The sequence below is a fragment of the Burkholderia glumae LMG 2196 = ATCC 33617 genome (genome assembly GCF_000960995.1).
GTDB lineage: Bacteria > Pseudomonadota > Gammaproteobacteria > Burkholderiales > Burkholderiaceae > Burkholderia > Burkholderia glumae.
Genome location: NZ_CP009434.1, coordinates 803,105 through 859,239 on the forward strand (window position 1 = coordinate 803,105; position 56,135 = coordinate 859,239).

Annotated in this window: 50 protein-coding genes and 1 pseudogene (1 of these 51 cut by a window edge); 22 read left to right on the forward strand and 29 right to left on the reverse strand. The window is 71.0% G+C overall.

The features are described from left to right. The first annotated feature begins 431 nt into the window (after positions 1–431). A complete protein-coding gene (locus KS03_RS04710) occupies positions 432–1,220 on the forward strand; it encodes an anion permease (RefSeq protein ID WP_015877933.1) in 789 nt (262 codons plus the stop codon). A 30-nt stretch (positions 1,221–1,250) separates the two neighbouring features. Then, positions 1,251–2,306: an Ldh family oxidoreductase gene (locus KS03_RS04715; RefSeq protein WP_015877932.1), complete on the forward strand. Its 1,056-nt coding sequence runs from the start codon at positions 1,251–1,253 to the stop codon at positions 2,304–2,306. A gap of 48 nt (positions 2,307–2,354) precedes the next feature. Here the strand turns inward: KS03_RS04715 and KS03_RS04720 are convergent, their stop codons facing one another. The 9 genes from KS03_RS04720 to KS03_RS04760 form a co-directional block, all read right to left on the reverse strand. Then, positions 2,355–3,503, reverse strand: a complete 1,149-nt coding sequence (locus KS03_RS04720) for a DUF1501 domain-containing protein (RefSeq protein ID WP_015877931.1) — start codon at positions 3,501–3,503, stop codon at positions 2,355–2,357. Between the two features lie 4 nt (positions 3,504–3,507). After that, positions 3,508–4,962: a DUF1800 domain-containing protein gene (locus KS03_RS04725; RefSeq protein WP_015877930.1), complete on the reverse strand. Its 1,455-nt coding sequence runs from the start codon at positions 4,960–4,962 to the stop codon at positions 3,508–3,510. Positions 4,963–5,134: 172 nt separating this feature from the next. Further along, positions 5,135–5,464, reverse strand: coding sequence for an H-NS histone family protein (locus KS03_RS04730; protein WP_015877929.1), 330 nt, complete (start codon positions 5,462–5,464; stop codon positions 5,135–5,137). Positions 5,465–5,697: 233 nt separating this feature from the next. Further along, entirely contained in the window at positions 5,698–7,902 is a 2,205-nt protein-coding gene (locus KS03_RS04735) for a glycoside hydrolase family 3 C-terminal domain-containing protein (protein WP_015877928.1), read from the reverse strand. Positions 7,903–8,162: 260 nt separating this feature from the next. Continuing rightward, positions 8,163–8,546, reverse strand: a complete 384-nt coding sequence (locus KS03_RS04740) for a cupin domain-containing protein (RefSeq protein WP_015877927.1) — start codon at positions 8,544–8,546, stop codon at positions 8,163–8,165. Between the two features lie 181 nt (positions 8,547–8,727). Beyond that, the gene (locus tag KS03_RS04745; protein ID WP_015877926.1) at positions 8,728–9,228 is read right to left on the reverse strand and encodes a periplasmic heavy metal sensor; all 501 of its coding nucleotides are present in this window, start codon (positions 9,226–9,228) and stop codon (positions 8,728–8,730) included. After that, on the reverse strand, positions 9,225–9,644 hold the full coding sequence (locus KS03_RS04750) for a hypothetical protein (RefSeq protein ID WP_015877925.1): 420 nt from the start codon (positions 9,642–9,644) through the stop codon (positions 9,225–9,227). Before KS03_RS04750 ends, KS03_RS04745 begins: the two co-directional genes overlap by 4 nt. After that, positions 9,644–10,387, reverse strand: coding sequence for an RNA polymerase sigma factor (locus tag KS03_RS04755; protein WP_080763682.1), 744 nt, complete (start codon positions 10,385–10,387; stop codon positions 9,644–9,646). Before KS03_RS04755 ends, KS03_RS04750 begins: the two co-directional genes overlap by 1 nt. 331 nt (positions 10,388–10,718) lie before the next feature. After that, positions 10,719–11,003, reverse strand: a complete 285-nt coding sequence (locus KS03_RS04760; RefSeq protein ID WP_015877922.1) for a YXWGXW repeat-containing protein — start codon at positions 11,001–11,003, stop codon at positions 10,719–10,721. Between the two features lie 298 nt (positions 11,004–11,301). Between KS03_RS04760 and KS03_RS04765 the strand changes: the two genes are divergently transcribed. From KS03_RS04765 to KS03_RS04775, 3 genes are all read left to right on the forward strand, one after another. Next, complete coding sequence (locus KS03_RS04765; RefSeq protein ID WP_035984792.1) at positions 11,302–12,432, forward strand: hypothetical protein; 1,131 nt, start codon at positions 11,302–11,304, stop codon at positions 12,430–12,432. A 521-nt stretch (positions 12,433–12,953) separates the two neighbouring features. Beyond that, a complete protein-coding gene (locus KS03_RS04770; RefSeq protein ID WP_015877920.1) occupies positions 12,954–13,412 on the forward strand; it encodes a GNAT family N-acetyltransferase in 459 nt (152 codons plus the stop codon). Continuing rightward, on the forward strand, positions 13,409–14,062 hold the full coding sequence (locus tag KS03_RS04775) for an FMN-dependent NADH-azoreductase (RefSeq protein WP_015877919.1): 654 nt from the start codon (positions 13,409–13,411) through the stop codon (positions 14,060–14,062). The genes KS03_RS04770 and KS03_RS04775 overlap by 4 nt, the downstream gene beginning before the upstream one ends. Before the next feature lie 145 nt (positions 14,063–14,207). Here KS03_RS04775 and pdxR read toward each other — a convergent pair whose 3' ends face one another. After that, a complete protein-coding gene (gene pdxR / locus KS03_RS04780; RefSeq protein WP_015877918.1) occupies positions 14,208–15,686 on the reverse strand; it encodes a MocR-like pyridoxine biosynthesis transcription factor PdxR in 1,479 nt (492 codons plus the stop codon). Between the two features lie 396 nt (positions 15,687–16,082). After that, complete coding sequence (locus KS03_RS04785; RefSeq protein WP_017425133.1) at positions 16,083–16,316, reverse strand: hypothetical protein; 234 nt, start codon at positions 16,314–16,316, stop codon at positions 16,083–16,085. Between the two features lie 405 nt (positions 16,317–16,721). Here KS03_RS04785 and KS03_RS31000 point away from each other — a divergent pair, with 405 nt between their 5' ends. Continuing rightward, positions 16,722–16,994 carry a hypothetical protein gene (locus tag KS03_RS31000; protein WP_124837246.1) on the forward strand — a complete coding sequence of 91 codons (273 nt, stop codon included), beginning with the start codon at positions 16,722–16,724 and terminating at the stop codon, positions 16,992–16,994. Between the two features lie 533 nt (positions 16,995–17,527). Here KS03_RS31000 and KS03_RS04790 read toward each other — a convergent pair. The 3 genes from KS03_RS04790 to KS03_RS04800 form a co-directional block, all read right to left on the reverse strand. Continuing rightward, positions 17,528–18,667, reverse strand: a complete 1,140-nt coding sequence (locus KS03_RS04790; RefSeq protein WP_015877917.1) for an energy transducer TonB — start codon at positions 18,665–18,667, stop codon at positions 17,528–17,530. Positions 18,668–18,726: 59 nt separating this feature from the next. Next, positions 18,727–19,785 carry a lysozyme inhibitor LprI family protein gene (locus KS03_RS04795; protein WP_015877916.1) on the reverse strand — a complete coding sequence of 353 codons (1,059 nt, stop codon included), beginning with the start codon at positions 19,783–19,785 and terminating at the stop codon, positions 18,727–18,729. A gap of 505 nt (positions 19,786–20,290) precedes the next feature. Then, complete coding sequence (locus KS03_RS04800; protein ID WP_015877915.1) at positions 20,291–21,307, reverse strand: LysR family transcriptional regulator; 1,017 nt, start codon at positions 21,305–21,307, stop codon at positions 20,291–20,293. 130 nt (positions 21,308–21,437) lie between these two features. Here KS03_RS04800 and KS03_RS04805 point away from each other — a divergent pair, with 130 nt between their 5' ends. Both KS03_RS04805 and KS03_RS04810 read left to right on the forward strand, forming a co-directional pair. Beyond that, the gene (locus KS03_RS04805; RefSeq protein WP_015877914.1) at positions 21,438–22,736 is read left to right on the forward strand and encodes an MFS transporter; all 1,299 of its coding nucleotides are present in this window, start codon (positions 21,438–21,440) and stop codon (positions 22,734–22,736) included. Between the two features lie 10 nt (positions 22,737–22,746). Then, positions 22,747–23,640 carry an amidohydrolase family protein gene (locus KS03_RS04810; RefSeq protein WP_015877913.1) on the forward strand — a complete coding sequence of 298 codons (894 nt, stop codon included), beginning with the start codon at positions 22,747–22,749 and terminating at the stop codon, positions 23,638–23,640. A gap of 104 nt (positions 23,641–23,744) precedes the next feature. On the opposite strand, the gene KS03_RS04815 is transcribed toward KS03_RS04810, so the two are convergent. Beyond that, on the reverse strand, positions 23,745–24,206 hold the full coding sequence (locus KS03_RS04815; RefSeq protein WP_015877912.1) for a carboxymuconolactone decarboxylase family protein: 462 nt from the start codon (positions 24,204–24,206) through the stop codon (positions 23,745–23,747). Continuing rightward, entirely contained in the window at positions 24,203–24,646 is a 444-nt protein-coding gene (locus KS03_RS04820; RefSeq protein ID WP_015877911.1) for a cupin domain-containing protein, read from the reverse strand. Before KS03_RS04820 ends, KS03_RS04815 begins: the two co-directional genes overlap by 4 nt. A 95-nt stretch (positions 24,647–24,741) precedes the next feature. Between KS03_RS04820 and KS03_RS04825 the strand changes: the two genes are divergently transcribed. Continuing rightward, a complete protein-coding gene (locus KS03_RS04825; RefSeq protein WP_015877910.1) occupies positions 24,742–26,160 on the forward strand; it encodes an aminotransferase-like domain-containing protein in 1,419 nt (472 codons plus the stop codon). A gap of 143 nt (positions 26,161–26,303) precedes the next feature. On the opposite strand, the gene KS03_RS32230 is transcribed toward KS03_RS04825, so the two are convergent. Beyond that, a complete protein-coding gene (locus KS03_RS32230; RefSeq protein WP_017433777.1) occupies positions 26,304–26,450 on the reverse strand; it encodes a hypothetical protein in 147 nt (48 codons plus the stop codon). Between the two features lie 690 nt (positions 26,451–27,140). On the opposite strand from KS03_RS32230, the gene KS03_RS04830 reads away from it, so the two are divergent. Further along, positions 27,141–28,415, forward strand: a complete 1,275-nt coding sequence (locus tag KS03_RS04830; protein WP_015877909.1) for an MFS transporter — start codon at positions 27,141–27,143, stop codon at positions 28,413–28,415. A 120-nt stretch (positions 28,416–28,535) separates the two neighbouring features. Here the strand turns inward: KS03_RS04830 and KS03_RS04835 are convergent, their stop codons facing one another. Next, positions 28,536–29,258, reverse strand: a complete 723-nt coding sequence (locus KS03_RS04835) for a YceH family protein (protein ID WP_015877908.1) — start codon at positions 29,256–29,258, stop codon at positions 28,536–28,538. A gap of 165 nt (positions 29,259–29,423) precedes the next feature. Further along, on the reverse strand, positions 29,424–30,332 hold the full coding sequence (locus KS03_RS04840) for a LysR family transcriptional regulator (protein ID WP_015877907.1): 909 nt from the start codon (positions 30,330–30,332) through the stop codon (positions 29,424–29,426). A gap of 145 nt (positions 30,333–30,477) precedes the next feature. Here KS03_RS04840 and KS03_RS04845 point away from each other — a divergent pair, with 145 nt between their 5' ends. The 4 genes from KS03_RS04845 to KS03_RS04860 are packed head-to-tail and all read left to right on the forward strand — an operon-like array spanning position 30,478 to position 35,526. Beyond that, positions 30,478–31,350, forward strand: a complete 873-nt coding sequence (locus KS03_RS04845) for an NAD(P)-dependent oxidoreductase (protein WP_015877906.1) — start codon at positions 30,478–30,480, stop codon at positions 31,348–31,350. A 46-nt stretch (positions 31,351–31,396) separates the two neighbouring features. Continuing rightward, a complete protein-coding gene (locus KS03_RS04850) occupies positions 31,397–32,908 on the forward strand; it encodes an aldehyde dehydrogenase family protein (protein WP_015877905.1) in 1,512 nt (503 codons plus the stop codon). A 47-nt stretch (positions 32,909–32,955) separates the two neighbouring features. Further along, positions 32,956–34,293, forward strand: coding sequence for a DUF3100 domain-containing protein (locus KS03_RS04855; RefSeq protein WP_015877904.1), 1,338 nt, complete (start codon positions 32,956–32,958; stop codon positions 34,291–34,293). Between the two features lie 33 nt (positions 34,294–34,326). Further along, positions 34,327–35,526 carry a M20 aminoacylase family protein gene (locus KS03_RS04860; protein ID WP_015877903.1) on the forward strand — a complete coding sequence of 400 codons (1,200 nt, stop codon included), beginning with the start codon at positions 34,327–34,329 and terminating at the stop codon, positions 35,524–35,526. 41 nt (positions 35,527–35,567) lie between these two features. Here the strand turns inward: KS03_RS04860 and KS03_RS04865 are convergent, their stop codons facing one another. Beyond that, positions 35,568–37,721 (reverse strand): glycoside hydrolase family 28 protein, encoded by a 2,154-nt coding sequence (locus KS03_RS04865; RefSeq protein ID WP_015877902.1) that lies wholly within the window; start codon positions 37,719–37,721, stop codon positions 35,568–35,570. A gap of 991 nt (positions 37,722–38,712) precedes the next feature. Between KS03_RS04865 and KS03_RS04870 the strand changes: the two genes are divergently transcribed. Further along, a complete protein-coding gene (locus KS03_RS04870; protein WP_017423920.1) occupies positions 38,713–38,952 on the forward strand; it encodes a hypothetical protein in 240 nt (79 codons plus the stop codon). An 84-nt stretch (positions 38,953–39,036) separates the two neighbouring features. After that, complete coding sequence (locus KS03_RS04875) at positions 39,037–40,755, forward strand: pectate lyase (RefSeq protein WP_015877901.1); 1,719 nt, start codon at positions 39,037–39,039, stop codon at positions 40,753–40,755. A 74-nt stretch (positions 40,756–40,829) separates the two neighbouring features. On the opposite strand, the pseudogene KS03_RS33315 reads toward KS03_RS04875, so the two are convergent. The 4 genes and pseudogenes from KS03_RS33315 to KS03_RS04895 form a co-directional block, all read right to left on the reverse strand. Then, a pseudogene (locus KS03_RS33315) lies at positions 40,830–40,997 on the reverse strand (class I SAM-dependent methyltransferase); the annotation flags it as partial. A 252-nt stretch (positions 40,998–41,249) separates the two neighbouring features. Next, the gene (locus tag KS03_RS04885) at positions 41,250–41,873 is read right to left on the reverse strand and encodes a lipocalin family protein (RefSeq protein WP_045678790.1); all 624 of its coding nucleotides are present in this window, start codon (positions 41,871–41,873) and stop codon (positions 41,250–41,252) included. Positions 41,874–41,915: 42 nt separating this feature from the next. Continuing rightward, entirely contained in the window at positions 41,916–43,010 is a 1,095-nt protein-coding gene (locus KS03_RS04890; RefSeq protein ID WP_015877898.1) for an SAM-dependent methyltransferase, read from the reverse strand. Next, positions 43,007–43,822, reverse strand: coding sequence for a DUF1295 domain-containing protein (locus tag KS03_RS04895; RefSeq protein WP_015877897.1), 816 nt, complete (start codon positions 43,820–43,822; stop codon positions 43,007–43,009). The genes KS03_RS04890 and KS03_RS04895 overlap by 4 nt, the downstream gene beginning before the upstream one ends. 58 nt (positions 43,823–43,880) lie before the next feature. Between KS03_RS04895 and KS03_RS31980 the strand changes: the two genes are divergently transcribed. Both KS03_RS31980 and KS03_RS04900 read left to right on the forward strand, forming a co-directional pair. Beyond that, positions 43,881–44,045 (forward strand): hypothetical protein, encoded by a 165-nt coding sequence (locus KS03_RS31980; protein ID WP_153478248.1) that lies wholly within the window; start codon positions 43,881–43,883, stop codon positions 44,043–44,045. Between the two features lie 141 nt (positions 44,046–44,186). Next, complete coding sequence (locus tag KS03_RS04900; RefSeq protein ID WP_234038090.1) at positions 44,187–45,281, forward strand: hypothetical protein; 1,095 nt, start codon at positions 44,187–44,189, stop codon at positions 45,279–45,281. A 95-nt stretch (positions 45,282–45,376) separates the two neighbouring features. Here KS03_RS04900 and KS03_RS04905 read toward each other — a convergent pair whose 3' ends face one another. Continuing rightward, positions 45,377–46,132 carry an anti-sigma factor gene (locus tag KS03_RS04905; RefSeq protein WP_015877896.1) on the reverse strand — a complete coding sequence of 252 codons (756 nt, stop codon included), beginning with the start codon at positions 46,130–46,132 and terminating at the stop codon, positions 45,377–45,379. After that, a complete protein-coding gene (locus KS03_RS04910) occupies positions 46,129–46,737 on the reverse strand; it encodes a sigma-70 family RNA polymerase sigma factor (protein WP_015877895.1) in 609 nt (202 codons plus the stop codon). The genes KS03_RS04905 and KS03_RS04910 overlap by 4 nt, the downstream gene beginning before the upstream one ends. A gap of 830 nt (positions 46,738–47,567) precedes the next feature. Here KS03_RS04910 and KS03_RS04915 point away from each other — a divergent pair. Then, positions 47,568–48,374, forward strand: a complete 807-nt coding sequence (locus tag KS03_RS04915) for a sulfite exporter TauE/SafE family protein (protein ID WP_015877893.1) — start codon at positions 47,568–47,570, stop codon at positions 48,372–48,374. A gap of 208 nt (positions 48,375–48,582) precedes the next feature. On the opposite strand, the gene KS03_RS04920 is transcribed toward KS03_RS04915, so the two are convergent. Next, on the reverse strand, positions 48,583–49,083 hold the full coding sequence (locus KS03_RS04920) for an MEKHLA domain-containing protein (protein ID WP_015877892.1): 501 nt from the start codon (positions 49,081–49,083) through the stop codon (positions 48,583–48,585). 81 nt (positions 49,084–49,164) lie between these two features. Between KS03_RS04920 and KS03_RS04925 the strand changes: the two genes are divergently transcribed. Both KS03_RS04925 and KS03_RS04930 read left to right on the forward strand, forming a co-directional pair. Further along, positions 49,165–49,725 (forward strand): hypothetical protein, encoded by a 561-nt coding sequence (locus KS03_RS04925; protein WP_127913890.1) that lies wholly within the window; start codon positions 49,165–49,167, stop codon positions 49,723–49,725. A gap of 1,282 nt (positions 49,726–51,007) precedes the next feature. Then, the gene (locus KS03_RS04930) at positions 51,008–52,120 is read left to right on the forward strand and encodes a DUF2817 domain-containing protein (RefSeq protein WP_017432911.1); all 1,113 of its coding nucleotides are present in this window, start codon (positions 51,008–51,010) and stop codon (positions 52,118–52,120) included. Between the two features lie 57 nt (positions 52,121–52,177). On the opposite strand, the gene gcvA is transcribed toward KS03_RS04930, so the two are convergent. Both gcvA and KS03_RS04940 read right to left on the reverse strand, forming a co-directional pair. After that, entirely contained in the window at positions 52,178–53,125 is a 948-nt protein-coding gene (gene gcvA, locus KS03_RS04935) for a transcriptional regulator GcvA (RefSeq protein WP_015877890.1), read from the reverse strand. 656 nt (positions 53,126–53,781) lie between these two features. Then, the gene (locus KS03_RS04940; protein WP_015877889.1) at positions 53,782–54,894 is read right to left on the reverse strand and encodes an NADH:flavin oxidoreductase/NADH oxidase; all 1,113 of its coding nucleotides are present in this window, start codon (positions 54,892–54,894) and stop codon (positions 53,782–53,784) included. Between the two features lie 533 nt (positions 54,895–55,427). Between KS03_RS04940 and KS03_RS04945 the strand changes: the two genes are divergently transcribed. Beyond that, positions 55,428–56,135 carry the start of a 3-keto-5-aminohexanoate cleavage protein gene (locus KS03_RS04945; protein ID WP_232252135.1) on the forward strand. The gene runs 969 nt beyond the window's last position, so 708 of the gene's 1,677 nt are visible here — the first part of the coding sequence; the start codon lies at positions 55,428–55,430; its stop codon lies beyond the right edge, outside the window.

Consider the following 56,135-nt stretch of genomic DNA (forward strand, 5'->3'; position numbering starts at 1 on the left):
CACGGCGCCGGCGACGCGTCGTCCGGCAGGTGCTCGCGGCGCCTCGCGGCACGCCGCGGGCACGTTTCCCACGCATGGCCGGGAACGGTCCGCCGCCGGAAAAGACGCGGCTCGACCGCGCGAGTCTTGCGCCAGATCCCCATGCGCACCGGACTGAAAAGATAAGATTTCGCCGATATGTCGACGGTTCGCGGCCGCCCTTCGCGCGATGCCCCTTCGTCTTGCCGAGAAGGCCCGGCCCCGGCCCCGGACCTGGGTCCGACTCACCGCCGGGCCGCGGGCGCGCATCGCGATCGCGCCGGCCCGCCACGGCAGCGCGGTGCCTGCCGCCCGCCTCATGTCATTGCCCGTTCCCATCGCCCCAGCGAGCGCAATCCGGCTGGGATTGTCCTGGTGGACAGCGGCACGCCGTCCAAACAGGAGCCCTAACGATGAGCAGGCCGGAACATGGCACGGCACCACCCGTTACCCCGAAGTCGTTTCCGCTCGGCCTCGCGGCCGGCGTGGCAGTCCTGATCGCCGTGCTGCTGCTGCCCGCGCCCGCCGGCCTGCCCCCGGCCGGGCAGCGGATGCTGGCGATCCTCGGGTTCGCGGTCGTGGTGTGGCTCACCGAGGCCGTCTCCTACGAGGCCGGCGCGATCCTCGTCGCGTCGCTGATGGCGTTTCTCGTGGGCACCGCGCCCACCGTGCGGGACCCGGGCGTGGCCTACGGCACCTCGCGCGCCATCGGCATGGCGCTGGCCGGCTTCTCGAATCCGGCGCTCGCGCCGTGCATCGCGGCGGCCATCACGCTGGCCGGGCTCGACCGCCGCATCGCGCTCGTCATGCTCGCGCGGATCGGCACCGGCACGCGGCGCGTGAGGATCGGCGCGATCGCCGTGACGATCCTGCTCTGGCCGGCGGCGCCGAGCGCCCCCGCGCGCGGCGCCCGCGTGGTGCCGATCATGATGGGCGTGGACAAGCGCTCGAACGTGGTGGCCCGCGTCATGATCGTCGTGGTGCAGGCCACCCGCATCTGGAACATCGGCATTCAAACCGCGGCCGCGCAGCACCTGCTGATGGCCGGCGTCACGCAGAAGACGCTCGGCGCGCACGTGAGCTGGGCCTCGCGGTTCGCGGCCAGGCAGTTCGCGAAGCTCGGGACCGCGGTCAGCGTGACCGGCTCGGCGCGGCTGCCGGTGTTCGGCGCCGCCTATTGGCGCCGGCTCGGCTGGCTGTAAGGCATGCAACCGGAAAAGGAGGTTCACGACATGCAGATATCCCTCGACGATGCGATTGCATTCGGCAAGCAGGTGCTGGGCGCGCTGAAGGTGCCCGACGACATCGCCGACGACGTCGCCCGCCATCTGGTCGAAGCGGACCGCGTCGGCTACACCAGCCACGGCGTGTCGATCCTGCCGACCTACTGCCAGGTGCTCGCGGACGGCCTGATCGACCCGGCCGGCCGCCCGAGCGTGCTGGCCGATCACGGCAGCCTGCTGATGTTCGAGGGCAACCGCGGGCTCGGCCAGCACGTCGGCAAGGTGGTGGTGGAGCGGGCGATGACGCGCGCGCTCGACCGCGGCGTCTGCATCCTGACCCTGCGCAACAGCCACCACCTGGGCCGGATGGGCCAGTACGGCGAGATGTGCGCGCACGCCGGCCTGGTGTTCATGGCGTTCGCCAACGTCACCAACCTCGCGCCGATGGTGGCGCCGGTCGGCGGCGCCGAGCCGCGCCTGACCTCCAACCCGCTGTGCTTCGCCGGGCCGCTGCCGAACGACCGGCCGCCGCTGGTGGTGGACATGGCCACCAGCGCGATCGCCGTGAACAAGGCGCGCGTGCTGGCGGCCAACGGCATGAAGGCGCCGCCGGGCTCGCTGATCGACAGCCGGGGCTGTCCGACCGACGACCCGAACGTGCTGCAGGCCGATCCGCCCGGCTCGCTGCTGCCGTTCGGTGCCCATAAGGGCTATGCGCTCGGCGTGGTGGCCGAACTGCTGGCGGGCGTGCTGTCGGGCGGCGGCACGATCCAGCCCGGCAACCCTCGGCAGGGCGCCGTGACCAACAACATGTTTGCGATCGTGCTGAACCCGCAGATGGATTGCTCGTCCCCCTGGCGCTCGCACGAGGTGGAGGCGTTCATCGAATACCTGCTGTCCTGCCCGCGGCAGCCCGGCGCCGACCCCGTGCAGTACCCGGGCGAGTACGAGGCGCGCAACCGCCAGAAGTACCACGATCACATCGAGCTGAGCACGCCGATCTGGGCGTCGCTGACGCGGATGGCCGACGAACTCGGCGTGGTGCCGCCGGCCGCACGGGCCTAGCCTCGTCGGTCTCGTCGGTCTCGTCTGTCGGGGCGGGGCGGAGGGCGTTCAGGCCCGCACGAGGCCGCTGGTCGCGTGCCGCGCGCCGGCCTGCCCGAACAGCGTCGCGGCCGTGCGCTGCGGCTCGAGCCGCAGCGTTTCGGCCGCCGCGCCCGCGATCAGCGCATCGAGCGAGGCGGTCGGCTTGAGGTCGCGCCCTTCGTAGAGGTCGGCGCCGCGCAGGCCCGGCCAGTCGGCGATCACGCGCCCGCCCGCCACCGCGCCGCCGAGCAGCATCGCCACCGACGCCTGGCCGTGATCGGTGCCCCCCGTGCCGTTCGCCGCGGCGGTGCGCCCGAACTCGGTGGCCACCAGCACGGTGGTGTCGCGCCAGACCGGGCCGAGCCCGTCGCGCAACGCCGCGAGCATCGCGTCGAGCCCCTTCAGGACGTTCGCGAGGCGCGGGTTCTGCGCGCTGTGCGTGTCCCAGCCGCCGGTCTCGATCATCGCGATGCGCGGGCCGTCGTCGCGTGCCAGGAAGCCCGCGGCCAGCTTGCCGACGCCGGCCGGGTCCTGGCGCGCGTGCGCATCGCCGGCCAGCCCGCGCGCGACCATCGCCGAGGCCCACAGCGGCCCGAGCTGGGCGTCGCGCTCGTAGAGCGCGGCGACGCGCGCGAGCAGGTCGTCGGGGGCCTCGGGCAGCCCCGACGGCGCGTACGAGGTGACGCGCGCGTCGCCGCGCAGCGCAGCGGGCACCGTGGGCGCGAGTGCGATGGCGTTCTCGCGCGTGGCCGGCAGCATCGCCGCGAGCCGGTTCAGCCAGCCGTCCTTCAGCTGGTACGGCGCGCGGCCGCCCGTCTCGAGCACGTTCTGGCCGTCGAAATGCGAGCGGTCGCGATACGGCGACGCGATCGCGTGGACGAACAGCGCCTGGCCGCCGGCGTACATCGCGGCCGTCTGCGCGAGCGAGGGATGCAGCGCGAACGTGCCGTCGAGCCGCGTGGCCTGCGCGGCGTCGATCGCGAGGTCGCCGCGCAGGCTCGCGTAGGCGGGCTCGGCATACGGCACGACGATGTTCAGGCCGTCGGCGGCGCCGCGCTGGATCACGAACACGAAGCGGCGTTCGCTCGCGACATTGGCGAACACCAGGCGCGGCGCGACGAGCAGGGCGCCGGCCGCGGCGGCGGTGCCGAGGAATCGGCGGCGGGTGGGCTGCATGGCGTTATCTCCGTTGGAAGTCGGGCGAGACGAGCAGCAGCGCGAGCGCGGTGGTGGCGCTTTCGGCATGCGACACGGCGGTGGCGGTCGGCTCGCTCAGCGTGCCGGCGAACAGCGCGCGGCCGAGCAGGCGCGGATCGGTGCGCCCGCCGCTGCGCGCGGCGAGCCGCTGGGCAATCTCGACGCGGCGCACCAGCGCATCGGGCGCGGCCCAGCTGGCGGCCACGTCGTCGTAGCCGGCGGGCGAGCCGGGGCGCCAGACCGGCTGGCCGAGCTGGCTCAGCAGCGGCGCGGCGCGCAGCCCGCCGAGCGTGGTCCAGCCGAGCCCGCGCAGCGCCGACACGGCCCAGTCCCAGGGCGTCTTGAACTTGATCGCGGACGGCGCCCATGCCTCGGGCGAGGCCACCAGCGCGCGATAAACGGTGGGCAGGTCGCCGCCGCTCTGGTCGAAGGCGCGCGCCAGGCGCTCGGTCAGCGCGGCGGGGGGATCGTCGGCGACGAAATGGCGGCCGAGCTGGAACGCGAGGTGGCGCCCGGTGGCGGGCGCGCGCGCCAGATCGCGCAGGATCGCCAGCGCCTGTGCTTCGTTTTCCTGATCATAGCGGCGGCCCAGCACGGTGCGCGCGCCGGGCTCGTGCTGCGCGGCGCGGAACACGAACGCGCCGGGCGGCGCGTTGCCGGGCTGCGGGCCGCGCGTGCCCGCCACGCTCCAGCCGGTGAGCGCGCGCGCGAACTCGGTGACGTCGGCCTGGGTGTAGCCGCTGCGCGCGCCGAGCGTGTGCAGCTCCATGATCTCGCGCGCGAGATTTTCGTTGAGGCCGCGCCGGTGGGCCGGGTCGCGGGCGTCGGCGCGCAGCGCGGCACGGCTGTCGGGGCCGACCGAGCGGGTCTGGTCGAGGAACAACTGCATCGCCGGATGGCGCTCGACGGCCACCAGCAGGTCCTCGAAGCGGCCCAGCACGTGCGGACGGATCGCCTCCATCTCGAACGCGCCGGCCAGCCCGGCGACCTGCCCCTTGTCGATCGAGACCGCGAAATGGTTGGCCCAGAAATGCACCAGCCGCTCGACGAATGGCGCGGGCGTGACGAGCGCGCTCGCAACGCGTGCATCCACCGCGTCGCGGTAGACCTCCATGCTTTCGCGGCGGATCGTCTGGTTCACGGCTTGACGGAGCGCCGCTGCCGAGGCCGTGGGCGAGCCCGCGGAGGCCGCCGGGAGCGCCGCCGCCGGCGGGCTCGAGGCGCCGGCGCGCAGCTGGCTGCGTTGGTCGCCGAAATGCGTGGCGAGCGCGACCGCGCCGGGCGTGTCGGCCCAGGCGGCGGGGCGCGGCTCGTAGCGGGAGAACTGGTCGATCAGCCAGCCGGCCGGATCGGTCGGGACCGGCTCGTCGGCGCGGGCGCCGAGGCCGAAGCGGTTCAGGGCGATCGCCGCGGCGTGCGGGTCGGGCGGAGCGTTCATACGGAGTCCTGCCGGCGTGGAAGTTCTCCGTTAAACGGAGCACGCCGCGAAATCCGTCGCGTCGGGCGAAAAAAGAATCAGGCGCGGGCCGGGTGGGCCGCCGCACGGCCGGACCGCGCCACGGGCGGCCGGGGTATCGCGAAACACGGGCGCCGCGCGCGGCGGCGCCGGATCAGTCCTCGCCGGGCCACCACGGCTTCGGTGCGCGGTCGATCAGGTAGTCGTCCAGTTCCTTGCCCTGCAGCCACTTCGGGCGCGGGCCGCGCCCGGACCACGAATTCCCCGACGACGGATCGTAATATTTCGCCGGTGCTGCCTTGCGCACCTTGGGTGCCTGACGGAACCCGGCGGCACGCAGCAGTTCGTCCTCCGTGATGCCGTACTGCTGCACCTGCTCCTGCAGGTTCGCGAGCAGCGCCTGCTTGCCAGCGGACTTGGCTTGCGCGATTTGCTGGTCGAGTTCGCGCAACTGCTCTTCGAGAACGTTGAGTTGATGGCTCATTGTGGGTCGGCAAGTGTCGATAGGGCGCCATCTTACTAGGCTCCGTACACAATTTCACGAATACCGGCCATGATTTGCGAGATTTAGACACGCCGGCCGGCCGGCGGGCGTGTCGTGGCGCCTCGCCACCGGACCGATCCTGCACGCGGGCGCGGCACCGCGCCCCGAGCCGCGCCGGCCGTCCTGCCGGCCTCGCAGCGCCCCGCCGGCGCGGGGTTCCGGCGAGGCCGCGCTCAGTGCTGCTGCAGCCGAATATCGCGCGACGAGGCGCCCACGTAGACGCTGCTGCCCGGCACGTAGCGCCATTTGCCCTGGGTGTCGTCCCACACGCTCTGCTCGCGCGGCGAGACCAGCACGTGCACGCGGCGCGACTGGCCCGGGGCCAGGCCGACCTTGTCCCAGCCCACCAGCCGGCGCGGCGGCTCGTCCTTGTAGGGCACGCCGAGGTAGACCTGCGGGACTTCGGCGCCCGCCACGCGGCCGTCGTTGCGCACCGTGAAGCTCACGTCGAGCAGCTTGCCCGGCAGGCGCAGCACGGTCAGCCCCGAGTAGGCGAAGTGCGTGTACGACAGCCCGTAGCCGAACTCGAACATCGGCTTGATGTTCTTCGCGTCGTACCAGCGATAGCCCATGTCGAGCTTCTCCGCGTAGACGGGATCGTTCGCGAACGTGCCGTCGGCGCCCCAGGTCGGCGTGTCCTGGTCGCGTGCCGGGAACGTGACGGGCAGCTTGCCGGACGGGTTGACCTTGCCGAACAGCAGGTTCGCGATCGCCTTGCCGCCGCCTTCGCCCGGATACCATGCCTCGATGATCGCCGCGACGCTGTCCTTCCACGGCATCAGCACCGGGTTGCCGCTCTCCACCACCACCACCGTGCGCGGGTTCGCCTGCGCCACCGCGGCGACGAGCGCGTCCTGGTTGCCGGGGTTCGCGAGCGAGAGGCTCTGCAGGTCGCCGAAATCCTCGCCGGCCGGTTGCGCGACCACCACGATCGCCACGTCCGACTGCTTCGCGAGCGCCACGGCCTGGCCGATCTCCTGCTGGGTGTAGGCGCGGAACGGCTGCTGCTGGTCGCTGTTGCCGGCGAAGGCCACCTGCGCGTTCGGCGCGAGCTGCTGAATCGCGGCGACGATCGGCGTATCCAGCTTGAGCCACGGGTTGTGCCACCAGCCGCAGCCGCTGGTGGTGCCGAACTGCAGCCCGCCGCAGCCGGCGAACGAGCCGGTCACCGGATCGCGCGTGTTGCCCGAGCCGCCGCCCGAGAGCACCGCGGCGTCGGCGTGGCCGCCGATCACCGCGATGCGCCGCAGCGCGGCGGCCGCGAGCGGCAGCTGGTTGCCGTCGTTCTTGAGCAAGACCATCGACTGCTCGGCCACCGCCTGCGCGAACGCGTTGCCGGCCGCGAAGTCGATCGTGCCGCCGCCCCTGGCCGGATGATCGAGCACGCCGAGCCGGATCATCGTGTAGAGCTTGCGGCGCACCATGTCGTCGAGCCGCGCCGTGGATACCGAGCCGTTCGCGATCGCCTGGCGCACCAGCTCCGGCGTCAGGTAGACGGTGGCGCCCACGTCCTCCTCCTCGTCGAGCCCGGCGTTGATTGACGGCGCCGTGCTGTGCGCCGCGCCCCAGTCCGACTGCACCTGGCCTTCGAAGCCCCAGTCGTTCTTGAGCACGGTGGAGAGCAGGAACGCGTTCTCGCAGGCGTAGTCGCCGTTCAGGCGGTTGTAGGAGCACATCACGCTGCCGGGCCGCGCGCGCTTGGCGGCGATCTCGAACGGCAGCAGATAGAGTTCGCGCAGCGTGCGCTCGTCGATCTGCGTGTTGCCGCCCTGCCGGCCGTGCTCCTGCTCGTTGCCGGCATAGTGCTTGATGGTGGCGATCACGTGCTCGCGCTGGGTGCCGTCGGTGCGCTCGGCGAGCAATTCGCCCGCGAGCTGCGGGTCTTCGCCGAGGTATTCGAACAGGCGCCCGCCGCGCGGCTCGCGCGCGAGATTGGTGCCGCCGCCGAGGCCCATGCCGAACCCTTGCGCGCGCAACTGGATCGCCACCTCGCGGCCGTAGTCGTGCGACAGCTTGCGGTCCCAGCTCGCGGCCAGCGCGAGGGTGGCCGGGAACGTGGTGCTCGGCTGCGAGGTGCTGCCCGAGCCGGTGGACGAATCGACCATGTTCAGGTCGGGAATGCCGAGCCGCGGCACGCCCTGGATGTAGCCGGCACCGCCGCCCGGCACCGCGCTCATTTCATACTGCGAATGAATCATCTGCAGCTTTTCGTCGAGCGTCATCTTGCGCACCAGCGCATCGGCCCGCAGCCGCGCGGCCGCCGAGGCCACGGCATCGAAGCTCGTCGGCGGGAAGTTGATGAAGTCGGGAGTGCCAGCCTGCGCGCTGGCGAACGTGAACGCCGTCAAGGCGGCGGCCGACCAAAGTCTGACCTGCATGTCTCTCTCCAGTGATCCGATTCGGGTTGTCGACGGTGAGGCAGGAAGCGACAGCGGTGAAGCGCGAAACGCGGGTGCCGCGCGGTGCGCACCGGGCGGCGGGATGGAGAATCGACGGGGCCAGCGCGATGTAGGTAGCCTCCACCGTGTTAGATAGTAGGAATGTAGTTCGACTACAGCATCGGTGTTTTCCCGTAATGGTCTTATGTTTATGCAGCAAAGCGGCCCTGGCCGGGCGCTGAGCCGGCCCGATCACCGGCTCAGCGCAGCTGTTGCTCGATCGTCTTCGTCAGCGGCGACACCACGTCCCCCGTGTGCTTCGTCGCCACCGGCTCGATCAGCACGATCCAGCATTCCTGCTCGGCGACGGGATTGTGGCGCGTGCCGCGCGGCACCACATGCATCGAGCCGGCCGGCAGCTCGACCACGCGCGAGCCTTCGTACTCGATCTTCAGATGGCCGCGCACCACGAAGAACAGCTCGTCCTCGTGCGCGTGGTCGTGCCATGCCAGTTGGCCGAGTACCTTGGCCACCTTCACGTACTGGTCGTTGACGCGTGCGACCACCTTCGGCGACCAGTGCTCGGTGACGTCGGCGAACGCCGCCTCGAGATCGAACGACTCGGCAAACGGACGGGAAACCATGTTTATCTCCAGGTTGGAACGATGGATGCGGCGAGCAGCAGGCTCGTCGCGAGGTGGAGGAGGCGCCGCCGGCGCCGGCTTGTCGCGCCGCATCGCAGGGCGACGCCGCGCGGCGCGCCGGGCGGCCCCGCCGCGGGCGGCTCGTGAGCCGGGCCTGATTCGGGCGCGAACCGAGTGCGGCTCAGTTGCCGCCGTGCGCGTCCCGCTCGTGCCCGCCCTGCGTGGCGGGCAGGCGCCACTGGCCGCTGTGCCTGAGCCCTTGGACGAAGCGCTGACGCTCCTCGGGCGTCAGGCTCGCCGCGAAATCGGCCACGTTGCTCTCGACCTGCGCGCGCAGGCGCGTGTCGGCCTCGCGCGTGCGCGACAGCGCCTCGTCGAGCGCGGGGCGATCGAGTTGCGGCATGGCGAGCAGGTCGAGCACGTCGCGGCGGCCCTCGCGGGCCTCGCGCGCATAGACGCGCGCCTCGCGGCGCGCCGCTTTCAGCGCCTCCATGAACTCGCGCTGCCGCTCGGCGGGCAGCCCGTCGGCCGCGAAGCGCAGTGCCTGCTTCGGCGCATGGGTGCCGCCAGCGCCGTGCTGGCGCGCGTACCACTGATAGGCGCCGCCCGCGATCGCGCCGAGCAGGAACACGTTCAGCACGACCGAGGCGGCGAGCAGCAGGGTGGGGGTCCGGCCGTTCATTCACCGCTCCAGTCGTCGGTCGAGCCACCGAAGCTGGTGGTCAGGTAGGTGCTCTCGTGCAGCGCCGCGGGCGCGCTCGGGAGCACGGCCGAGGACATCGCGAGCGCGCCGGCCAGCACGCCGAGCGCGCCCACGCCGGCCACCGCGGCGCCGGACCACCAGAGCCGGCCGCGCGTCCAGGGGCGCCGCGCGGCCGGCGCCGTCGCCACGATGCGCGCGACGAGCGCGTGGCCGGCCGGCGCGACGTGGTGGGCGCCGAGCCAGCCGTCGAGGTCGGCGGCCTCGGCAAGCAGCGGCCCGGCCGTCTCGGGATGCGTGCCGGCCCAGGCGCGCGCGGCGTCGCGTTCGGCGTCGGGCCAGCGGCGCGAGTCGGCGCCGTAGGCCTCGACGATGCTGCGGAATCGTTCGGGTGTCATCAGATTTCCTCGCTGCGGCCGCTGGCGGCCAGTTGCGCGCGCAGATTGCGCCGGGCGCGCGAGAGCAGGCTCTCCAGCGCGTCCACCGTGATGCCCATCAGGCCGGCCGCCTCGATGTTCGACAACTCCTGATAGTAATGGAGCACGAGCGCCTCGCGCTGCCGGGGCGGCAGCGCCGCCAGCGCGTCGCGCACGCGCGCGTCGCGCTCCCGCGTCTCCAGTCGCGCGTCGGCGCGCGGCTGCGGATCCGGCTCGTCGGGCAGCGCGTCGGCCGGTTCCTCGCGCCGGCCGCGCAGCCGGTCGTAGCAGAGGTTCAGCGCGACGCGATGCAGCCAGGTGTCGAAGCGCGCCTCGCCCGTCTTCCAGCGCGGTGCCTGTTTCCAGATCCGGATGAACGCCTCCTGCGCGACGTCCTCGGCTTCCATGCGGTCGCCGAGCAGCCGCGTGGCGAGCGCGAGCAGCCGCGGCAGCTTGCGCGCGACCAGCGCACGCACGGCGCCGGGATCGCGTGCGCCCACGCGCGCGAGCAGTTCCGCGTCGGGGTCGCGTTCGCTCACGTGGCGGACTTCCGGCTCGGCGGCCGCTCGCGCGGCCACGGGGGCGTTGGGGCGCGCCGTTGCGCGCGCCGGACTGGCTTCACGGGTCAGGACTCCCTGCGGGACGGCGTGGGCGCCCGGCCCGGCCGCGCCGTCACGCGCCTGCCGGGCGGTGGACGAGCGGGGCCGGGCCGGGGGCGCGGGCATGGCGGCGGTGGTTCCGTTCATCACGAACGGGCGGCGGGCAGGCATCGGCGAGGCCTGGGCGCCCGTCGCCCCCGATCAATATACGACGACCGCGGCCGGTCGCACATAAACCGGCCGGGCGGGGACGACCACGCAACCGGCGAGCGTCGTCGCGACGAGCACGAGGATCATGGACATTTTCATGAAAGGCATTCCCAGGCAAGACGATGGCATGAGCCGGCGCGCCGCTGCTGTTCGGTGACGGCGCGCCGGACGGCGCGGGATGGCACGACGCACGAGGCGGGCACGAGGCGGAGGTGGGATGCGGCGGGCGTGCCCGCCGACCTGGCGCTTAGGCCCAGTGCCCCGGCACCCAGTGCCAGTTCGGGCCGTGGGCGACCCAGTGGCCCGGCACCCAGTGGTACCCGACGCGCACCGGCTGCCAGACGTAGGCGCCATGCTCCCAGCGCCAGCGGCCGTGATCCCAGACGTAGCCGGCGCGCGCGGGCGGCACGACTTCGTCGCGCGGGGCGGGCGGCGCGATCGGCGCGACGACGACGGCCTGCGCGAAGGCGCTGGTGGCGAGCGTCAGGCTCAGTGCGGCGGCGAGCCGGGCAGGATGGAACGGTCGTTTCATTGGCGCAACTCCCTGAATGTGAACCGGCGCGATCGCGCCATATCCGCTTGAACGCAGGCAGGGGGAGAAATCCGTCGCTCGGGCGCGAAATTCCATGTGACGGGCCGCGGCGGGGCGGCCTGCCGCCGGACCGCAAACCTTATTGTCAGGTTTGCCCGGTCGCCCTACTATTCATGGCCCACCAAGACCGGGACTTTCGTCGTGCGCAGGCAAGCCCCGCTGCCGGCTTCGCGATCGAGAGCCTTGCCGTGGCGCCACCGATGGCCTTCGCCTCGCCCTTTCCTGATTCGTACCGCCGATGAATGCCGCCTGCCCGCCCTGTCCGCCCAGCCCGCTCGGGCCCGCCTTCGCGCCGGGAGCCGCGTCGCCGCCCGCCTGCCCGCAGCCGGTGAGGCGGCTCGCGTCGCTCGCGCTGCTCGGCGCGATGTCGGTGCTGCTGAGCGCCTGCGAACGGCAGGGCGCGCACGATGCCGGCACCCCCGCCGCGTCCGGCGCCGCGGGCATGAGTGCGCCGGCCTTGGCCGCCGCCCGGGTCGCAACGGCCGATCCTGGCGCGGCTGCCGCTTCGTCGTCGGCGGCTGCCGCCGGGCTCGGACGCGCCGACCTGATGCGCGCGGTGTTCCCGCGCTGGCACGAAGGCAACGATCCCGGCGCGCGCGACGTCGAGGTCGAGTTGCCCGAGCGCGACGATGCGGGACGAATTCGCCGCGCGGACGGCGCCGCGAAGACGATCGCGGCCCGCGTCGAGATCGCGCCGCGCGAAGTGATCCGCCTCGACGACACGCATGCGGTGATGCTGACCGAGGGCGTCAGCGTCGACGACGGCGGGGTGCGCGACGACAGCTACGCATCGGGCGCCTGGCTCGGCGCCTACTTCTTCCGTCGCGACGCGGCGGGCTGGGTGCTCGAACGGCGCGTGGACGGCGTGGACTACCTCGGCGTGGCCGGCACGCTGGGCGAAACCAGCGTCGCGCGCATCGGGGCCGGCGAGTTCGGCCTGGTCGTGACGGGGGGCGGATGCTGGCAGGGCTTCTGCGGCACCTGGGCCTCGGTCTACGGGATCAGGCCGGGACGCATCGCGACCTACGCGAGCACGATCCCGACCGACGGCAACAACCTCGGCGCGAGCGGCGATTGCGACGCGGCGCTGAAGGCGGCCGAGGCGGCGCACGGCGCGGCGAGCGAAACCGACCTGATCGCGACGGCCGACGCGGGCAGCCCGCCGTCGTGCTTCGACATCAACGGCAAGCTCTCGCTTGCCGCGGCCGCCGACGGCACGAGCGAGATGCGCATCCACTTCGACGGCGCGCAGACCTCGGGCCCCGGCGACGAGCCCGCCGTGCGCCTGATCCATCAGACGGCGGTGTACCGGCTGCGCGACGGCAAATACATGCTGGCGAGTGGGCGCAACCCGGTGCCGGCGTTCTAGCCGGCCCGGCGCGGCCAGCCGGCCGGGCCCCCCGGGGCTGGCGGATCGCGTTCTCGCGCCGTGGCGCGCGCCGCTGCCCCGGCACCGAACCGGTTCGGCCGTGCGTCGCGCCGCTCGTCGCCATCGTCCCGTCGGACTGTCGGTGCCGAAGCCCTCTGCGCCCGTATCGCCGGCGGCCGCCGCGAATCAACCGGCGCGACGCGGTGGGCCGGCGCATGCCACGCCATGCGGCGCTTTCGATGCGCCGCGAAACCGCCGCTCGCGAGCGTGCCGTCACACGCTGCCCATGCCCATCAACGCATCGCGGCGAGCGCAGTGCCGGCGTCGATTGGTCGGTAATCCGAAAGGAAGCGGCGAGGCCCTCGATAACCACGCCGGGCGGCCGCGAGCCGATTGCATGGCGCGCTGTTTCACTATCTGCGCCTGACGCGATGTCCTAGCTGTTTTCATTGTTTCTGGCTCTGTTGGCCGTGACGTGGCGAGGCTATCTTGACGCCGATAGAATCATCGATGGAGCGAGAATGGAACCCGTAATCGACTTCCGGCATCTCGAGACGCCGGCCGACCTGACGGCCGCCTACGACGTGATGCGCGCGCTGCGCCCGCACCTGGCCGGCGTGGATGCGTTCGTCGCGCAGCTCGACCGGCAGCGCGCCGAGGGCTACCGGCTGCTGGCCGCCGTGCAAGGCCCGCGCGTGCTGGGCCTGTCCGGCTACCGGCACCAGACGAACCTGCTGTACGGCCGTTTCGTCTATGTCGACGATCTCGTCGTCGATCCGGCCTTGCAGCGCCATCAGATCGGCGCGCGCCTGCTCGACGCGACGCGGACCATCGCACGCGAGAGCGGCTGTGCGCATTTCGTGCTCGACACCGGCCTGCACATGCCGCTCGCGCAACGTTTCTATTTTCGCAACGGCATGCTCGCGAAAGGCATGCATTTCGTCGAGCCGCTGAGCGCCCTGGAGACGACTGCACGATGAAGCTGCTGCTGCTCAATGCGAGCCCGTTCGGCGAGGCGAGCCACGCCTACGGGCTCGCGCGCGAGACGGTGGACGCGCTGCGCCGCCAGGAGGCCGCCGATGGCCGCGAATTCACGCTGATCGAGCGCGACCTGGCGGCCACGCCGCTGCCGCCCATCACGCCCGCCTACGCGAGCGCGATCACCTCGCGCACGCCCGATGCCGCGCAGTTCGCGCTGTCGGAGGAACTGGTGCTCGAGATCGAGGCAACCGACTGCCTCGTGATCGCCACACCGATGCACAACTTCACCGTGCCGGCCGCGCTCAAGCTCTGGATCGACTACGTGCTGCGAATCAACCGCACGTTCGCGGGTACGCCGGAAGGCAAGGTGGGGCTGATGCAGGACCGGCCGACCTTCGTGATCGTGGGCTCGGGCGGCATACACAGCGGCCCGAACGCGCGCCAGACCGATTTCCTCACGCCCTACCTCGGCTACGCGCTCGGCACGATCGGGATCCGCAACGTGCGTTTCTTCCTGCTGCAAGGGCTGGTGATGGGCGAGGCGGCGGTGCAGGCCGAACTCGCGCGCGAACGCGCCGCGCTGCGCCGCTGCGTGCCGTTCTCGGCGCTGCCCGCGAGCGACTCCGGGCAGCCGGCCGCGGCCAGCTGAGGCCGCGGGCGCCGGGCGATGGCGCACTCGCGCGGTCCGTGCGGGGCCGCCGCTGCGCAGCGCGGGGCGTCGGCTTCGAGCCGCGCCCGGCCCGGTTTCGCCGGCGGTCCGCCCGCCCGCGCATGCGCAACCGTGTCGGCCCCGGCTAGGCGTCGTAGACCTGCCGCAGCGCCCGCGCGTAGCGCTGCGCGGCCTCGCGGTCGATCACGTTGGCGAAGCCGAGCACGGCACCGCGCCGCGTCTGCTTCGCGCGGCTGTTCGCATACCACTCCGACAGCGCGCTGACGCCGAGCCCCGCCGCGCGCGCGCGCGCGGCGAAGTCGAGATCGTCGATCGCCGCAGCGCCTTCGAAGCCGATCGCGAGATGCATGCCGCCCGGCGGCACGTCGATGCGCAGCCGCGCGCCGAACGCGTCGCGCAGCGCCTCCACCATCAGCCCGCGGCGCTCCGCATACAGCGCGCGCATCCGTTTCAGGTGCCGCGCGAAATGGCCCTGCGCGATGAAGTCGGCCACGCCGGCCTGCAGCAGGTACGGCGAGGCGGCGTTCATGGTCTGGCAGATCCGCAGGAGGCGCGCGGTGGCGCGCTCGGGCACCACCACGTAGGCGAGCCGCAGGCCCGGCACCATTACCTTGCTGAAGGTGCCGCAATAGATCACGCGGTCGTGCCGGTCCAGGCTCTTCAGCGCGGGCAGCGGCCGGCCCGCGTAGCGGAACTCGCTATCGTAGTCGTCCTCGATCACCCAGCTGCCGGCGCGCGAGGCCCAGTCCAGCAGCGCCATGCGGCGTGACAGCGAGAGCGTGACGCCGAGCGGGCTCTGGTGCGAGGGCGTCACCACCGCGAAGCGCGCCTCGGGGGCGAGTGCCGCGCCGCGTTCCACCATCAGCCCCTCGGCATCCACCGGCACCGGCACCAGTTCCATGCCCGCATCGACCAGAAAGCGCCGCGCGAGCAGATAGCCGGGATCCTCGAACCACATGCGCTCGCCCGGCGCGGCGAGCGCACGCAGCACCAGTTCGAGCGTGGCGCGATAGCCGCCCGTCACGAATACCTGGTCCGGCGTGCATGCCACGCCGCGCGACAGTCCGAGGTAGGTGGCGATCTTCTCGCGCAGCAGCAGATAGCCGCGCGGATCGGGATAGGCGAGCGAGGCCGTTTCGGCGCGCCGCAGGCGGTAGGCGACCAGCCGGCTCCAGACCTTGCGCGGGAACGCGTCGAGTGCGGGCAGCCCCGGCTGCAGCGGCAGCGGTTCGCTGCCGCGCTCGCCGGGCGGGCGGCCGGGATCGGCTGCGGCCGGCTTGTCCTTCGGCGCGGCGGCGCTGGCGCGCGAAGCTCGCGCCGCGCCGCGCAGCGCCGCCTGCGGCAGCGACGGCGAGACATAGGTGCCGGCCGCGCCGCGCACCTGCAGATAGCCTTCGTCGATGAGAATCCGGTAGGCCGTTTCGATCGTGCCGCGCGCCGTGTTCAACTCGGTGGCGAGGCCGCGCACGGCGGGCACGCGATCGCCGGGGCGCAGGTGCCCGGCGCGGATCGCGAGCTTGAAGCGCTCGCAGATCTGCAGGTAGATGGGCAACTGCAGGCGCCGGTCGATGTCGAGCTTCAGGTCGCGGTCGCGGTGGGTCATCGGGGGACTGTTGGACTGCTCGGGTGTGGTGAAGCGTGTGAAATCAGTGAGCCGTCATTGTCGCATGAGGAACGTGGCGCCGGCGCCGGGCCGGACGTTCGAGCAAATCATGCGCGGCAAAACTGCGATGAAATTTCCAACCCGGATAAGGTTTATCGCAATGAAACGTGCGCGGCGCCGCAGGAAAAGGACCAGGAAAACAGCAATGCGCGGCAGCAAAGGCGGCTTGCAATCCTAAAGAACGACTAACTAATCCGAACCAGGTGAGGTGGCGGCGCGCGGGGAGCGGGGGATTCGGCTGCGGGGCGCGAGGTCAAGGCGTTCTAATATCGGATCCGCTCGGCGGGGATCCATCCGCCGCGCGCCGCGCGCGCGGGCACGGCGGGCGGCAGGCGCTCATTGCTGCGCGAGCCATTCGTCGATCGAATCCCGGGCGCGCTGCTCGACCATGCTGATCGCCATCAGTACGTCGATCTTGGTGCGCGGGATCGTCAGCTCGACGGGCGGCAGCGTCGTGTCGCGATACGCGTCGTCGACGCCGTGGATCTTCGCGCTGCAATACCACTGCGTGCCGGTATCGTCCGGCAAGACGTCCGTGGACACGCGAAACCCACGATGCTCGAAAGACATATCTCCTCCTGGTGTACTGCGGTGTGCAAGCCGATCGAAAGCCCGCGGCGAGCCGCCGCGGGTGGCGTCATGCTAGCACCTTCGCCACGCGTATGCCGCGTGTGCCGTGCCCGCTCGGGCGGCTGCCCGCAGGCCGCCGGGCGGCGGGTTCACGGTCGCCGCCGGCCCGCCACCTCACCCTGCGATCCGCGGCATGGAAGCGGCGCCTCCTCCAGCGCGGCGTGGTGCTCGACGGCCGCGCGTTCGGCAGCGGCTGCGGCCAAGCCGACATCGGCGCCGCGCCGCGTTGCCGGCAACCCGCCCGGATGCTTATCAGTATCGCGAATAAATTGCGATTGCCTCCTGGCGGGAATTAAATCGAGTGCAGCCCGTTCCGCGGATTTTGGGGGATTTCGATTTAATCCGATGCTGAAGATTATGATTTGGAATTGTCGACGCGCGCTGCGAACCGCGATTTGTGCATTTCATGGAGCGGGCTGTCGCTGGCGGGTGGCGCCCGCGCATGACAGCGAGACGAAAATGCGGCGGCGAGGCCAAGGTGAAATTCATTTAATCGCTGGCCGGCGCCGCGTTCAGGGATTTTCGCGTGAAAAAAATTTGAAAATCGATTTCGGCCGGCGCCGTCCGAGCGAGCGAATGGCCGGCATTTTCGACGGCGATGGCGGCAGCCCGGCATGACCAGCGGACGCGCCGCGCATGACGAGGGGCAGACCGCTTGCGGCCACGCTAAGCTGCCCGCATCGACGGCGGCAGCAGGGTGGCGGAGTAGGCGCGGCATTGCGGGCAGGCGCGGCGCGGCTACCGGATCGGCGTCAAAAGTGTGAGGAATTCGGGAGGCAGGCGTACTGCCCGGAACGCATCGCGAACGTCATTGACGAGAAAAAGATCCGCGCCGCTCACGGCGCGGACCGTCAAGGCACCGGATAATGCCACCGGAATACGGGCCGGTGGCATTTCCGTGCAACGTATCTACTACGTCGCCGGCGAATAATCGCACGAATGTAATAAAAAAACTATGCCTGATTGTAAAATCCGCTGCCGGACTGCTAAAAATAACCACACCCTGCTGTAAATCGCAGTTGACAGCAGGCCATTAGTCTCGGCAATCGATTGCGCAAACGCTTGCGCTCGCGCGATTGGAAAGGACCCTCTGGAAGATATTCATCGGCACATTCCGATGACGGCGCCGGCCGGTTCCGCGCGGCCCCCCCTTACTGTTCGGCGGGAACCGTCAGCCGAAACGCGGCCGGCGTGGTGCCGCCCACATCGGGCGGCAGCGGCGAGGCCGCCCGCACGGCGCGCAGCACGGCGTCGTCCCAATCGGCGTCGCCGCTCGGCTGCACGATCACGGCCGACAGCAGCGTGCCGTCGGGCGCGCTGCGGATCTCCAGCGTCACGCGCCGGTCCGCCGTGCCGCGCCGCGTGACGAGCGGCGCAATGCGCTGCCGCACGCGCTCGGCATAGGCGGGCGAGGCCAGCGGCCCGGGCGCGGGAGGCGGCGGGGCCGCCGAGGCCGCCGCGTCGCGCGCATGCAACTGCGCGATCGCGTCGGTCTGGATCGAAATGAGCAGCCAGTCGCGCTGGGGCTGCGGCATCGCCATCACGGCGTGCTGCAGGGTGCGCAGGTTGCGGCACCAGGCATCGGCGGGTGCGCGGTCCGGATCGGCGGCGGTCGCGAGCGCGCGCCTCGCGGCCGGGTCGCGCTGCAACTGCAGGTCGATCGCGGCCGACAGCGCCTGCCTGCCCTGGCTGCGCTGCTCGGCGTTGATGGTGGCCAGCGGCGTGTTCAGCGCGGTGCGCTTCAGCGATTCATAGGTGATGCGGAAGTAGTCGTCGACCTCGCGCTCGGTGAGCTTCGCGAGCGACAGATAGCGCAGCATCACGTCGCTCATGCTCTTCAGGCCGCCGCAGTCGGCGGGCGCGGCGTCGAGCACGCGCGTGCCGAGCGCGATGAAGGCGGAGCGGTCGGCACGCGAGACGCGCAGCGAGCCCTCGCTGAACAGCTCGGCGCGCCGCGTCGCGATCGAGCGGCCGAGCGCGTCCGGCCCGGGCTTGCCGAGCAGGCGGCGGATGTCGGGATCGTCGCGCATCTTCTCGCGCCAGTGCGCGAGGATCGCGGCCTTCGGCGAATCGGGAGCGATGCCGTATTGCGCGACGAACGCATCGGTGGCGGCGTGTTCGAGCGTGAGCGGCGCCGCGCCGGACAGCGGCGTGGCCGGAGCCTCGGGCTCGCGCGCGGCCGAAGGCGGTGCGGCGGTGCCGCCGGCCGCGCAGGCGGCCAGCACGGCGAGCGCGGCGGCGCCGGCGCTACGGCGGGCGGCGCGCGCGGCAAAACCGGAAAGAGCCGGCATGGCGGCCTCCGTGAGTGCGATGCAGGCAATCTAGCATGCCGCCGCGGCGGCACGCAGGGCTACGGCATCATCGTCACGCGGACCGTTTCGCCGGGACACGTCTGCGCGTTGGCCGCGGCGATGGTCTTCGGCAGCCGCTGCTTGTCGGCCGCGACATTGGTGTAGTAGCGCATCGCGGCCGGCCCGGGCGGCGCGCCCGCTTCCCAGACGGCGGCCCACAAGCGGCCGTGGCCGTCGCTCATCAGCACCGACTTGGTATCGCAGGCGATGCCCTGCACGAACATCGAGGTGACGCGCGCGCCATTGCCGTCGAGGTTGTCGGCCTGCGTATCGACGGCGCCGGCGCTGGCCACCATCGTCGCGTAGTCCTTGCCGAGCAGCCGGTGCAGCGCCTCGTCCTCGGCGGCGGTGCGCGCCACGCCGAGCGAGAGCAGCGTCGGCGTGGCGTTCGGGTCCTTCGCGGCAGCCACGTAATCGCCGCTGTAGTAGACGCCCACGCCGGCGCCGCAGGTGAACGCGTCGCCCTGCTGATCCACGCGCAGGCGGTTGAGCACGCGGCGGAAGGTCAGCGTGCAGCCCTGCGTGCTCATCTTCGCGTTGCCGACATAGCGCGCCAGGTCCGGCGACGCGAAGGTGGCCGTCTCGGACAGCGCGCCTGAATTCGCGCCCGCGACGGCGTCGAAGCTGAACAGGAAGCGCTGCGCGTTCGCCTGCGTGATGTCGAGCTGCGCGCCGGCATGGCCGCTCGCGTCCACGCGCTGCCAGCGCGTGTCCCAGCGAAACGGCGTGCCTGCGTGGCGCAGCACGACGAGGCGGTCGGCATAGAGGTTTCGCAGGCAGACCAGGTCGCCGCAGGCGTCGCGCGTGGCCCGCCAGGCGCGCTGGTCGTCGCGCCAGGCGGGCGAGCCGCTCACGCGCGCGTAGAGCTGGTGCAGCGTGTCGTCCTGCTTCGAGAGCCGCGGATCGGCGCAGATGCGTTTTTCGGTCGGCGTGGCCGCCTTCGTGCAGTCGAAGCTCGCGGCCCGGGCGGCGGCGGGCAGCGCGCCGAGGGGCAGGGCGCTGAGGGCGGCGAGCAGCAGCGCGCGGAGCGTCGCGGCCCGGTCGGTCGAGGATTTCATACGTCTCCGTGGGGTTGGCGGCGCGGGCAGGTGCCGCGGGTCCGCAGCCGGACCGCCGGATATCCTACGCGAAACCGGCTGCCGCGGAACACGGTAGACAGCGCCGGCGCGCCGTTCGTTCAGAACGAGGCGCCGATCTGAAGCTGGCGTATCCGCTACCGATCGCCGGTGCGCTTGACGACCGGAAAGCCGAGCTGGACCTCGAGCGGGCCGGCCGGCGGATGCAGGCCGATTCGCAGACCGATTCGCAGGCCGGGGCGTCGGCTGACGGGCAGGCGGGCACCGCGCCCGGCTCGATCCGAGGCAGGCCGTCGGTTCCGATATCGATGACCGTGAACGGATCGAGCGCGCACTCGCCGTCGACGGCCCGCCGGCCGGCATCGGCCCGACCCCGCCGCATCGCGCGGCGGCCGCGTCGCGATGCGGCCGAGGGCCCGGGCGGAGCGATCGCGCGGCGTGGACGCAGTCGGGCCGAGGCACGACGGCGAGCGCCGGCCCGCCGCGCTCACCGCTGCCGGTGCGTGCCGCGGCCCGGGCGCCGGGCCGCGGGCTTCGCCGAGCCGCCGCCCGGCGCGGCGGGCTGGTCGTCCCGCCGCCCGCCCGTGTTCGCTCCCGCCCGCCCGTCCGCTGGGGCGTCGTCCTGCTCGAGCAGGGCCGCGAAGCGGTCCGCCAGGGTCGGCCGCGACCGCTTGGGCCATACCGCGCTGAGTTCGAAGAACGGCAGCGCGGCGCCGTCGCGCAGCTCGCAGACGCGCACCCCCGAAAAGCGCAGCGCCTGCACCGAACGCGGCAGCAGCGAGGCGCCGCAGCCTGCCGCGACGCAGGCCAGCACCGTCAGCGAGCGGTTCGCGTCCTGCACCACGCTGGTCTCGCAGCCGGCCTTGCGGAACGCGCTCAGGATGCCGGCGCGGATCGCCGGCAACTGCTCCTGCGGGAACCAGACGAGGCCGAGGCGGGCGAGATCGGCCAGCGCGAGCCGGCCGTCCGCGCCGAGCGGATGCGATTCGTGTACCACCGCCTGCAGCCGCTCGCGTGCGATCAGCTTCTCGTGCATGCGCCCGCGGACCGCCACCGGCGTATGCAGCAGGCCGATGTCGATCTCGCCCGATTCGAGCGCGCCGGCCTGCTCGGCATTGCTCATCTCGCGCAGCGTCAGCTCGACGTTCGGCACCTCGTCACGCAGCGCGGCAATCGCCCTCGGCATGAGCTCGAACAGCGCGGCCGAGGCGAAGCCGATCGTGAGCCGCCCGCCGCGCTGCGCGCCGATATCGCGCGCGCGCCGCTCGGCTGCCTCGATGCGCGCCATGCTCAGGCGCAGGTCGTCGACGATCGCCTCGCCGGCGGCCGTCAGGGCCGCGCCGCGGCGCGTGCGCGAGAACAGGCGCACGCCGAGCTCGCGCTCGAAGCGCGTGATGGCCTGGCTCAGCGCCGGCTGCGCGAGCCCGAGCCGCTCGGCCGCGCCGGTCACGCTGCCGGCGTCGGCCACGGCCAGGAAGTACTTGAGGATGCGGGCGGATTCCATAAGGCCATGCAATGAAAGATCAACGTTTCCATAGTATGCACGGCACTGCGTCCCGCACCAGAATGCGTACCATCATTCAATCGCGGTCGGGCGCCGGCGTGCCGCCACGATACGCACAAGGAGACGAGTCATGCGCTGGTACCGGGACATCCCACCCGCCGAGAAACGCACGCTCCGGGCCTGCTTCGCGGGCTGGGCGGTGGACGCGGCCGATACGCAGATCTTTTCGCTGGTGATCCCGACGCTGCTGACGGTATGGGGCATCAGCAAGGGGCAGGCCGGCCTGATCGGCGGCGCCACGCTGGTGGCCGGCGCGCTGGGCGGGCTGCTGGCCGGCATGCTGTCGGATCGGGTGGGCCGCGTGCGCGCGCTGCAGGTCACCGTGCTCTGGTTTTCGCTGTTCACCTTCCTGAGCGCGTTCGCGCAGAACTTCGAGCAGTTGCTCGCGCTGAAGGCGCTGCAGGGCATCGGCTTCGGCGGCGAATGGACGGCCGGTGCGGTGCTGCTCAGCGAAACCATCGACGCGCGGCATCGCGGCAAGGCGATGGGCATCGTGCAGAGCGCCTGGGGCTTCGGCTGGGGCGCCGCGGTGCTGCTCTATACGGCGATGTTCTCGTTCGTCTCGCAGGAGTGGGCGTGGCGGCTGCTGTTCGCGGTGGGCGTGGCGCCCGCGCTGCTGGTGCTGTATCTGCGCCGCAAGGTGGCCGAGCCGCCGCGCGAGCGGGCCGCCGCGCGCGAGGCCGGGCGGCCCGGCGTGCTGGCGACGGCGGCCGGCATCTTCGCGCCGGCGGTGCTGCGCACGACGGTGGTGGGCGGGCTGATCGGGCTGGGCGCGCATGGCGGCTATTACGCGGTCACCACCTGGCTGCCGACCTACCTGAAGACCGAGCGCCATCTGTCGGTGCTCGGCACGGGCGGCTACCTGGCGGTGGTGATCGTCGCGTTCATCGCCGGCTGCTTCGCGAGCGCCTGGCTGCAGGACCGCATCGGCCGCCGCCGGACCGTGATCGTGTTCGCGATCGGCTGCACGGTGATGGTCAATCTCTACACGCGCCTGCCGATCGGTGACACCGCCATGCTGATCCTGAGCTTCCCGCTTGGGCTGCTTTCGGCCGGCATCCCGGCCGCGCTCGGCGCGCTGTTCAACGAACTCTATCCGCAGGGCGTGCGCGGCACCGGCGTGGGTTTTTGCTACAACTTCGGGCGCATCGTCTCGGCCGGCTTTCCGGTCCTGATCGGCCACATGAGCAGCACGATGTCGCTCGGCACCGCGCTTGGCATCGATGCCGGCCTGGCCTATGGGCTGGTCGTGGTCGCCGCGCTGCTGCTGCCCGAGACGCGCGGGCGCCGCATCGCCGCGCCGCTGCCCGGCGGCTCGCGCGCCGGCCCGCAAGGCGCGAGCCCCGCCACGCCGGTCGAACCCACCTGATCGCGAATACATGAAGACGACGCATCCGGCTTTGCCGCCGCTTGCCGAGGCCGGCCTGTCGGCCGCGGGCGCGGCCTGGCTCGCCGCCGGCGCGCCGGCCGTGACCGGCATCGACAGCCACGCCCACCTGTTCCTGAGCACGCTGCCGCTCGCCGCGCAGCGCCGCCATGCGCCCGACTACGACGCCACGCTCGACGCCTATGTCGCGCATCTGTCGGCGCATGGGCTTTCGCATGGCGTGCTGGTGCAGCCGAGCTTCCTCGGCACCGACAACAGCTGGCTCGCGGCCGTGGCAGGTCGGTATCCGCGGCGCTTTCGCGGCGTGGCCGTGGTCGATCCGTGCCTGGACGAGGCGGCGCTCGGCGCGCTGGCCGCGAGCGGCATCGTCGGCGCGCGGCTCAACCTGATCGGCCTGCCGCTGCCGGACCTGCGCGCCGGCCCGTGGCCTGCCTTCCTCGCGCGCATCAACGCGCTGGGCTGGCATCTCGAACTGCATCGCGGCGCGGCCGACCTGCCGGTGCTGCTCGACGCGCTGCTCGCGCAGCGCTGCACCGTGGTGGTCGATCATTTCGGGCGGCCGGACCCCGCGGCCGGCGCGCGCGATGCGGGCTTTCGCCATCTGCTCGCGCAGGCCGACGGCGGGCGCGTGTGGGTCAAGCTCTCGGCCGCCTATCGCAGCGCGGGCGCCGATGACGGCGAGGCGTTGGCGCGCGTGCTCGCGTCGCAACTGCTGGCGGCGTTCGGCACCGAACGGCTGGTATGGGGCAGTGATTGGCCGCATACGCAGCATCGGCATCTGGTCGACTACGCGGCGGCCGCGCGCGCGTTGCGGCGCTGGGTGCCGGACGACGCGCAACGGCAGGCGATCCTGACCACCTCCGCGCGCGAGCTGTTCCGCTTCTGAGCCGCCGCGGGCGCCGTTTCCTGCCGTTTCCTGCCGTTTCCTGCCGTTTCCGGCCGTTTCCTGCCGGTTGCGCGCCGCAGCAGCCGCAGCGGCAGCCGTTGCGTTCAGCCCTGCGCCGCCAGTGCCGCCGCCGGCACGTTGCGAAAGCTGATCGCCAGCCGGTTGAAGCTGTTCATGAGGCCGATGGCGATCGTCAGGTCGGCCAGCTCCTTCTCGCCGAACACGCTGGCGGCCGCCTGATAATCGCTGTCCGGCACCCCGGTCTGCGCCACGCGCGTGACCGATTCGGCCCAGGCCAGCGCGGCCTGCTCGCGCGCGCTGAAGAGGCTTTTCGCCTCGTGCCAGACGGGCACCAGCACGATCTTCTCGACCGCCACGCCGTGCTTGCGCAGGTCGCGCGTGTGCAGGTCGATGCAATAGGCGCAGCCGTTGATCAGGCTCACGCGCAGGTAGACGAGATCGACGAGCGTGGCGTCGAGCCCGCACTGCGAGACATAGGCGTGTACGCCGACGAGCGCCTTGTAGCCGGCCGGCGCCGCCTGTTGATAGTGGATGCGTTCGCTCATTTCGATGCCTCCGGTGAATCGTTGACGGTCAGGGCGCGATGATCGCTGTCGACGACGAACACCGCGAGCAGCTTCGCGGGCTCGGTGGCGCTCGCGTTGCGGCTCGTCACGTGGTGCGCGCCCGGCATTTCGTAGAACGATTCGCCCGCGTGGTAGACGCGCTCGGGCTGCCCCTCCACCTGGCTCGCCACGCTGCCGGACACCACATAGGCGTAGATGAACGCCGAGTGATCGTGGCGATGCGGCGGCGAGGCGCCGTTCGGCGGATACGACACCTCCACCGCCACCAGCGACTTGCCCGGCACGGACGGGATCGCATGCGAGAAATTGGGCTTGACGCTGGCGCCGGCGGCGCCGGCTTCGCTGTCGGCCATGGCGGGGCGGCTCAGCACCGCCGCGGCGGCCAGCAGCAGCGGCAGGTAGCGATGCGCGGGTTTCATGGGAGGCTCCTCGATGGGATCAGGCGGTCATTCTGCGCCGTTCGCAGTTCATGAAAAAGCACTGAAAAGCTGTTTTTTCCATGTACCATGGCGGCATGTCGAAGCCCCTGGACCTCGCGCTGGACCGTTCGGCCGCGCTGCCGCTTGCCGAGCAGATCCGGCTCGGCATCGCCGCCGCGATCGATCGCGGCGTGCTCGCGCCCGGCGCGCGCCTGCCGTCGTGGCTCGATCTCGCCGCACAGCTCGGCGTGGCGCGCGGCACCGTCAAGGCCGCCTACGAGCGGCTGGTGGATGCGCAGCTGGTGGTGGCGTCGCGCCCCGGCGGCACGCGCGTGGCCGAGCGGCCGCCGCGGCTCGCGGGGCCGGACGCCGTGCCGGGCGCGGCGCCACTGCCGGGGCCGTTCTGGGATTTCTTCCCGCGCGCGCCGACCGTGTTCCAGAACGGCGTGCCGGCTTCCGACTGCTTCCCCGCGGCGCTGTTCGCGCGGCTGCGTTCGCGCGCCGCGCGCGCGGAGGCGACGGCGCCCGCGGTCTATCCCGATCCGCGCGGCGAGCCGGCCCTGCGGCGCGCGATCGCCGCGCATCTGGCGATCGCGCGCGGCATCGAGTGCCGGCCGTCGCAGGTGTTCGTGACGGCCGGCTTCTCGGGCGCGCGCCAGTTCGCGTTGAGCGTGCTGCGCGCCGAGGGCCGGCGCGCCTGGCTCGAGGAGCCGGGCTTCGTGCCGAGCCGCCGCGCGCTGTCGCTGGCGCGCATCGAGCCGGTACCGGTGCCGGTCGACGAGGACGGCATCGACGTCGACTACGGCCTGCGGCACGCGCCCGATGCGGCGTTCGCGCTGCTCACGCCGGGCCAGCAGGCGCCGCTCGGCCCGACGCTGTCGCTGGCGCGGCGCCGCCGGCTGCTCGAATGGGCCGGCGACACGGGCGCCTCGATCATCGAGGACGACTATCTCGGCGAACTGCAACTGCGGCGCCGCGCGGCTCCGGCGCTGGCCTCGCTCGACACGGCGGGGCGCGTGATCCACATCGGCTCGTTCAGCAAGACCATCAGCCCGGCGCTGCGGCTCGGCTTCCTGGTGGCGCCGGCGCCGCTCGCGGCGCGCTTCGGCGAGGCCGCCGCGTGCTTCGCGCCGGCGCCCGACGTGGCCGTGCAGCTGGCCGCGGAGGCCTTCATGCGCGAGGGCCATTACATGCGCCATCTGCGCCGCATGAAGCGCGTGTATGCCGCGCGCGGCCATGCGCTGCAAACGCGCCTCGAAGCGCTCGGCTATCAGGTGCATCCGGCCGGGCTCGCGATGCTGCTGCGCCTGCCCGACGGCACGCGCGCCAGCGACGTCGAGATCGCGCTCGCGGCCGGCCGCGAGGGGCTCGCGCCCGGGCCGTTGTCGCCCTGGTTCGCCGCGGCGGGCGGCGGCGCGAGCGCGGGGCTGCTGCTCGGCGTGGCCACCGCCGGCGAAGCGCGGCTGGCCGACGCCTGCGCGCGGCTGGACCGGGTGATCCGCGCCCATGCCTGAGGCGGCCGGCCCGGCGCCGAATGGCATGGGCGGATACGCAACGCACCGGGCAGAGACGGCGGACCAGGACGCGGGCGCAGTTGCCGCCTGCCGGTGCTCGACAGGCGGCGTTGGCGCATCGATAACGAAGCGCCGGGGGGGCCTCAGCGGCCTCGGCGCACGCCGATCTTCAGCCAGCGCAGCCAGTGCGTCAGCATCGGCCGGCGAGGCTCGAGCGAGAGCATCGTGTCGTAGTGGGCGCGCGATTCCGCGACGTGCGGGAGTGTCGAAAGCAGAAGGCCGAAGTTCATGGGATGGCTCCGTGCGGCGGCGCGCGAGGCGCTCGCCGCGTAAGCGGGCGCGGAGCCGTTCCGGCGAGGCGAGCGGCTTGCCTCAGGGGGCCGGAGCGTCAGCGCTGCCCGGATGAATGGGGATCAGGCGGCATACGTCGGATAAAGGACAACTGTCACAGTCGTTCATGCTGGCTCCTGTCTCGGGCATCCCGAGCGTGAGTGGCCGCACGGCCGGATGCGCCGCGCGCGGCGGCCCGCAAACGCGGGCGCGCGCGCACGCGGCGGGACGCCGGATGGCGGCGGACCCGGAGCGCGGATGCGTGACGGCATCGCGCGTTCCGGCGCGAAAGCGGTGCGTAAGGAGCAGGACTGCGGAAAGGTTGCTGCGCGCACCGTCTGCCTGAGCGGCTGACGGTGGCCGGGGAGACGGCGGGCGTCGGTCGTTCAGGCGGGAAAGCTGATCGAAGATCGACTACTGCAAGTGTCCAAGACAATTGCCCCGTTGATGAAGATGACGGATTCTAGGGAGCGCGCGCATGCGGCGTCAACCCCGCTTGCCAAGCTTTCCTGATTATTTTTCAGAATTTTTCGTTGCGGCGCCGCGCCCCGTGCTTGCTTCGTCGACGGGCGGCCGCGATCGCGCGGCGCGAACGCGGTATCCTTCCGGCGCCGCCCGTTTCCGGCGGTGCCTCGACCCGCCGACCCGACATGCCGCCCACGCTTCCGCCCGCCGCCGACCTCGCCGCCCGCTCCTCCCCCGACCACGTCACGCGCTACGCATGGAAGGCGCTCGCCGGCTCGGCAATCGGCTATGCGATGGACGGCTTCGACCTGCTGATCCTCGGCTTCATGCTGCCGGCGATCTCGGCCTCGCTGCGGCTCGACGCGCAGCAGGCGGGCGCGCTCGTCACCTGGACGCTGGTGGGCGCGGTGGCGGGCGGGCTGATCTTCGGCGCGCTCAGCGACCGCTACGGCCGCGTGCGCGTGCTGAGCTGGACGATCCTGCTGTTCGCGGTGTTTACCGGGCTCTGCGCGCTGGCGCGTGGCTTCGCCGACCTGCTGGTGTACCGCACCGTGGCCGGCATCGGCCTGGGCGGCGAGTTCGGCATCGGCATGGCGCTGGCCGCCGAGGCCTGGCCCGCCAGCAAACGCGCGCGCGTGTCGTCCTACGTGGCGCTCGGCTGGCAGGCGGGCGTGCTGCTCGCCGCGCTGCTCACGCCGGCGCTGCTGCAGGCGCTCGGCTGGCGTGGCATGTTCGCGGTGGGCGTGCTGCCGGCGCTGGCGGCCTGGGCGATGCGCCATCGGCTGCACGAGCCCGAACTGTTCTTGCGGGCGCGCCGGCCGCATCCGGACGGCGCGGCGGCAGGGCCGGCCGGGTTCGGCCGGCGCTTGCTTCTGCTGTTCGCCGACGCGCGCACGGCACGCACCAGCCTCGGCATCGTGATCCTCTGCGCGGTGCAGAACTTCGGCTACTACGGGATCATGATCTGGATGCCGACCTTCCTCTCGAAGCAGCTCGGCTTCTCGTTGACGAAGTCGGGCATCTGGACCGCCGTGACGGTGCTCGGGATGATGGCGGGCGTCTGGAGCTTCGGCCAGCTCGCCGACCGCATCGGCCGCAAGCCGACCTTCCTGATCTACCAGGCGGGCGCGGTGGTGATGGTGTTCGTCTACGCGCGGCTCGCGGACCCGGCCGCAATGCTGTGGGCCGGCGCGCTGATGGGAATGTTCGTAAACGGGATGGTGGGCGGCTACGGCACGCTGATGTCGGAAGCCTATCCGACCGCCGCGCGCGCCACCGCGCAGAACCTGCTGTGGAACGTGGGGCGCGCGCTCGGCGGGCTCGGGCCGCTGGCGGTGGGCGCGCTGGCCGCGCGCTACTCGTTCCCGGTGGCGATCGCGGCGCTGGCGGCGCTGTACCTGATCGACATGATCGCCACGCTGGTGCTGATCCCCGAGCTGAAGGGCCGCGCGCTCGATTGAGACGGGGCGGCGCCCCCGGCTTGCGCAACGAGGGCGCCGCTCGCGGTGCAGGCCGCGCGCCGTGAGGCCGCTCGTGCGCCGGCCGGGGCGGTGCCTCCTTGGGGGCCGCGCGCGGCGGGCTCAGTCCGCCGCGCCGGCGTCGATCCCCAGTTCGTCCGCCATCCGCTCGACCAGCCGGCGCAGCCGCGCGACCTCACCGGCGAGCCGGTCGTGATCGTCGCGCAGCGCCTCGAAATCGGCCGCGCAGACACCCGCGGACGGTTCGCCGCCGGCCTCGCCGGCAGCGCGCGCGGCGGCCGGCGCATGCGCGGCCGCGCTGAGCTCGCCGCACAACAGGTGCATCCAGCGGCTCTCGCGTTCGCCCGGCGCGCGCGGCAGCTTCACGACCAGCGGCGGGCTGCGCTCGGCCAGCTCGTCGAGGAAGCTCTCCACCGACGAGACGTCGGCGAAGCCGTGCAGCCGTGCCGAATTGAGCCGCAGCTCGGCGGCCGTCTGCGCGCCGCGCAGCAGCAGCACGGTCAACAGCGCCACGGCCTGGCTCGGGATGCCGAGCACGCGGTTCAGGTTGTGCTCGAAGCGCGGCACGCGGCTGCTGCTGCCCTCGAACACGAGGCTGACCTGCTTCAGGTCCTCGATCGCGCGCAGCACCTCGGCCTCGCTCACGCTCATCACGGGCGAGCGCGCGGTCTTCTGGCTGCAGCCGGCCGCGAGCGCGTTCAGCGAGAGCGGATAGGTGTCCGGCACGGTGTGCTGCTTCTCGACCAGCACGCCGACGATGCGTGCCTCGAGCGGGGTGAGCGCGCGCAGCGGGCGCGGGGTGGGGGCTTCGGTGGAAGTGGTCATCGGGCTGCGTCAGTCGAAAGTGGCGGAAAGCAGGCAATCTGCTGCTGCGATGATATACGCTTGCGCGCTCGGCCAGCCAGGCGCGGCCCGGCCCGCGGAAACGGCGCGAGCTGCGCGCGCCACGCCGGGCGGGCCGCGCGCCGCGCCCGAAGCCCGCCCGGCACCTCAGCGAAACGCCCGCATCTGCCCCGTCATCATCTGCAGCATCTTGTTGGCCGCCACCGACAGCTTGCGCCCCACGCGCGTGACCATGTGCGCCTCGGCGTTCTCGAGGATCGGGTGCGCGATCTCGATCGCGAACAACTGCTTGGCCTGCAGCTCGGCCGCCACCGCGAACGCCGGCATCACCGCGATGCCGAGCCCCGATTTCACGAAGTCCTTGAGGATCGCGAACGAATTGGTCGTGACGACCGGCGCGAGCCGCACGCGCTCGGCGTATTCGACGGCCTCCAGCATCTGCCGCGTGCCGTAGGACGGATGCGGGGCCGCGAGCGGATAGCCGGCCAGCTGCTGCACCGTGAGCACCTTGTGGGTGCGGCGCGGGAAGCCGGGGCCGACGATCGCCATCATCGGCTGGCGCTGGGTGGCGCGCGACACCAGCTTCGGCTCGTCGGGCGGGTTGTAGACGAGGCCGATCTCGCCCTCGTCGTTCGAGATCTTGCGGATCACGTCGTTGGTGCTGCCCACGTCGAGATTGACGTGGATGCCCGGGTACTGCCGGCAGAACTGCTGCATCGGCCCGGCCAGCAGGTCCGAGACGAAGCCCTCGCCGAGCACCACGCCGACCTGTCCGGTCTTGAGCCCGCGCAGCTCCTGCAGTTGCGAGAGCAGGTCGTCGCGGTGCGCGAGCTGCTCGCGGAAATACTCGATCACGCAGCGCCCCGCCGCGGTGGGCGTGACACCGCGCGCATGGCGCTCCACCAGGGTGGCGTCGAGCTCCTTCTCGAGCAGCCCGATCTGGCGGCTCACGGCCGACGGCGCCACGTCGAGCCAGTCGGCCGCCGCGCGGATCGTGCCGCAGCGCACGGCCTCGTAGAAATAGACGATGCGGCTGTCGGTGAGGGTATCGGTCATCGGTCGCGTGTTCTAAAAAACAGAACAGTTTCAATATTGGCGTTGATTGATTATACGAGTCCGCCGCCGCAACATCGCATCGACATGCGGTGCCGGCACGGCTCGACGAGGCGGCCCGCTCCATTTCATATCGGGAGTGCTTCTGATGAAAACGGTAGGCGTGATCGGCTTGGGCAACATGGGGCGCGGCATGGCCGGCTCGCTGCGGCGCGGCGGCCATCGGGTGCTCGGCTACGACGCGGCGCCCGGCGTGGCGGCCGCGCTGGCCGCCGAGGGCGTGATCGAGGCACGCGAGTCGGTGGCCGCGATCGCGCGCGAGGCGGAGCTGCTGCTGCTGTCGCTGCCCACCTCGGCGGTGGTCGAGGCGGTGGTGCTGGGCGAGGACGGCGTGCTGGCCCATGCGCGGCGCGGCACGATCGTGGTGGACACCACCACGGCCGACCCGGACAGCACGCGGCGCGTGGCGGCGGCGCTGGCCGAGCGCGGCATCGGCTTCGTCGACGGCCCGGTCAGCGGCGGCCCGAAGGGCGCGGCCACGGCCACCATGACGATGGTGCTCGGCGGCGCGCAGGCCGACGTCGACGCGGTCGAGCCGGTGCTCGCCGCGATCAGCGCCAAGCGCGTCCACGTCGGGCCGGTGGGCGCCGGACACGTCACCAAGCTGCTCAACAACCTGCTGACCGGCATCCACCTGCTGGCCGCGAGCGAAGCGGTGCGTGCCGCGCGCGCGGCCGGCGTGGACCCGGAAAAGCTGGTGGAGGCGCTCAACGGCGGCTCGGGCCGCAACAGCGCCACGCTCGTCAACTACCCGACCTGGATCTTCAACGGCGCGTTCGATTCGGGCTTCACGATGAAGCTGATGCGCAAGGACGTGCGGCTCGCGCTCGGCCTGCTCGACCAGCAGGGCGGCGCGGCGCCCGTGGCGCGCGAGGCCGCGCGCCTGTGGGCCGCGAGCGAGGCCGTGATCGGCGACGCCGAGGATTTCAACCGCATCGTCGAACTGCTCGACCGCGCCTGAGCGGCGCGCGCCTTCGACTTCGCCTCCTGACACCGGAACCCATTCCATGACCCAGCACGCAGACCAGCTTCTCGCCGCGTTCGCCCATTTCTTCCCCGACGCCGCCACGATCGGCTCGTATCTCGACGGCGCCTTCGTGGAAGGCCAGGGCGAGCCGATACAACTGCACGACGCGGCCACCGGCGAGCCTTCGCTCGCCTACCGCGACGCCGGCGCCGCCGTGATCGACTACGCGGCCGGGGCCGCGCGGCGCGCGCAGCGCGAGTGGTGGGCGCTCACGCATGCCGCGCGCGGGCGCGTGATGCACGAGGTGGCGCGCTCGATCCGCGTCGAGGCCGAGGCGATAGCGCGGCTGGAGGCGCTGGGCTCGGGCAAGCCGATCCGCGACTGCCGCGGCGAGGTGGCGAAGGTCGCCGAGATGTTCGAGTACTACGCGGGCTGGACCGACAAGTTCTACGGCAGCGTGATCCCGGTGCCCACCTCGCACCTGAACTACACGCGCCGCGAGCCGGCCGGCGTGGTGCTGCAGATCACGCCGTGGAACGCGCCGGTGTTTACCTGCGGCTGGCAGGTCGCGCCGGCCATCGCGATGGGCAACGCGGTGCTGCTCAAGCCCTCCGAACTCACGCCGTTCACCTCGCTCGCGGTGGCGCGGCTCGGCGAGCGCGCCGGGCTGCCGCGCGGGCTCGTCAACGTGCTGGCCGGCTACGGCCACACGGTCGGGCAGGCCGCCATCGCGCACCGTGCGGTCAGCAAGGTGGTGTTCGTCGGCTCGCCGGCCACCGGCGCGCGCATCGCCGAGGCGGCCGCGCGCCGCGTGCTGCCGTGCGTGCTGGAGCTGGGCGGCAAGTCGGCCAACATCGTGTTCGCCGACGCGGACCTGAAGCGCGCGGCGCTCACGGCGCAGGCGGCGATCTTCGCCGGCGCCGGGCAGAGCTGCGTGGCGGGCTCGCGGCTGCTGGTGCAGCGCGCCGTCTACGACGAATTCGTGGCGATGGTGGCGGCCGGCGCGGGCAAGATTCGCGTCGGCGCACCGCTCGATGAGTTGACCGAGGTCGGCCCGATCAACAACCGCAAGCAGTACGATCACGTGCTCGCGATGATCGCGCGCGGCGTGGAGGCCGGCGCGACGCTCGCGGCCGGCTCGACCGAACGCGCGCCGGGCGGCGGCTATTTCGTCGCGCCGACGGTGCTGGCCGGCGCGAGCAACACGATGGAGGTGGCGCGCACCGAGATCTTCGGCCCGGTGGTGGCCGCGATTCCATTCGATTCGGAAGAGGAGGCGATCGCGATCGCCAACGACAGCGACTTCGGCCTGGCCGGCGCGGCCTGGACCACCGACGTGGCGCGCGCGCACCGCGTGGCGGCGCAGGTCAACGCCGGCACGTTCTGGGTGAACGGCTACAAGACCATCAACGTCGCGTCGCCGTTCGGCGGCTACGGCATGAGCGGCTATGGGCGCTCGAGCGGCGTCGAGGCGCTCTACGAATACACGCAGACCAAGAGCGTGTGGGTCGAGACGGCCGAGGCGCCGCCCACCGCGTTCGGATATCTGTAAAACGGCCCGGCTTCGCGACGGAGGCCGGGCGCATCGGGAGACGGAAGATGGCACAGGCACTGGGGATCGAACGTCACGCGTTCGGCGGCGCGCGCAGCGCGAAGGTATTGCTTTACGCGGCCGGCATCCTGCTGGTGGCGGAATGGATCGGCGCGTTCGCGTTCAAGGTGGGACCGGGCAAGGTGGTGCTGCTGCCGATGATCTGGGCGCTGCTGCTGGGGGCCGCGCTCGGGCTGGCGGGCTCGCGCTGGCGCAGCGCCGCGCGGCTCGACGTGTCGGATCAGTTCTTCGCGGCGGCGATCCTGCAGCCGGCGCTGCTGCTGTTCGTCTCGAAGCTGGGGCTGATGGTGGGCAGCGCGCTGCCGAAGCTCGCCGCGGCCGGCTGGGCGCTCGCGTTCCAGGAGTTCGGCCACTTCGTCGGCACGCTGCTGCTGGGCCTGCCGCTCGCGCTCGTGCTCGGCATCAAGCGCGAGGCGATCGGCGCGACCTTCTCGGTGGGCCGCGAGCCGAGCCTCGCCATCATCGGCGAGAAGTACGGAATGGATTCGGCCGAGGGCCGCGGCGTGCTGGCCGAATACCTGACCGGCACCGTGTTCGGCGCCGTGTTCATCGCGATCTTCGCCGGCTTCGTCACGAGCCTCGGCATCTTCGATCCGCTCGCGCTGGCGATGGGCTCGGGCGTCGGCTCGGGCAGCATGATGGCGGCGGCCTCGGGCGCGATCGCCGCGCAGCAGGACGCGCAGACGGCCAAGGCGGTGCTCGCGTTCGCGGCGGCCAGCAACCTGATCACCACCACCATCGGCACCTACTTCACGCTGTTCATCTCGCTGCCGCTCGCGGTGTGGGGCTATCGCGTGCTCGAGCCGCTGATCGGCCGCACCACGAAGGCGTCGCGCCAGGCCGCGGCCGATGCGGCGCCCGCGCTCGGCGAGGTGCGCACCGAGGCGCCGAAGCTCGGCTATGGCGGCTATCTGCTGGCGTGGGTCGCGACGGCCGCGATGGCGCTCGTCTGCGACTGGATCACCCATGGCACCACGCCGCTCGCCGGCCTGCCCGGGATCGCCATCATGGTGGCCGCGACGATCGTGGGCGAGGCGCTCGCGCGCGTGACCGGGCGCCGGATTCCGGCCGTCTGCTGGGTATCGGTGGTGGCGATGTTCCTGACCTCGCCGTGGTGCCCGTGGGCCACGCAGATCGCCGGGTTCAGCTCGCACAACGATTTCCTCGGCGTGACCACGCCGATGCTCGCGTTCGCCGGCCTGTCGATCGCCAAGGACATCCCGGCGTTCCGCCGGCTCGGCTGGCGCATCGTGGTGGTGTCGTTCGTCGCGAACGCCGGCACCTTCCTCGGTGCCACGCTGGTCGCGCAGCTGTTCCACATCTGAGCGGCCGCCCGGCAAGACCTCAAGGACTCCCGCATGAAACTGATCGAATCCATCCAGGCCGACGCGGCCGAACTGCAGGCGATCCGCCGCGACATCCACGCCCATCCCGAGATCGGCTATGACGTGTTGCGCACCGCCGAACTCGTCGCCGCACGGCTCGAGGGCTGGGGCTACCTGGTCACGCGCGGCGTCGGTCGCAGCGGCGTGGTGGGCACGCTGCGGCGCGGCACCAGCCCGCGCGCGATCGGCTTGCGCGCCGACATGGACGCGCTGCCGGTGCAGGAGGCCAACGACTTCGCGCACCGCTCGACGGTGGCCGGCGCGATGCACGCATGCGGCCACGACGGCCACACCGCGATGCTGCTCGGTGCGGCCCGCCATCTGGCGCGCGAGGGCGAGTTCGACGGCACCGTGCAGTTGTTCTTCCAGCCGGCCGAGGAGGCGGGCGGCGGCGCGCGCGCGATGATCGAGGATGGCCTGTTCGCGCGCTTTCCGGTGGATGCCGTGTTCGGGCTGCACAACTGGCCCGGCATCGCGGCCGGCGATTTCGCGGTGCGCCCCGGGCCGCTGATGGCCTCCACCAGCCTGTTCCGCATCACGCTGCGCGGTGCCGGCTGCCACGCGGCGATGCCGCATCTGGGCCGCGACCCGGTGTTCGCGGCCGGGCAGGTGCTGAGCGCGCTGCAGGGCATCGTCACGCGCAATCGCAATCCGATCGAAGGCGCGGTGCTGTCGGTCACGCAGATCCATGCCGGCGAGGCGATGAACGTGGTGCCCACCGATGCATGGCTAGGCGGCACCGTGCGGACCTTCTCCGATGCCACGCTCGGGCTGATCGAGCGGCGCATGCGCGCGGTGGTGGCCGCTACCGCGGCGGCGTTCGAGTGCGAGAGCGAGGTGGAGTTCACGCACCAGTATCCGGCCACCGTCAACGACGCCGCGCAGACCGCCTTCGCGGCCGGCGTGATGCGCGAGCTGGTGGGCGACGAGCACGTCGACGCGGCGGCCGAGCCGACCATGGCCGCCGAGGATTTCTCGTTCATGCTGCGCGAGCGGCCCGGCTGCTATGCGTTCATCGGCAACGGCACGGGCGAGCACCGCGCGATGGGGCATGGCGGCGGGCCTTGCCTGCTGCACAACGCCAGCTACGACTTCAACGACGCGCTGCTGCCGGTGGGCGCCAGCTATTTCGTGCGGCTGGTGGAGCGGTTCCTGGCGCCGGTGCCGGGCTGAGCGGCCCGCGCGGGGCGCGGGCATGCCGCCTCGCCTCGCGCCTACAAGGAAGGCGCCCAGGTGGTGCCGAACGGATTCGACTGATCGATGCCCGGGAAGTCGACGAACGCCTTGCTGCAATCGAGCACGCCGCTGCTGGTCAGGGCGTGGTTGGCGGCGCCGTTCAGCACGACGCGGTTCGCGGCCGAGGCGAAGATCGGCAGGTTCACGTTCTGCAGCGTCAGGTTGGCATCGGACGAGATCACCGAGATGTTGTCCGGCGAATCGGCCAGCACGTTGGTCAGCGTCATCACGAGCGGGAAGGCCGGCTCGCCGAAGCCGCCGGTGTTCGCCTCGAAGCCTTGCAGCTTGACGCCGGCCGAGCCCGTGATCACCACGTTCGAGATCGAGATGTCGTGGAAATTCGGGTACAGCGGGCCGCTGGCCGGCAGCGCCTTCGTGCTGTAGTACGGCGTGAAGAGCAGCGCGTTGGTGGCGTCGCGAATGCAGATGTTCGCGTAGTGGATGTTGCTCACCTCGCCGCCGCGCGCATAGTCGGACTTGATGCGCAGCCCTTCCTCCGAATCCCAGAACGAATTGTCGTAGACCTGCACGTTCGTCACGCCCGCGTTGGTCTCGCTGCCGATCGAGATGCCGTGCCCCCAGTAGATGTGGTTATGGGCGATCACGATGCCCCATTTGCGATCCGCGCGCACGTTGCGGTTGCCGTCCACGCCGAACAGGCCCGAGCCGGCCGGCGACGGGTTGCTGCTGCCCTTGAGGGCGATGTCGTCGTCGCCGGTGCTCACGTAGTTGTAGGCGAACACGAAGTTCTTCAGGTAGCCGTCGAACGAGATCGCGCCGGCGGCGGAGTTCGTCGTGCTGCCCGTCGAAAGGGCCGCCGAGGTGGCCTTCGAGGCCGAGCCGGGATCGAAGGCGTCGGTGTTCTTGACGTTGTCCTCGCCGAAGGTCTGGCCGGTATAGAGCGGATTGCCGTTGCCGGCCGGGTTCGCGAACGCGGCCAGGGTCGGCGTTTGCACCTTCACGCCCCAGACCGTCAGGCCGTCGACGCCGCTCGGCACCACGTGGAAGTTCGGGCTGTTGTTGAGCGTGATGCGATACAGCGTCAGGTTCTTCGCGTAGTTGAACACCATTAGCCGGAAGTTGGACTGCGACGCCGTGCCGGTGGTGCCGTTCTGCACCATGTTGCCGAGGTAGGCCAGATCCCACCAGCTCATGTTGCGCACCGAGGATTTCGAGTCCACCACCGTGCCGCCGTCATCGCAGGGCGTGCCGTCGGGCGCCACCGTGCCGGTCTTGTAGGCGGCATAGGTGTTCGAGCAGGTGAGGTCCACCTTCATCAGCGGGTATTTCGCATCGGACGTGACGATCTCCGCGTAGCCGCGCCCGTCGATGCGGCCGTCGCCGACCACCGCCGAGTTGACCAGGTTGGTGCCGGTGATGAGCGCCAGGCAGTTCGACGAACTGCCGGCCTTGGTGGCGCTGACGGCGGTGTTGGCGCAGTAGGGGCCGGCGGCCGTCGGCGCATAGGCCTTCACGTCGCGCGAGGCGTACAGCGTCACGCCCTTGTCGATCCACAGCGTCACGCCCGAGGGCAGCGTCAGCGGGCCGCTGATGAAGCCGTTGCCGGCGCCGCTGCTGCTGACCACCAGGCGCACGGCGAACTTGCTGGCGCGGTAGGCGGGCTTGGCCAGCTCCTCGCCGGAGGCGCCCGAGATGTTCACGTTCGCGACGGCGGCGGCCTTTTGCGCGGCGGTCGCCGACGCGTCTGCGGCCGCGATGGCCGCTCCCACTTGCGCGTCCACCGCGGCGCCGCAGGCGTCGAGCGCGGCCTGGATGCGCGCCTGATCGGGGTTGGCCGTGGCGGGCGACACCGCCTTGCCGACGCCCGCCACGGAAGGATCGGCCTCGGGCGGCAAGGAGCCGTCCGGGCGGCTCACCAGCGTGTTGCTCGCCTCCAGCGTGCTGCAGACCTGCGCGTCGGTGGGCAGGCTCGGCTCGGCCGGCAGGTTCGCATCCGAGGTCGTGGTGCCGACCTGGAACACGCCATTGGCAACGGAGGGCGTGCCCGTGCCGGTGGCGACGGCGGGCGTGTCGGCGTCGCCGCCGCATGCACCGAGCGCGGCGGCCGTCGCCAGCGCGGCGGCGAGCAGGCACAGCAGGCGCGGCGCGCGCGTCCGTGATGAGGGTCCCATGGAAGCTGTCTCCTGTCTGGGCATCGCGCGATGACGATGCCGGGTTGGTATGGATTTGCTGACGACATGCCGTGCGATCGCGCCGCCGGCTTGTCAGGATGCCGTTGCGCAGCGCCGCCCGGGTCGAAAAGGACGGTTCATCCGGATAACTGAATGATGACCTTATCATCAGTCATCCTATAACGAGAGATAAAAAAATGAAAGACATCGGTCGCCCCGCTGGAAGGTGGTTCGGCCCGGGCCGAACGCGCACGCACGATAAAACGGAAAATCGTTTCATGAATCGAGCCCCAGACAGCGCATGATTTTCCGAGATCAGAATCACGGCGCCGGGATTGACTACCGATACGGGTATATACCGAAGCATCCGCTAATTGAATGATGGATTTTTGAAAGGTATGTGATCTGATGTCGGATGTTAAAGGACGCTGCTGGCCGCTGCAGGCCGGGCCGCCCGAGAACGGACGTCATGGCCGAAAATGCGCGAAACGAAAGACCTTTGGACGAATGACGGGCTAGGGAAAGCCCGGACTTGTTGCGTCCGCGTTCTAACTTCTACGATTTCAGTTATCCGATGACATCGGAGAAATCATTGTTATCTCCATGGTCCCGGGCCTGCCTTTCACGCAAGCCGCCTGCGCTGAGTCGGCCGGCAGTGTTTGCATGGCAGAGGTTTGTCTTCCTGCCTCGTTCGATGGACAAACCAGGCGAACGAGCCGCCCGAGCCGCGAGGTCGCGGGGCCGGGGGGGCGCGCCGTCGAGTGCCGTCGAGTGCCGTCGAGCGCCGTCGAGTGCCGTTTTTGTTATATGACGTCGTAATAGATAAACGATAGCCGCCGTCGTATCGCGAAGGCCGGGATGGCCGTTCGTTCCGAACCATTGATCCGTACAACGAATAAAGCCGCGGGCCGTCGGGCCTCGGGCAGGGAGAGACCGGTCCATGATGCAATCCTTGTCGACACGCCGGCGCGCTTGGAGCCGATGCGCGGGTGTGGCACTGACGGCCGCGCTGACGGAGTGCGGCGGCGCCGCGCTCGCGTTCGCGGTGCCGTCGTACCTGAGCCTGACGATGGGGCCCGGCCCGGTGTCGTTCGCGAGCCTGCTGCTGGGGGCCGACGGCAGCAATCAGGTCAGCGTGGCCGAGCAGCGCACCGGCTCGGGCACCGGCTACGACTGCAGCAGCGCCTTCGTCGACTTCCCCGCCGCCAACGCGCCGATCTCGATCCACTGAGCTGCACCGCCGCGGCCAGCGGAGCCGCGGCATCGCCGAGCCGTTTTCTTCCAACCGATTCCATCAAGCCAAGCAGGGGATGACATGCGTCGCACCATCACGTTCCTTTTGATGCCCGCCACGATCGTGCTGGCGGCCTGCGGCGGCGACGCGGCGCCGTCGGGCCCTGGCGTCGGCGCAAACAGCGCGACCGCGGCCACCGCCACCGGGACCGACTCCGTGGCCGCGGCGGCGACGTCCGCCTTCGTGCCGGCCAACGGCGAGACGGCCGCCTGCGCGGATACGCGCCTGTCGATCACCTTCGATGCGCCGCCCACGCTCGGCACCAGCGGGCGGATCAAGGTGATGCGCGCCTCGGACGGCAGCGTGGCGGACACCATCGACATCAGCGGCGCGCCCGTCACCGCCGGCGGCGAAACCCAGACCTACATGCCGGCCGCCAACACGGAGATCGACAAGCTCGGCAACAACGTCGGCTCGCTCACGCAATGGCGCTACGTGTACTACACGCCGGTCACGATCTCCGGCAATACCGCGACGGTGCGCCTGCACGACGGCGTGCTCGCCTACGGCACGCGCTACTACGTGAGCGTCGACAACGGCGTGCTGAACGGCAGGATCGGCGGCAAGGCCTTTGCCGGCATCGCTTCGCCGACGGCATGGGCGTTCCAGACCCATGCCGCGCCGCGCTCGCCCACGGCCGTCACGGTTGCCGCCAGCGGCACGAGCGATTTCCGCAGCGTGCAGGGCGCGCTCGACTGGATCATGCAGAACGGCTGCGTGACCTGCACCAACGCGAACGATGCCAAGACCATCACGATCGCGAACGGCAGCTACAACGAGCAACTGTTCCTGCGCAACGTGAACAACCTGACGATCGCGGGCCAGAGCCGCACGGGCGTGGTCGTCTACGACGACAACTACGAGTCCTACAACCCGTCCACCGGCGGCAGCAGGACTGCCCCGCAGAGCACGCTGACCACCGAGGGCAGCGGCACGCGCCGCAGCCTCGGCGGCGGCCGCTCGGTGTTCCTCGTGGAAGGCGCCGACCTGCTGAAGCTGACGAACTTCACGCTGCAGAATTCGCACGTGAAGCGCGCCGTCGACAACAATCAGGCCGAGGCGATCTACTACAACAGCGCCACCCTGAACGGCAGCCGCCTCAGCGCCACGCAGATGACCTTCCTGAGCGCGCAGGACACGCTGCAGCTCAAGGGCTGGGCGTGGTTCTACCAGTCGCTGATCGCCGGCGACGTCGATTTCATCTGGGGCTCGCCGTATGCGGCGCTGTTCGAGCAGAGCGAATTGCATACCGTGGCCGATCCGGTCACGCCCACCTCGGGCGGCTACGTGTTCCAGTCGCGCGCGGCCTACGGCTTCCCCGGCTTCGTGGTGCTCGACGGCACGCTGACGGCCGATGCCGCGGTGCCGGCGGGCGCCACCTATCTGGCGCGCTCGGGCGGCCTGGCCTCGCCGGCCTACTGCACCACCGCGTACACCGGCAGCGGCAGCTTCGGCAATGCCAATCTCGGCTGCGACGACGTAGCCTACATCGGCACCAGGATGGGCACGCATGTCGCGGCGGACGGCTGGTACACGAACCCCACGCCCAACCCGGCGTCGCCGACCGCCGCCGCGGGCTGGCGCGAGACGGGCAGCCTGGATGCGTCGGGCCACGCGCTGAGCACGAGCGGCCGCAATTCGGTCGTCGCCACGACGGGTGCCGACTTGAGCGGGCTGAATACGCGTGCGAAGGTGTTCGCCTCATGGAACAACAACGCGGGCTGGACGCCTGCTCCGTAACGCCCCTGCGGGGGCGGGCCTGCGCCGCGCGCGCGGGCATCGCTCGCGCGGCGGCCCGCTTCGCGTCGAGGCCGTCAGCCCTGCCGGCCGACGACGTAATGCATCACGTCGGTCTTGCGCTCGGCGAAGGCCGCCTCGCAATACATCAGGTAGCGCCGCCAGGTGCGGATGAAGACTTCGTCGAAACCCTGGGTGCGGACCGCGTCGCGTCGCGCGACGAAGGCCTGCTGCCAGGCCCGCAGGATCGCGCGGCAGGCGCACCAGTCCAGCATCCGCAGCGCGGCCGCGGGCCTCGCGTGCGGATCGCCGAACAGCTGATGCCCGCCGTCGGGCGTCGCCAGCGTCGGGTGGCCGGCCCGGATGCGCGCGAGCAGGGCGAGCAGCAGGCGGCCCGTGACGGGGACGACGGAACGGGACGTCAGGGTGCGCAGCAGGTTATGGACAGGCCTCGGAGTCGGCAAGTGACGGAGGATGCGTGGCCGCGGCGCGCGAGCTCAGCCGGCTGCGGGCTCGAAGCCTTCCCGCCCGAGCTGCTCGCGTTTCTGCGGCACGCGCAGGAAGCGCGAGGTGTCGTAGCCGAAGGTGTCGAAGCGCGCGAGCAGCCCGCGGTAGGTCGCGTCGTCGAGTTCGGGCTCGCGCGCGAACACCCAGCCGAGGTGCTTGCCGCGATAGCCGAGCAGCGTGGTGCGATAGTCGGGGTCGACGAACAGCGTCAGCTGGGACACGTGGATCGGCCAGAGCAGCCGCACGCGCCATTCGCCGCCGCCGGGCAGCGCGGTATCGACGAAGTGGAAGCGGCGCTCCGGGCCGTCGAAGCCGCGTCGCGCGATGAAGCGGTCGTCGATCCGGCCGTCGGGACGCAGCGTCCATTCCGCGCGGCTCGCCACGAAGCCGCGCTCGGCCCAGTACGGCAGGTGCGCGATCACGTACCAGCGCCCCATGTAGCGCGGCAGGTCCACCGGCACCGGCACCAGCGGCACGTCGGCGCGGGGATTCGGGTTGCGCGGCGCGTCGTGGCAGGCCGCGCCGAGCAAGGCCGGCGCGGCCGCCAGCGCGAGCAGCGCGCGGCGCCGGGCCGGCTCGGCCGGCGCGCCCGCCGGGCGGGCCGGGCTCGTCATGGTCGCGCCGTCACCGTCGCCGTCACTCATGGGCTGCCGGGCTCAGGCGCCGAGCGCCGCACGCTTGTCGAACAGGTAATGCGCGACGCCCCATTCGCGGCCGCGCCGGAACCCGAACAGCCCCGCCACCGCCATGTAGAACATGCGCCAGCGCTGGAACACGATCGGCGCGTCGTCGCCGAAGGTTTCGCGCAGCGCGGGCATGATCTGCTCGTGCGCAGCGTCGAGCGAGGCCAGCCAGTGGTTGGCGGTGCGCGCGTAATGCGTGCCGTTGAGCCACCATTGCCGCTCGACGCGCAGATGGTCCTGGAAGCGCAGCAGCAGGTCCGCCGAAGGCATCGTGCCGCCCGTGAAGAAATGGCGCGACATCCAATCGCTGCTGTCGCGTGCCGTGAAGTGATAAGCCACCAGCCGGTGCGCGAACAGGTGGACGAACAGCTTGCCCTGGTCGTCGAGCCAGTGCGAGATCTTCGCCAGCAGCGCGCGATAGTTCTTCATGTGCTCGAACATCTCGATCGACAGCACGCGGTCGAAGCGCGCCTCGGCGGGCGCGAATTCGAAATCGACGACGTTGCCCGTGACGATCTTCAGGTTCGTCAGGCCGCGCTCGGCCGCGCGCTGCTCGATGAACGCGCGCTGGCTCTGCGAGTTCGACAGCCCGACGATCTGCGAGCCCGGATAGCGCTCGGCCAGCCACAGCGAGAGCGACCCCCAGCCGCAGCCGAGATCGAGGATGCGCTGGCCGTCGGCCAGCTCGGCGCGCTCGGCGTAGAGCGCCAGCATCGCGTCCTCGGCATGCGCCAGCGTATCCTCGCCGGTCGGGAAGTAGCAGCACGAGTACTTGAGGCGCGGGCCGAGATGGGCCGCGAAGAAGCTGGCCGGCATCTCGTAGTGCTGCCGGTTGGCCGCCTGCGTTTCGATCGCGATCGGGCTGCGGTTCAGTTCCTCGACGAAGCTGTTCAGCGCGTCGGCGCGCGCCTCGTCGTCGTCGACGTGCTCGGCGCGCAGCCGCTGCCAGAGCAGCGCCGCGATGCCGCCGCGGATCACCGAATCGGACACGCGGCCGCGCTCGCAGTAGCGGATCAGCCAGCTGTCGCGGTCCGCGGCGGATTTCGAATCGAGAGTGGTCGCTGTCATGATCGTGGGCTCCGTTCCTGTGGGTCGTGATGGTCGGCCGCGCGCGGCGGCCACGGGATGAGCGCGCTCGTCGTGCGGATATAGTCGCGATAGCCGGCTCGCGAGCGTTGCAGGTGCGCCTCGAGCATCGGGATGCCGGACACGCGCAGCAGCAGCCAGGCCATCAGGCACGGCGGCGCGAGCGTGAGCCAGCCCCACGGCAGTCCGATCGCGAGCGCCGTGTAGGCCAGCCAGTGCAGGCATTCGAAGAAGTAGTTCGGGTGCCGGGAATAGCGCCACCAGCCGACGCGGCACACCTGGCCGCGATGGGCCGGATCGGCCGCGAAGCGGCGCAGCTGGCGGTCGGCCGCGGCTTCGCCCGCCACCGCCGCGAGCCAGATCGCGACGGCCGCGGCGAATGCCGCCGGCGACGGCGTCTCGGGGCGATAGGCCGGCACCAGGAAGGCGATCGCGAGCAGCATCGACACCACCGCCTGCAGTTGGAAGAAGCCGAACATGCGCGCGGGCGCGGCCGCGCCCCATTGTTCGCGCAGCGCGCGATAGCGCGCGTCCTCGGCGTGGCCCGCGTTGCGCCGCAGCAGATGCACGGCCAGGCGCAAGCCCCACAGGCCGCCCGCGAGCGCCACGAACGCGCGGCTGGCCGGCGCGCCGGTGCCGGCCACGGCCACGTAGACGGCCACCGCGCCGAGCATGGCGGCCCAGACGGGATCGATCATTCCGGCATTGCGCGAGCGCAACTGGTGAAGCCAGACGGCTGTGAATGCCGCGCTGGTGGCCACGAAGGCGAGCGCGACGGTGGCGGCGATGGGCATGCGAACTCCCGCAGGTGAAAACGGGGAGATACGGCGCGCAGGCCGGCCCGGATGCAGCGTGCAAAACATCAGCGTGCGTGGCGCGCGGTTCGCTTCGGGTGAAATCAAAACGCTGCGCATCGCCTCTCCTGGCGAAGGAATGCTTCCATTTTCATTAAGTGCGGCCGCAGGTCAATACGGGGGAATGCTCAGCCGAAAGCGGCAGGATCGGCCGCGCCGTTGACGGCGACGCAATGGCTGGCCGCGGATGCGCGGCGCGATGGGCGGCTCGGGCGCTTGATCGGGCACCCGCAACGGCGCTGATGCTGCGACGCGGTATCGCCGAAAGGCAAGACGGGGGAAGGGGAATGCGGAATCAACGCCGATGGCTTGTCGCGATGCGGCGGGCGCTGGCACACTGCCGGCGAGATGTGTCGAGACCACGAACGGGGGCCAAGAAATGAGTGGCGTTGAGGAAAACGAATCCCCGACGGCCGGCGCGTCCGGTCATAAAGATATCGCCGCTGACCGGTTGCCATGGGAGGACACGCTGATCCTGGCGTTTCGAGACATGCAATGGAGCCGCCGAATCGAATCGATAATGAAACGATCGGCGCCCGGCGATCCGGCGGTGACGGGCGGCCTCGAGGCGCTCGTGCTGGGCGGCCCTGGCGCGATCCACAAGCTGGACGGCGCGGCCGAGCGGCTCGGCGACCTGATCGCCTCGAACGGCGAGTCGACGCAGGCCCGATTCTTCCTGCTCGAATTCAAGAGCGATCGCGACAAACGCTCGGACGAATACGTCAAGCCAATGCTGATCGGCGCGGTGGGCCGGCTGGTCACGCCGCAGCAGGGGGATGCCGAGATGATTGCGAACGGTGATCGATGCCATTTCGCGGTGTTCGCGAACCTGCCCGGGATGGCCGAACCGGCCGATCCCGTCGATTCCGCCGACGCCGAGCGGGCCGTGCCGGCCGTCGATCCCGCCGGCGACGCGGCTGCGGATCCGGCCGGCGATGCGCCGCAGCCGCGGCCGCGCCATCTCGACAGCTATGAGCAACGCGAGCTGCTGGCCGAGCCGTACTTCGACTGGGTGAAGCAAGGCGTTCGATCGGTCCTGCGGGAGCTGAAGCCCGACAAGGCGGACCTCGTCGACCCGGCGGTCCGCGCCGAGTGGAAACGGCTCGAGGGCAGCCAGCAGAGGCAGGCCCTGCAGCAGTTCAAGCCGAGGAAAAACAAGGAACTGCACAAGCTTGCCGACCAGATCTGGGGGAGCGCCGAGCATGGCCTGCCGCTGCCGGATTACCGGGACTACGTCCGGTGGCTGGCGGGGCTGGCTGGCGGCGAGGGCGGCGACACCAGGGTGAAGCTGGTGGCGGTGAGGGACGGCCAGCTCTATTACTGCCTGACGACGATCGCGCAACTGGCCTCGCGGCTCGACCCGCCGGCGCCCGGCCCAAGCAGCAGATTGAAGGTGTAACCGTCTCCTGCCCTGCGATCCGGCACCGGTGCGCGGCCGCTCGGTGCTGGGCCGAGGCGGGGGCGCCGTGGCCGGCGAGCGCCCTTCGTGCCCCGTCAGGCCTCGTGCATCGCCCCCGAGGCGATCACCGGCCCGGTCGGCTCGCCGGTTGGCGAGCCGCCCACCGGTTCGACCGACACCGCCAGCACCGCGCGTGCGCTGAGCTGAGCGACGACTGCAGGCGGCAACGCCATCGCGGCCGGCGTATCGGCCGCGAACACGCCGAGCGCAATCGGTTTCGCGTTCGGCGGAATCAGCCAGAGCTCGGTCGAGCGGTTCGCGGCGATGGCCGGCTTGTCGGCCGGCACCAACACCATCCGCGCGCGCCGCAGGTCGACCGTGGCCGTCCAGTGCGCGACGCCGTCCGCACGCGCGATGGTGGCGACCATGTAGCCGGCGCCCGGCCGGGCCGCCGTCGATGCGCCCGGCGCGGGAACGTCGTGGCGCGCGGTGGTCAGCGTCACGGCCACCAGCGCGACGGTGGCGAGGCTCGCGCCGATGCCGAGCCAGCGCCAGAAGCCGAGATGGTTCCACCAGCCGGCCGCGCCGCGCTCGCCTCCGGCGGCCTTGCCGCGAGCCGGCAGGAAGCCGAGATCGCGCTGGATGCGGGTCCAGACGCGCGCAGGCGGCGCGATCGGCGGCACGTCCTCGGCCAGCGGCGCGAAGCGCGCCTGCCAGCGCGCGAGCGTCGCCGCGAGCGAGGGGTCGGCCGCGGCCTCGCGTTCGAGCGCGCGGCGCGCGTCGGCGTCGAGCACGCCGAGCGCGTATTCGGCGCAGCGCAGCTCGGGATCGGAATGGGCGGGCGTGTTCATCGTTCGAGGCACAGCTTCAACTGCATCAGGCTGCGCCGGATCCAGCTCTTCATGGTGCCGAGCGGCACGTCGAGCCGCTCGGCCAGTTCCGCGTAGGTCGCACCGCTGAAGAACGCGTCGCGCACGGCGCTGCGCTGCGGCGCCCCTAGCTGGTCGAGGCAGCCCTGCAGGCGGCGCCGTTCCTGGCTGGCCTCGGCGAGCGCGGCCGGCGAGGGCGTGTCTTCGTCGGGCAGCGCCTGCGCGGCGTCATCGTCGAGCGCCGCTTCGCGGTGCTGGCGCAGCCGGTCGATCGCGCGGTTGCGTGCGAGCGTGACGAGCCAGGTCATCGCGCCGGCGCGCGCGGGATCGTAGCTGTCGGCGCGGCGCCATGCGCTGGTGTAGACCTCCTGCAGGACGTCCTCGGCCTCGCCGGCGTCGTGCAGCATTCGCGCGATCACGCCGTGGATGCGCGACGAGGTCAGGCGATAAAACTCGGCGAACGCCTGCTGGTCGCCCTGCGCCACGCTCACCAGCAGCTGGTTCAGGCGTTCGCGGCGCGCGGCGCCGGCATCGCGGGCGTCGTCATCGGGGTGGAGATTCTCGGCACGGCCGGGCGTGTCGTTCATGTAGGGCGAAACGCGCGGAGCGCGTGAGCGGACAAGGCTGTCGAAATATAGCATTCCGGCCCCCGTTGTAGGGCCGGATATTCGGCAGGCGAGTCGCGCGTCGGCGGGCATGATCGGATTCTCTGAAGATCGGCCTGCATAGATACGGATGTCGAAACGAGCGGGATGCAGGCACTGCGGAGAAATCGCCGCGGCGTGCGCGACGAGGCGGGCAGGCGCGGCCGGCTTGCCCCGGACTCAGGCCGGGCAGGGCGAGGGCGCGCGCCGTGGCATCGGGCGCCCCGCTTCGGCGTGCAGCGACGGCTGTGCAGCGCGCGTGGCCGGCCGTGACGGCGGTTCCCGCCGTCACGGTGCGCGGAAAGCGAGCAAGCGTCGTTCCCGGCGTCGAGGGCGCGCCATGCCCCATTTTTTCGCGCCACCCGGGCCGCACGCCGCATGCACGGCGTGGCCGGCTGCCAAGGCGTCCCGAGCACTGCCATCACTGCCATTTTCTGCCACGAATCGCCGTCGATGGCGGCGTCGGCACCCGCCTCGCGCGCGGCGGCCGGCATACGGCGCCCGTATCCGCCAGCGCTCCACAAGCGAAATCAAGCGCTTAGGCGCACCCGGCTCGGCCTGGCATGCGACTTGTTAATAGGCGGTGCCGTCGTTGCACGCCCGTTCAGGGCGTCGTCCCCACAGAGAGAGGAGTCGTGTTGACCCATGATGCCCAGGCCGCTGCGCCGGCCGCCCGCCGCCGTTGTTCGTCCGCCGCCTGCCCGCAGGCCGGCCGGCCCGCCGCCGCGCCGGCCCTCGCGCATGTCCACGCCGGCCGCCGCCGGAGCCGCTGAATGGAAACCGCACTGATTCTCGGCGCGCTGGTGGGCGCGGTACTCGGCTTGACCGGTGCGGGCGGCGGCATCCTCGCGGTGCCGGCGCTGGTGGTGGGCCTTGGCTGGCCGATGCAGCAGGCCACGCCGGTGGCGTTGATCGCGGTGTCGGGCAGCGCGGCGATCGGCGCGCTCGAGGCGTTCCGGCAGCGGCTGGTGCGCTATCGCGCGGCCTTGCTGATGGCAGCCGCGGGCATGCCGGCCACCTCGCTCGGCGTGCGTGCCGCCCATGCGCTGCCGCAGCGGCTGCTGCTCGCGCTGTTCGCGGCGGTGATGCTGGTGGTGGCGCTGCGCTTGTGGCGCCAGGTGCGGGCCGGCCGCAGCGCCCAGGCCGAGGCTTCGCCGCTTTGCGTCGGCCGCATCAATCCAGAGACGGGCCGGCTGGCCTGGACGCCGCGCACCGCCCTCGCACTCGCGGCGACGGGCGCCGTCACCGGGTTCATGACCGGGCTGCTCGGCGTGGGCGGCGGCTTCATCATCGTGCCGATGCTGCGCAAGCTGACCAACGTGTCGATGCACGGGGTGGTGGCCACCTCGCTGATGGTGATCGCGCTGGTGGGCGTGGGCGGCATCGCCTCGACCATCGCGCACGGCACGCCGGTGCCGGCCCAGGTCGCGATCTGGTTCAGCGTCACCACGGCGGTCGGCATGCTGGCGGGGCGTCTCGCCTCGCACCGGCTCGCCGACCGCTACGTGCAGGCCGGTTTCGCCGCGGTGCTGAGCGTGGTCGCGCTCGGGCTGCTCGCCAAGGCGGCGTTCGGCGCCTGAACCGGGCGGAGGCGCCGGGGCATGCGGTGCCCGAGAGGGGGCCGAACCGGCGGCATAGGGGCCGTTGTGCGGCTCGCCCGGCAATCATGCGGGGCCGCTCGGCCGGCGAGTTCGCGCACCTCCGCGCACCTCCGCGCAGCTTTCGGCGCCTCGCGATCCCGCTGCCGGCTCGCCGGCGGCCTTGGCCGTAAGCGCGACGCGGCGCGGCTCAGCGCGTGTCGGCCGCGGTGCCGATCGGCGTCACGTTCGGCAGCAGCGCGGCCTGACCGCGATATCGGCCGTCGGCGTCGGTTAGTTGCCAGACGGTGACGTTCTCGATCCAGAATCGCTCGCCCGACTTCGCGATGCGGATGCCACGATAGTCGTCCACGTAGCCGTGACGCGTCACCCGCTCGAGAAACGCCTGCCGCTCGCTGCGCTCGGGGAGCTCCGCCGACAGGCGCGAGGGCAGCGTGGTCAGTTCGTGCCAGTCGTAGCCGAAGATGGCCTGCGCGCGCCGGTTGCCGTAGACGAACACCGGGTCGGCCGCCGTGTCGTGCGCGAGAATGCCGAACGGCGCGGCCTCATAGAGCCAGGCAGCCTGCTGGTCGGCCGGCACGCTGTCGGGCGCGAGCGGCTTGCCGAGCAGCCGGCGATAGCTGTGCGCGAGCAGTGCGAAGAACGCGGGATCGGTGCTGAGCGAAAGCGGCGACGGCGAGAGTCGAGTCATGGCTGGCGAGAGGAAGCGTGGCGTGGGGGCGAAACTTTGCCGGCGCGTGGCGCCGCAGGGCGGGCGACAGTGGCCTCGTCGATGAAGGCGCGCCTGAAAGCAGCCCGCGTAGGCATCGGGCCGCCCGTCATCATTGTAGGCGAGCAGCCGCGCTGCTGCCGCCACCGCATGCGAGCCGGGCGAGGCGCCGCGCTTGGCGAACACCGCCTGCAGCGCGGGGCTTCCGCCATGACCGGGCGCTTGCGATTTCCCAACCCGTCCGACCGGGCCGGCAGCCGCACTGATCCGATCAGGCTTCCAGCCAGCCCTGCCGATCTGCTCCACTGCGATCTGAGGCTCGCCGAGTCGCGCGGCGCCATTACGTTCCGCGCCGACGCGGCGCTGACCGACCTGGGCAGCGCAGCACCGCCGCCGGCGTGCATTCGCGAATCGATCGGGCTGACTCAGCCGGACTCATTGGCATTCCTGATCGGTATCGTCGATGTCGTGCTCGCGGCTACCTTGGCCATGCGCTTCATCGCGCACGGCCATCCGATGATGGTGAAGCGGGTGCGCTTCTACGCGAACGGAATCACGCCGCCGGCGCGGGCGCTTCCGGCCGGCGAGGCGACCCGGCGGGCGGCGGCGCCTCCTGGGTGGTGAATGATTTAAGTAGATATTTACGATGATTTTTCCGGGACTCGTCAGGTTCGTGGCCGAATGCACGGCGCCGGGGCCGGCATGCGCCTGCGGGAATTGATGTGATGAATCACGGGGCGCGCGAAAGTACCGGCGCGATGGTCCGAATTTTATTTCGGCGCTTGCGTGGCCGATGGGTTGTTATGCATAATGTTGAAAAAATAATCAAAATATCCGCGAAAGCTGTGAAATACTTAATCGTATTTGTGCTGCGATCGCAGTGATAAATATAAAACCTCTTTGGATTGCACGGTTTTGAAGCACGACGGCTTCGGAGCCTCCCCGATCGTCATTCATCACTTTCCGCGAGGTCATCCGCTTCGGCCGATAAGCCAGGCGGGGCAAGGCTTCACGTCGATTTGCCGGAGCTGCCGGCGCGCCTGGATCGCCCAGCTTCGAAGTTAGTAAAACTAATGCCGATGAAGAAAATCTCGCTTGTTCGGCTACTTTCGCATTGGTAATCTGCCCCACCGATATTTAGCTTGTGCCGCTTTGTTGAGTGACGCGGTAATTATTTTCGATTCGCGAGATGGCGGCGATCGGGAAGAAATCGTGGCCATGGGGGGCACGCCGGCATGATCGAACGGCGTTTCGCGGTGCGGGCCAATCCCATCTATTGAAGCAGGGCTGCGATGATTGCCGCCGATGCGCCCAGCGAATCGCTGGCCGGTGAATGCGTAACGCGGTCCGTATTCGCTGTCGACCGAGTCTTTGCCGAATTCATTCTGGGCGTTTGGGGAGCGACGACTCCCAGTGCCCGGGAGCACCGAGGGACGCGAGTTCCGAAGCCGTGACAGAGGGGCGAAAAGCCCCCGAACCTGAGAGCGCCGCGAGGGCAACCCGCGGCATAGAGCAAGGGGTACGAGAGCCCCCGCAACAGCAGGAAGAACCCGCGAGGCCGGGCCTGCGGAAAACGAGAGTACAAGCCTATGCGGGAAGAGGTGTCGAGCGTCGATGGGCCGCTCGCGAAAGCACCGGATCATGCCGGGCTTGCGCGGGTCCGGGTGGCCGTGGTGCCACGTCCCGCCGGCCGCCCGCCCGCGCGCCACGCGCGCCATCATTCGGCGCCCGCTATCTGCCGTCGATGCCGACCGTTGCCCCAGAGATGCGACGCCTCCGGGCTACCTGGCGCCGGTCTTCGCCACGGTATCGTGCCTGCCGGTTGCCGCGCGCGTTTCGAGCGCGACATGACATGGTTCGGCCCGGCGGTGGGCCGGCTGCGCGCGACCGGCATCGGGGTGGTGGCTTGACTGCGCCGCACGAATTGTTCTCGCGCGATTTCGAGCAGGCGCGCGCGCGCTTTCGCGAGGCGGCGGCGCAGCGCGGCGCGCGGCTCGTGCAGCGCCACAATCCGGTGCGCGGGCCGGACGGCATGACGCTCAGCACCGACGTCGCCTGGCTCGGTCCGGCCACGGCGCCGCGCGTGCTGACGGTGGTGTCGGGCACGCACGGCGTGGAGGGCTTCGCGGGCTCGGCGATTCAGTGCGCCTGGCTCCGGCTGCCGGAAGCGGCGGCACTGCCCGACGACACGGCGGTGATGCTGGTGCACGCGCTGAATCCGTTCGGCTTCGCTTGGCACCGACGCACCACCGAGCACAACGTCGATCTCAATCGCAGCTTCGTCGACCGTAGCGCGCCGCTGCCCGAGAACCCCGGCTACGACGCGCTGCACGACGCGCTGCTCACGGGCGAGGGCGACCCCGTGGCCCGCGCACGAGCCGACGCGGTGCTGCGCGACTACGCCGGCCGGCACGGCATCGCCGCGTTCCGGCAGGCGCTCGCGCGCGGCCAGTTCCGCCATCCCGACGGCCTGTTCTACGGCGGCGCCGAGCCGGCCTGGAGCGCACAACTGATCGGCGAGCTGGTGCACGAGTACCTCGGCCACGCATCGGACGTCGCGCTCGTGGACCTGCATACCGGGCTCGGCTCCTACGGCGACGTGCAGGCGGTGTCGTTCGACCCGCCCGGCTCGGCCGCGCTGACGCGCGCGAGCGCCTGGTTCGGCGCGACGCTCGGCGCGCCGCGGGCTGGTGCGGCGGTGTCGGTCGATGTCGACGGCACGCTCTGCGATGCGTGGCGGCGCTGGCTGTTCGGCCGCTCGCTGACCTCGATCGCGCTCGAGATCGGCACCCATCCGGTGCCGGACCTGATTACCGCGCTGCGAGCCGAGGCGGTGGCGTGGCGCGACGAGCCGTTCGGGCAGTCGCCCGAGGCGCTGCGCGCGCGGGCCGCGCTGCGCGCGTTCTTCGACGTGCCGCGCGACGACTGGCGCACGGCGGCGCTTGAGGGTGGCCTGGGCGCGCTGCGCGCGGCGCTCGCCGGCGTGGCGGGCCGCGGCGTGGCGGCCGGCGCGATATGAAGCAAGAGCGTGTGAAGCAAGAGCGCGGCGCGGCCGGGCGGCGGCCGCTGCCGTCGATCAGTCCGGTGCGAGGTCGGCCGCTGCGCCGCGCACGCCGGAGCCCTTGACCGCTTGCATCAGCCACTCGCGGAACACGCGTGCGCTCGGATTGTCGAGCGTCTGCTCCGGATAGACGAGGTAGTAGGCGTAATCGGGAGTGAACGGCGCGTCGAACAGCACCGTCAGGCGTCCGTCGGCCAGCTCCGAGGCGACGATCGAGCGGCGCGCGAGCGCCACGCCGTGGCAGGCGACCGCGGCCTGCAGCATGCCGTTCGAATCGATGAACACGGCGCCCTTGTCGCCGCGCACGCCCTCCACTCCGTGATGCCTGAGCCAGCCGAGCCATTCCTTATGGCGCTCGTCGTGCAGCAGCGTGGTGCGCGCGAGGTCCTGGTACGACGCGAACGGCCCGAGCCGTTCCACCAGCCGGGGGCTGCAGATCGGATAGAGCGGATCGTCGAGCAGCAGTTCGGACTTGAGCCCCGGGTAGCGGCCGGTGCCGTGGCGCAGCCCGAAATCGATCTGGTCGTCGATGAAGGCGGCATAGCGGTTGGTCGTGCTGATGCGCAGGTCGACGGACGGCGCGTACTGCGCGAGATCGGACAGGCGCGGCACCAGCCATTGCATCGCGAAGCTGTGCGCGCAACTGACGGTGACGATGTCGGTGTGGTTCGCGTTGCTGCGCAGGCGGTCGGTCGCGCGCAGGATCAGGTCGAACACCTGCTGCAGTTCCTGCAGGTAGCGGCTGCCGTGCGGCGTGATGTCGATGCCGCGCGGCGAGCGCTGCAGCAGGCTCACGCCGAGTTCTTCCTCGAGCTTGACGATCTGCTGGCTGATCGCCGACGGCGTGACGTGGATTTCCTCCGCGGCGATCTTGATGCTGCGGTGCCGCCCGACGCTGACGAAGTAGCGCAGCGCACGTAACGAAGGCAGTGCGGAGTATCGGTTCGTGTCCAGACTCGACATGTTTGTCTGACTTTGCCTGAAAGTTGAGCGGTCGCGCCGCCGCAGGCAAGCCGCTCCGGACGCGGATAGGGGCCAGCCGCGCTGTCCGGCCGGGACGGAGATCGGCGATGCGCGGCGGCCGGCCGTGCCCCGCCCGCTCGCGCGTATCGTGTGGATGCAGCCGCATGGCGTGCGCCGGCCTCTCGCATCGGCGTGCCATGACTTCATCGTCGATCCGTCATGAATGACCGCGGCGCTCGTTCGGCGATTGCTCGACGAAGCGAAAACGCCAGCGGGATTATAAACAGCTATTGACGCACGGGCATGTTCGTGTTGGTCGCACCGCGCGGCCTGGACGCATACGGTGCGGCTGGCCTGCGCGGCCTGCGCCAGCTTGTCCGCTGCCTTGTCCGTGCGGCCGTGCCACATCTGCGCGTCGCCTGTCTCGGCCGGCATCGGCAGCTCGCCGTTCAGGGTTCGCGGTGGTCGACGCCTCGCCGTGGAGGCCGCTGCCGGCCGCGGCGGCGCTGCGCGGCAAGACGCCGATCGCCGTCTCCTGGGGCCATCAGCTGGAGGGCTGGCCGGGCGCGAACCGCGGCGCGCCGGCACCGCGCCGGCAAACAAACGGCGGCCCGCGGGCCGCCGTTGTCGTCTGCGCGGCGCGCGCTCACCGCGCGTCAGGCCGTGCCGTTGGTGGCGGGCGCGTAGCGCTCGAGCCAGTGCGCATACGGCGCCGGCAGCACCCACGACGGGCGCTCGACGCCGAGCTTCCTGCCCGCGTGATACGGCCAGTGTGGATTGGCCAGATGCGCGCGGCCCACCATCACCAGGTCGAGCTGAGCGTCGGCCACCGTGCGGTTGGCGATGACCGGATCATCGATGCCCCACGCCGAGGCCACCGGCAGCCCCGTCTCCTGCTTTACGCGCGCGGCGATCGGCGCGAGGAACGCCGGCCCCCACGGGATGTTCGCGGCCGGCGTCGAGAAGCCGATGCTGACGCTGAGCAGGTCCAGGCCGCCGCGCTTGAAGTCGCCGGCCAGGTTGATCGAGGCGTCGAGCGTGGCCGCGTCGTTGCCGTCGTATTCGATCACGCCGAAGCGTGCCGTCAGCGGCAGGCGCTCGGGCCAGACCTCGCGCACCGCCGCGAGCGTTTCGTTCAGGAAGCGGCCGCGCTTGGTCCAGCTGCCGCCGTAGTCGTCGTCGCGCTGGTTCGCGTGCGGCGAGAAGAAGCTCTGCGCCAGATAGCCGTGCGCGAAGTGCAGTTCGAGCCACTCGAAGCCGGCCGCCAGCGCGCGGCGCGCGGTGGCGGCGAAATCGGCGCGCACGCGCGCGATGTCGTCGAGCGTCATCGCGGTCGGCACCTTCGGCAATTGCGCGCCGAACGGCACGGCCGACGGGGAGAGGGGCTGCCAGCCGCCGGGCGCGCCGTTCGGGATGTGGTCGTCGCCTTCCCACGGGCGGTTCGCGCTGGCCTTGCGGCCGGCATGCGCGATCTGGATGCCGGGCACGGCGCCCGCGGCCTTGATCGCGGCGGCGATGCGCGCGAGGCCCTCGATTTGCGCATCGTCCCACAGGCCGGTGCAGGCGGGCGTGATGCGGCCTTCGGGTGCAACGGCGGTGGCCTCGACGATCACCAGGCCGGCGCCGCCGCGCGCGAGGCTCGTGTAGTGCGCGAGATGCCAGTCGTTGACGAAGCCGTCGGCGGCGCTGTACTGACACATCGGCGGCACCGCGATGCGGTTGCGCAGCTTGACGTCCTTCAGGCTGAACGGGGTGAACAATGCGGTCATGCGGTATGCCTCTCGGTCGGAAGCGGGGGCGCGCGCCCCGCAGGGAAACGATCGATCCGGACGGATGGGGTCCGATTTTCGGATCAGGGTTTGTACGGAGTGTAGATGTGCGAAACCATAATGAAAACCATCCATTGTTTATTTGATTGATAAATATATCTTATGGCTTGGCGGCGGGCAGGCGGGCAGCTCGCGCCGCCGGGCCGAGACCGGCCGGCCGTTTGCATGGGAATGTCGGCGCGAACAGAAACGCGCCGAGGGGAGGGGAGAACGCGCCGGCGGCCGGGCGTCGGCCGCGCGCCTGTTGCGTGTCCCATGCGGCTCAGGCCTGCCGCTCCCCTGCGAAGCGCGGCAGTGCTGATCGCGGCGAAACATTCGGCGACTTATTTCCCGATTTTTCTATTCAGAATTACCTCGGACGGCTTCAATGGCGGCATTCGATTCGCTCTCGATTCCCGCATTGTTTTGCGCGGCGATTCTATGCGAATTAATCCGACATATACCTTTCAGATTAAATACGTCATGTAATAAGATTGAGCGGCAGTCAGGTGTTTGTAATTATAGATTCCATAGAGAGAGGGCCGTTCATGACATCGCTATACATCACGGCAGCGCCGATTGGCGCCGTTCCCAAGTTTCTCGATCCGTTCGAGGCGACCTTTATTCCGTCTTTCCTGCTCGAGGGCTTTTTCGATGCCGACCGGTGTGCGTCGATTGCGGCCGATCTGAAGACGGACGGCTGGGAGGTGGTCCCGGCCGGTGGCCGGCTGCTGCAGGTCGGACATGCGCAACCGATCGACGAGCGCCTGCTGGCGGGCAACGCCCAGGCCGCCACGATCCGGCAGGCGCTGGAGGCGGCGCGGTGGACGCGGCGCGACGGTGCATGGCATCCGCCCCGGCTCGCGGCGCCGAACGCCGCGCACTTTCCGAAACCATGGCTCGCCGCGCTGTCGAATAAACTGGCACGCCGGATCGTGCTGCAATTGACCACTTACGGGTGGATTGTTTCGGAGCAAGGCGATTTGCTCTGGGAGCATGAGCGCCAGCACCATTATTTGCCGCCCGCATTGATCGAGGCGATTGAAAAAGAATCGCCGGCATTATTGAAGAATATGGAAGAGGCCGGCTGGATCGCCTGTGCGGCCGGTTATTGGCAGGCCGGCAAGGCGCGTTCGCCTTATCTGCCGATCACGCCGGAGGCGATCACCGAGGAAACCATTCGCTCGATGCGCGCGGGCGCG

Bases quoted from the DNA above. Each gene is read 5' to 3' on its own strand.
- KS03_RS04755 (WP_080763682.1), bottom strand. From the start codon at position 10,387: ATGCCCGCGCCCCCGGCCCGGCCCCGCTCGTCCACCGCCCGGCAGGCG.
- KS03_RS04810 (WP_015877913.1), top strand. From the start codon at position 22,747: ATGAAGACGACGCATCCGGCTTTGCCGCCGCTTGCCGAGGCCGGCCTG.
- KS03_RS04915 (WP_015877893.1), top strand. From the start codon at position 47,568: ATGGAAACCGCACTGATTCTCGGCGCGCTGGTGGGCGCGGTACTCGGC.
- KS03_RS04875 (WP_015877901.1), top strand. From the start codon at position 39,037: ATGCGTCGCACCATCACGTTCCTTTTGATGCCCGCCACGATCGTGCTG.
- KS03_RS04840 (WP_015877907.1), bottom strand. From the start codon at position 30,332: ATGACCGATACCCTCACCGACAGCCGCATCGTCTATTTCTACGAGGCC.
- KS03_RS04905 (WP_015877896.1), bottom strand. From the start codon at position 46,132: ATGAACACGCCCGCCCATTCCGATCCCGAGCTGCGCTGCGCCGAATAC.
- KS03_RS04900 (WP_234038090.1), top strand. From the start codon at position 44,187: ATGGCTTGTCGCGATGCGGCGGGCGCTGGCACACTGCCGGCGAGATGT.
- gcvA (WP_015877890.1), bottom strand. From the start codon at position 53,125: ATGTCGAGTCTGGACACGAACCGATACTCCGCACTGCCTTCGTTACGT.
- KS03_RS04920 (WP_015877892.1), bottom strand. From the start codon at position 49,083: ATGACTCGACTCTCGCCGTCGCCGCTTTCGCTCAGCACCGATCCCGCG.
- KS03_RS04795 (WP_015877916.1), bottom strand. From the start codon at position 19,785: ATGAAATCCTCGACCGACCGGGCCGCGACGCTCCGCGCGCTGCTGCTC.
- KS03_RS04890 (WP_015877898.1), bottom strand. From the start codon at position 43,010: ATGACAGCGACCACTCTCGATTCGAAATCCGCCGCGGACCGCGACAGC.
- KS03_RS04850 (WP_015877905.1), top strand. From the start codon at position 31,397: ATGACCCAGCACGCAGACCAGCTTCTCGCCGCGTTCGCCCATTTCTTC.
- KS03_RS04745 (WP_015877926.1), bottom strand. From the start codon at position 9,228: ATGAACGGCCGGACCCCCACCCTGCTGCTCGCCGCCTCGGTCGTGCTG.
- KS03_RS04835 (WP_015877908.1), bottom strand. From the start codon at position 29,258: ATGACCACTTCCACCGAAGCCCCCACCCCGCGCCCGCTGCGCGCGCTC.
- KS03_RS04815 (WP_015877912.1), bottom strand. From the start codon at position 24,206: ATGAGCGAACGCATCCACTATCAACAGGCGGCGCCGGCCGGCTACAAG.
- KS03_RS04740 (WP_015877927.1), bottom strand. From the start codon at position 8,546: ATGGTTTCCCGTCCGTTTGCCGAGTCGTTCGATCTCGAGGCGGCGTTC.
- KS03_RS04865 (WP_015877902.1), bottom strand. From the start codon at position 37,721: ATGGGACCCTCATCACGGACGCGCGCGCCGCGCCTGCTGTGCCTGCTC.
- KS03_RS04895 (WP_015877897.1), bottom strand. From the start codon at position 43,822: ATGCCCATCGCCGCCACCGTCGCGCTCGCCTTCGTGGCCACCAGCGCG.
- KS03_RS04785 (WP_017425133.1), bottom strand. From the start codon at position 16,316: ATGTCTTTCGAGCATCGTGGGTTTCGCGTGTCCACGGACGTCTTGCCG.
- KS03_RS04790 (WP_015877917.1), bottom strand. From the start codon at position 18,667: ATGCCGGCTCTTTCCGGTTTTGCCGCGCGCGCCGCCCGCCGTAGCGCC.
- KS03_RS04885 (WP_045678790.1), bottom strand. From the start codon at position 41,873: ATGACGAGCCCGGCCCGCCCGGCGGGCGCGCCGGCCGAGCCGGCCCGG.
- KS03_RS04770 (WP_015877920.1), top strand. From the start codon at position 12,954: ATGGAACCCGTAATCGACTTCCGGCATCTCGAGACGCCGGCCGACCTG.
- KS03_RS31000 (WP_124837246.1), top strand. From the start codon at position 16,722: ATGCTGAAGATTATGATTTGGAATTGTCGACGCGCGCTGCGAACCGCG.
- KS03_RS04925 (WP_127913890.1), top strand. From the start codon at position 49,165: ATGAAGGCGCGCCTGAAAGCAGCCCGCGTAGGCATCGGGCCGCCCGTC.
- KS03_RS04860 (WP_015877903.1), top strand. From the start codon at position 34,327: ATGAAACTGATCGAATCCATCCAGGCCGACGCGGCCGAACTGCAGGCG.
- KS03_RS04760 (WP_015877922.1), bottom strand. From the start codon at position 11,003: ATGAAACGACCGTTCCATCCTGCCCGGCTCGCCGCCGCACTGAGCCTG.
- KS03_RS04710 (WP_015877933.1), top strand. From the start codon at position 432: ATGAGCAGGCCGGAACATGGCACGGCACCACCCGTTACCCCGAAGTCG.
- KS03_RS04735 (WP_015877928.1), bottom strand. From the start codon at position 7,902: ATGCAGGTCAGACTTTGGTCGGCCGCCGCCTTGACGGCGTTCACGTTC.
- KS03_RS04820 (WP_015877911.1), bottom strand. From the start codon at position 24,646: ATGAAACCCGCGCATCGCTACCTGCCGCTGCTGCTGGCCGCCGCGGCG.
- KS03_RS04775 (WP_015877919.1), top strand. From the start codon at position 13,409: ATGAAGCTGCTGCTGCTCAATGCGAGCCCGTTCGGCGAGGCGAGCCAC.
- KS03_RS04845 (WP_015877906.1), top strand. From the start codon at position 30,478: ATGAAAACGGTAGGCGTGATCGGCTTGGGCAACATGGGGCGCGGCATG.
- KS03_RS04800 (WP_015877915.1), bottom strand. From the start codon at position 21,307: ATGGAATCCGCCCGCATCCTCAAGTACTTCCTGGCCGTGGCCGACGCC.
- KS03_RS32230 (WP_017433777.1), bottom strand. From the start codon at position 26,450: ATGAACTTCGGCCTTCTGCTTTCGACACTCCCGCACGTCGCGGAATCG.
- KS03_RS04720 (WP_015877931.1), bottom strand. From the start codon at position 3,503: ATGCAGCCCACCCGCCGCCGATTCCTCGGCACCGCCGCCGCGGCCGGC.
- KS03_RS04855 (WP_015877904.1), top strand. From the start codon at position 32,956: ATGGCACAGGCACTGGGGATCGAACGTCACGCGTTCGGCGGCGCGCGC.
- KS03_RS04765 (WP_035984792.1), top strand. From the start codon at position 11,302: ATGAATGCCGCCTGCCCGCCCTGTCCGCCCAGCCCGCTCGGGCCCGCC.
- KS03_RS04805 (WP_015877914.1), top strand. From the start codon at position 21,438: ATGCGCTGGTACCGGGACATCCCACCCGCCGAGAAACGCACGCTCCGG.
- pdxR (WP_015877918.1), bottom strand. From the start codon at position 15,686: ATGACCCACCGCGACCGCGACCTGAAGCTCGACATCGACCGGCGCCTG.
- KS03_RS04910 (WP_015877895.1), bottom strand. From the start codon at position 46,737: ATGAACGACACGCCCGGCCGTGCCGAGAATCTCCACCCCGATGACGAC.
- KS03_RS04725 (WP_015877930.1), bottom strand. From the start codon at position 4,962: ATGAACGCTCCGCCCGACCCGCACGCCGCGGCGATCGCCCTGAACCGC.
- KS03_RS04730 (WP_015877929.1), bottom strand. From the start codon at position 5,464: ATGAGCCATCAACTCAACGTTCTCGAAGAGCAGTTGCGCGAACTCGAC.
- KS03_RS04750 (WP_015877925.1), bottom strand. From the start codon at position 9,644: ATGACACCCGAACGATTCCGCAGCATCGTCGAGGCCTACGGCGCCGAC.
- KS03_RS04715 (WP_015877932.1), top strand. From the start codon at position 1,251: ATGCAGATATCCCTCGACGATGCGATTGCATTCGGCAAGCAGGTGCTG.
- KS03_RS04830 (WP_015877909.1), top strand. From the start codon at position 27,141: ATGCCGCCCACGCTTCCGCCCGCCGCCGACCTCGCCGCCCGCTCCTCC.
- KS03_RS04940 (WP_015877889.1), bottom strand. From the start codon at position 54,894: ATGACCGCATTGTTCACCCCGTTCAGCCTGAAGGACGTCAAGCTGCGC.
- KS03_RS04825 (WP_015877910.1), top strand. From the start codon at position 24,742: ATGTCGAAGCCCCTGGACCTCGCGCTGGACCGTTCGGCCGCGCTGCCG.